The organism is Mycobacteriales bacterium (genome assembly GCA_030697205.1).
GTDB lineage: Bacteria > Actinomycetota > Actinomycetes > Mycobacteriales > SCTD01 > JAUYQP01.
Genome location: JAUYQP010000018.1, coordinates 1 through 53,003, shown reverse-complemented (window position 1 = coordinate 53,003; position 53,003 = coordinate 1). Strand labels below are relative to the sequence as shown.

General features: G+C 69.1%; 54 protein-coding genes, 4 tRNA genes and 1 pseudogene. 39 read left to right on the top strand and 20 right to left on the bottom strand.

Annotated elements, in window-relative coordinates; all coding sequences use genetic code 11:
- From Q8R60_06815 to Q8R60_06805, 3 genes are all read left to right on the top strand, one after another.
- Nucleotides 1–141 (top strand): IS630 family transposase (locus Q8R60_06815; protein MDP3712178.1); only part of this gene is annotated, 141 nt, incomplete at its 5' end.
- 183 nt (nt 142–324) lie between these two features.
- Complete coding sequence (locus tag Q8R60_06810; GenBank protein ID MDP3712177.1) at nt 325–468, top strand: hypothetical protein; 144 nt, start codon at nt 325–327, stop codon at nt 466–468.
- The gene (locus Q8R60_06805) at nt 465–908 is read left to right on the top strand and encodes a DUF3883 domain-containing protein (GenBank protein MDP3712176.1); all 444 of its coding nucleotides are present in this window, start codon (nt 465–467) and stop codon (nt 906–908) included. Before Q8R60_06810 ends, Q8R60_06805 begins: the two co-directional genes overlap by 4 nt.
- On the opposite strand, the gene Q8R60_06800 is transcribed toward Q8R60_06805, so the two are convergent.
- The 4 genes from Q8R60_06800 to Q8R60_06785 form a co-directional block, all read right to left on the bottom strand.
- The gene (locus tag Q8R60_06800; protein ID MDP3712175.1) at nt 881–1,591 is read right to left on the bottom strand and encodes a hypothetical protein; all 711 of its coding nucleotides are present in this window, start codon (nt 1,589–1,591) and stop codon (nt 881–883) included. The two genes, Q8R60_06805 and Q8R60_06800, sit on opposite strands and share 28 nt — an antisense overlap.
- A complete protein-coding gene (locus Q8R60_06795) occupies nt 1,588–2,502 on the bottom strand; it encodes a DUF559 domain-containing protein (protein ID MDP3712174.1) in 915 nt (304 codons plus the stop codon). Before Q8R60_06795 ends, Q8R60_06800 begins: the two co-directional genes overlap by 4 nt.
- A 274-nt stretch (nt 2,503–2,776) precedes the next feature.
- Complete coding sequence (locus tag Q8R60_06790; protein ID MDP3712173.1) at nt 2,777–3,151, bottom strand: YccF domain-containing protein; 375 nt, start codon at nt 3,149–3,151, stop codon at nt 2,777–2,779.
- A gap of 22 nt (nt 3,152–3,173) precedes the next feature.
- Nucleotides 3,174–3,911, bottom strand: a complete 738-nt coding sequence (locus Q8R60_06785) for a hypothetical protein (protein MDP3712172.1) — start codon at nt 3,909–3,911, stop codon at nt 3,174–3,176.
- A gap of 281 nt (nt 3,912–4,192) precedes the next feature.
- On the opposite strand from Q8R60_06785, the gene Q8R60_06780 reads away from it, so the two are divergent.
- The 4 genes from Q8R60_06780 to Q8R60_06765 all read left to right on the top strand — a co-directional run bounded on the left by Q8R60_06780 (nt 4,193) and on the right by Q8R60_06765 (nt 9,809).
- Nucleotides 4,193–5,569, top strand: coding sequence for an IS1380 family transposase (locus tag Q8R60_06780; GenBank protein ID MDP3712171.1), 1,377 nt, complete (start codon nt 4,193–4,195; stop codon nt 5,567–5,569).
- Between the two features lie 497 nt (nt 5,570–6,066).
- Nucleotides 6,067–7,209, top strand: coding sequence for a hypothetical protein (locus tag Q8R60_06775; GenBank protein MDP3712170.1), 1,143 nt, complete (start codon nt 6,067–6,069; stop codon nt 7,207–7,209).
- A 69-nt stretch (nt 7,210–7,278) separates the two neighbouring features.
- Nucleotides 7,279–8,193 (top strand): nuclease-related domain-containing protein, encoded by a 915-nt coding sequence (locus tag Q8R60_06770; GenBank protein MDP3712169.1) that lies wholly within the window; start codon nt 7,279–7,281, stop codon nt 8,191–8,193.
- A gap of 347 nt (nt 8,194–8,540) precedes the next feature.
- Entirely contained in the window at nt 8,541–9,809 is a 1,269-nt protein-coding gene (locus tag Q8R60_06765; protein ID MDP3712168.1) for a hypothetical protein, read from the top strand.
- A 704-nt stretch (nt 9,810–10,513) separates the two neighbouring features.
- On the opposite strand, the gene Q8R60_06760 is transcribed toward Q8R60_06765, so the two are convergent.
- On the bottom strand, nt 10,514–10,807 hold the full coding sequence (locus Q8R60_06760) for a hypothetical protein (GenBank protein ID MDP3712167.1): 294 nt from the start codon (nt 10,805–10,807) through the stop codon (nt 10,514–10,516).
- A 72-nt stretch (nt 10,808–10,879) separates the two neighbouring features.
- Between Q8R60_06760 and Q8R60_06755 the strand changes: the two genes are divergently transcribed.
- Nucleotides 10,880–11,014 carry a hypothetical protein gene (locus Q8R60_06755; protein ID MDP3712166.1) on the top strand — a complete coding sequence of 45 codons (135 nt, stop codon included), beginning with the start codon at nt 10,880–10,882 and terminating at the stop codon, nt 11,012–11,014.
- An 82-nt stretch (nt 11,015–11,096) separates the two neighbouring features.
- On the opposite strand, the gene Q8R60_06750 is transcribed toward Q8R60_06755, so the two are convergent.
- The 4 genes from Q8R60_06750 to Q8R60_06735 all read right to left on the bottom strand — a co-directional run bounded on the left by Q8R60_06750 (nt 11,097) and on the right by Q8R60_06735 (nt 12,881).
- Nucleotides 11,097–11,330 (bottom strand): hypothetical protein, encoded by a 234-nt coding sequence (locus Q8R60_06750; protein ID MDP3712165.1) that lies wholly within the window; start codon nt 11,328–11,330, stop codon nt 11,097–11,099.
- A 74-nt stretch (nt 11,331–11,404) separates the two neighbouring features.
- Nucleotides 11,405–11,620 (bottom strand): hypothetical protein, encoded by a 216-nt coding sequence (locus tag Q8R60_06745; protein MDP3712164.1) that lies wholly within the window; start codon nt 11,618–11,620, stop codon nt 11,405–11,407.
- A 353-nt stretch (nt 11,621–11,973) separates the two neighbouring features.
- The gene (locus tag Q8R60_06740) at nt 11,974–12,240 is read right to left on the bottom strand and encodes a hypothetical protein (GenBank protein ID MDP3712163.1); all 267 of its coding nucleotides are present in this window, start codon (nt 12,238–12,240) and stop codon (nt 11,974–11,976) included.
- On the bottom strand, nt 12,237–12,881 hold the full coding sequence (locus Q8R60_06735) for a hypothetical protein (GenBank protein MDP3712162.1): 645 nt from the start codon (nt 12,879–12,881) through the stop codon (nt 12,237–12,239). Before Q8R60_06735 ends, Q8R60_06740 begins: the two co-directional genes overlap by 4 nt.
- Nucleotides 12,882–13,316: 435 nt before the next feature.
- Here Q8R60_06735 and Q8R60_06730 point away from each other — a divergent pair, with 435 nt between their 5' ends.
- The 8 genes from Q8R60_06730 (at nt 13,317) to Q8R60_06695 (ending at nt 24,708) form a co-directional block, all read left to right on the top strand.
- Nucleotides 13,317–14,813, top strand: a complete 1,497-nt coding sequence (locus tag Q8R60_06730) for a hypothetical protein (protein MDP3712161.1) — start codon at nt 13,317–13,319, stop codon at nt 14,811–14,813.
- Nucleotides 14,786–15,334 carry an ASCH domain-containing protein gene (locus Q8R60_06725; protein ID MDP3712160.1) on the top strand — a complete coding sequence of 183 codons (549 nt, stop codon included), beginning with the start codon at nt 14,786–14,788 and terminating at the stop codon, nt 15,332–15,334. Before Q8R60_06730 ends, Q8R60_06725 begins: the two co-directional genes overlap by 28 nt.
- Before the next feature lie 44 nt (nt 15,335–15,378).
- Entirely contained in the window at nt 15,379–15,903 is a 525-nt protein-coding gene (locus Q8R60_06720; GenBank protein ID MDP3712159.1) for a hypothetical protein, read from the top strand.
- A gap of 144 nt (nt 15,904–16,047) precedes the next feature.
- Entirely contained in the window at nt 16,048–16,671 is a 624-nt protein-coding gene (locus Q8R60_06715) for a hypothetical protein (GenBank protein MDP3712158.1), read from the top strand.
- 202 nt (nt 16,672–16,873) lie between these two features.
- Entirely contained in the window at nt 16,874–17,725 is an 852-nt protein-coding gene (locus Q8R60_06710; GenBank protein ID MDP3712157.1) for a site-specific integrase, read from the top strand.
- A 553-nt stretch (nt 17,726–18,278) separates the two neighbouring features.
- Entirely contained in the window at nt 18,279–20,297 is a 2,019-nt protein-coding gene (locus Q8R60_06705; protein MDP3712156.1) for a class I SAM-dependent DNA methyltransferase, read from the top strand.
- The gene (locus Q8R60_06700) at nt 20,294–21,610 is read left to right on the top strand and encodes a restriction endonuclease subunit S (GenBank protein MDP3712155.1); all 1,317 of its coding nucleotides are present in this window, start codon (nt 20,294–20,296) and stop codon (nt 21,608–21,610) included. The genes Q8R60_06705 and Q8R60_06700 overlap by 4 nt, the downstream gene beginning before the upstream one ends.
- On the top strand, nt 21,610–24,708 hold the full coding sequence (locus tag Q8R60_06695) for a DEAD/DEAH box helicase family protein (protein MDP3712154.1): 3,099 nt from the start codon (nt 21,610–21,612) through the stop codon (nt 24,706–24,708). Before Q8R60_06700 ends, Q8R60_06695 begins: the two co-directional genes overlap by 1 nt.
- Nucleotides 24,709–24,711: 3 nt before the next feature.
- Here the strand turns inward: Q8R60_06695 and Q8R60_06690 are convergent, their stop codons facing one another.
- Nucleotides 24,712–24,861, bottom strand: coding sequence for a hypothetical protein (locus Q8R60_06690; GenBank protein ID MDP3712153.1), 150 nt, complete (start codon nt 24,859–24,861; stop codon nt 24,712–24,714).
- 106 nt (nt 24,862–24,967) lie between these two features.
- Here Q8R60_06690 and Q8R60_06685 point away from each other — a divergent pair, with 106 nt between their 5' ends.
- The 5 genes from Q8R60_06685 to Q8R60_06665 all read left to right on the top strand — a co-directional run bounded on the left by Q8R60_06685 (nt 24,968) and on the right by Q8R60_06665 (nt 27,895).
- Nucleotides 24,968–25,333: a helix-turn-helix domain-containing protein gene (locus Q8R60_06685; protein MDP3712152.1), complete on the top strand. Its 366-nt coding sequence runs from the start codon at nt 24,968–24,970 to the stop codon at nt 25,331–25,333.
- 45 nt (nt 25,334–25,378) lie between these two features.
- A complete protein-coding gene (locus Q8R60_06680; GenBank protein MDP3712151.1) occupies nt 25,379–26,572 on the top strand; it encodes a site-specific integrase in 1,194 nt (397 codons plus the stop codon).
- A 49-nt stretch (nt 26,573–26,621) separates the two neighbouring features.
- Nucleotides 26,622–26,708 (top strand) — tRNA-Ser (locus Q8R60_06675).
- A 253-nt stretch (nt 26,709–26,961) separates the two neighbouring features.
- Nucleotides 26,962–27,177: a hypothetical protein gene (locus Q8R60_06670; protein ID MDP3712150.1), complete on the top strand. Its 216-nt coding sequence runs from the start codon at nt 26,962–26,964 to the stop codon at nt 27,175–27,177.
- A 175-nt stretch (nt 27,178–27,352) separates the two neighbouring features.
- Entirely contained in the window at nt 27,353–27,895 is a 543-nt protein-coding gene (locus Q8R60_06665) for a GAF domain-containing protein (protein MDP3712149.1), read from the top strand.
- A gap of 336 nt (nt 27,896–28,231) precedes the next feature.
- On the opposite strand, the gene Q8R60_06660 is transcribed toward Q8R60_06665, so the two are convergent.
- From Q8R60_06660 to Q8R60_06650, 3 genes are read right to left on the bottom strand one after another with little or no spacing between them, the layout of a single operon-like run.
- On the bottom strand, nt 28,232–29,041 hold the full coding sequence (locus Q8R60_06660) for a mycofactocin-coupled SDR family oxidoreductase (protein ID MDP3712148.1): 810 nt from the start codon (nt 29,039–29,041) through the stop codon (nt 28,232–28,234).
- A gap of 29 nt (nt 29,042–29,070) precedes the next feature.
- A complete protein-coding gene (locus Q8R60_06655; GenBank protein MDP3712147.1) occupies nt 29,071–29,478 on the bottom strand; it encodes an acyl-CoA thioesterase in 408 nt (135 codons plus the stop codon).
- Between the two features lie 4 nt (nt 29,479–29,482).
- The gene (locus Q8R60_06650; protein MDP3712146.1) at nt 29,483–30,910 is read right to left on the bottom strand and encodes a DHA2 family efflux MFS transporter permease subunit; all 1,428 of its coding nucleotides are present in this window, start codon (nt 30,908–30,910) and stop codon (nt 29,483–29,485) included.
- 586 nt (nt 30,911–31,496) lie between these two features.
- Between Q8R60_06650 and Q8R60_06645 the strand changes: the two genes are divergently transcribed.
- Together Q8R60_06645 and Q8R60_06640 are read left to right on the top strand one after the other, a co-directional pair.
- Nucleotides 31,497–32,411, top strand: a complete 915-nt coding sequence (locus Q8R60_06645) for a CocE/NonD family hydrolase C-terminal non-catalytic domain-containing protein (GenBank protein MDP3712145.1) — start codon at nt 31,497–31,499, stop codon at nt 32,409–32,411.
- A gap of 88 nt (nt 32,412–32,499) precedes the next feature.
- Nucleotides 32,500–33,783 carry a citrate synthase gene (locus tag Q8R60_06640; protein MDP3712144.1) on the top strand — a complete coding sequence of 428 codons (1,284 nt, stop codon included), beginning with the start codon at nt 32,500–32,502 and terminating at the stop codon, nt 33,781–33,783.
- A gap of 66 nt (nt 33,784–33,849) precedes the next feature.
- Here Q8R60_06640 and Q8R60_06635 read toward each other — a convergent pair.
- A tRNA-Sec gene (locus Q8R60_06635) sits at nt 33,850–33,945 on the bottom strand.
- A 36-nt stretch (nt 33,946–33,981) separates the two neighbouring features.
- Between Q8R60_06635 and Q8R60_06630 the strand changes: the two genes are divergently transcribed.
- From Q8R60_06630 to Q8R60_06595, 8 genes are all read left to right on the top strand, one after another.
- Nucleotides 33,982–34,305, top strand: coding sequence for a helix-turn-helix transcriptional regulator (locus Q8R60_06630; GenBank protein ID MDP3712143.1), 324 nt, complete (start codon nt 33,982–33,984; stop codon nt 34,303–34,305).
- On the top strand, nt 34,298–34,792 hold the full coding sequence (locus Q8R60_06625) for a hypothetical protein (protein MDP3712142.1): 495 nt from the start codon (nt 34,298–34,300) through the stop codon (nt 34,790–34,792). Before Q8R60_06630 ends, Q8R60_06625 begins: the two co-directional genes overlap by 8 nt.
- The gene (gene selD / locus Q8R60_06620) at nt 34,789–35,757 is read left to right on the top strand and encodes a selenide, water dikinase SelD (GenBank protein MDP3712141.1); all 969 of its coding nucleotides are present in this window, start codon (nt 34,789–34,791) and stop codon (nt 35,755–35,757) included. Before Q8R60_06625 ends, selD begins: the two co-directional genes overlap by 4 nt.
- 405 nt (nt 35,758–36,162) lie before the next feature.
- A complete protein-coding gene (locus tag Q8R60_06615) occupies nt 36,163–36,678 on the top strand; it encodes a hypothetical protein (GenBank protein MDP3712140.1) in 516 nt (171 codons plus the stop codon).
- On the top strand, nt 36,675–37,358 hold the full coding sequence (locus tag Q8R60_06610) for a hypothetical protein (GenBank protein MDP3712139.1): 684 nt from the start codon (nt 36,675–36,677) through the stop codon (nt 37,356–37,358). The genes Q8R60_06615 and Q8R60_06610 overlap by 4 nt, the downstream gene beginning before the upstream one ends.
- Nucleotides 37,359–37,435: 77 nt before the next feature.
- Nucleotides 37,436–38,011 (top strand): hypothetical protein, encoded by a 576-nt coding sequence (locus Q8R60_06605; GenBank protein MDP3712138.1) that lies wholly within the window; start codon nt 37,436–37,438, stop codon nt 38,009–38,011.
- Nucleotides 38,008–38,460, top strand: coding sequence for a hypothetical protein (locus tag Q8R60_06600; protein MDP3712137.1), 453 nt, complete (start codon nt 38,008–38,010; stop codon nt 38,458–38,460). Before Q8R60_06605 ends, Q8R60_06600 begins: the two co-directional genes overlap by 4 nt.
- Nucleotides 38,460–39,815, top strand: a complete 1,356-nt coding sequence (locus Q8R60_06595; protein ID MDP3712136.1) for a hypothetical protein — start codon at nt 38,460–38,462, stop codon at nt 39,813–39,815. The genes Q8R60_06600 and Q8R60_06595 overlap by 1 nt, the downstream gene beginning before the upstream one ends.
- Here Q8R60_06595 and Q8R60_06590 read toward each other — a convergent pair.
- Together Q8R60_06590 and selA are read right to left on the bottom strand one after the other, a co-directional pair.
- Complete coding sequence (locus tag Q8R60_06590; protein MDP3712135.1) at nt 39,778–41,814, bottom strand: SelB C-terminal domain-containing protein; 2,037 nt, start codon at nt 41,812–41,814, stop codon at nt 39,778–39,780. The genes Q8R60_06595 and Q8R60_06590 overlap by 38 nt on opposite strands.
- The gene (gene selA / locus Q8R60_06585; GenBank protein MDP3712134.1) at nt 41,815–43,104 is read right to left on the bottom strand and encodes an L-seryl-tRNA(Sec) selenium transferase; all 1,290 of its coding nucleotides are present in this window, start codon (nt 43,102–43,104) and stop codon (nt 41,815–41,817) included.
- A 100-nt stretch (nt 43,105–43,204) separates the two neighbouring features.
- Between selA and Q8R60_06580 the strand changes: the two genes are divergently transcribed.
- The 3 genes from Q8R60_06580 (at nt 43,205) to Q8R60_06570 (ending at nt 44,130) form a co-directional block, all read left to right on the top strand.
- Nucleotides 43,205–43,480: a hypothetical protein gene (locus Q8R60_06580; protein MDP3712133.1), complete on the top strand. Its 276-nt coding sequence runs from the start codon at nt 43,205–43,207 to the stop codon at nt 43,478–43,480.
- Between the two features lie 34 nt (nt 43,481–43,514).
- Nucleotides 43,515–44,024 carry a GNAT family N-acetyltransferase gene (locus tag Q8R60_06575; GenBank protein MDP3712132.1) on the top strand — a complete coding sequence of 170 codons (510 nt, stop codon included), beginning with the start codon at nt 43,515–43,517 and terminating at the stop codon, nt 44,022–44,024.
- A 15-nt stretch (nt 44,025–44,039) separates the two neighbouring features.
- A tRNA-Ser gene (locus tag Q8R60_06570) sits at nt 44,040–44,130 on the top strand.
- A gap of 91 nt (nt 44,131–44,221) precedes the next feature.
- Here the strand turns inward: Q8R60_06570 and Q8R60_06565 are convergent.
- On the bottom strand, nt 44,222–44,731 hold the full coding sequence (locus Q8R60_06565; GenBank protein MDP3712131.1) for a response regulator: 510 nt from the start codon (nt 44,729–44,731) through the stop codon (nt 44,222–44,224).
- A 141-nt stretch (nt 44,732–44,872) separates the two neighbouring features.
- On the opposite strand from Q8R60_06565, the gene Q8R60_06560 reads away from it, so the two are divergent.
- Nucleotides 44,873–44,945, top strand: a tRNA-Arg gene (locus Q8R60_06560).
- A 184-nt stretch (nt 44,946–45,129) separates the two neighbouring features.
- A pseudogene (locus Q8R60_06555) lies at nt 45,130–45,993 on the top strand (transposase).
- A 132-nt stretch (nt 45,994–46,125) separates the two neighbouring features.
- Here the strand turns inward: Q8R60_06555 and Q8R60_06550 are convergent.
- The 3 genes from Q8R60_06550 to istA all read right to left on the bottom strand — a co-directional run bounded on the left by Q8R60_06550 (nt 46,126) and on the right by istA (nt 49,407).
- Entirely contained in the window at nt 46,126–46,620 is a 495-nt protein-coding gene (locus Q8R60_06550; GenBank protein ID MDP3712130.1) for a hypothetical protein, read from the bottom strand.
- Between the two features lie 29 nt (nt 46,621–46,649).
- Nucleotides 46,650–47,267 (bottom strand): helix-turn-helix transcriptional regulator, encoded by a 618-nt coding sequence (locus tag Q8R60_06545; GenBank protein ID MDP3712129.1) that lies wholly within the window; start codon nt 47,265–47,267, stop codon nt 46,650–46,652.
- A gap of 748 nt (nt 47,268–48,015) precedes the next feature.
- A complete protein-coding gene (gene istA / locus Q8R60_06540) occupies nt 48,016–49,407 on the bottom strand; it encodes an IS21 family transposase (protein ID MDP3712128.1) in 1,392 nt (463 codons plus the stop codon).
- A gap of 845 nt (nt 49,408–50,252) precedes the next feature.
- On the opposite strand from istA, the gene Q8R60_06535 reads away from it, so the two are divergent.
- From Q8R60_06535 to Q8R60_06525, 3 genes are all read left to right on the top strand, one after another.
- A complete protein-coding gene (locus Q8R60_06535) occupies nt 50,253–51,182 on the top strand; it encodes a sigma-70 family RNA polymerase sigma factor (protein MDP3712127.1) in 930 nt (309 codons plus the stop codon).
- 641 nt (nt 51,183–51,823) lie between these two features.
- The gene (locus Q8R60_06530; GenBank protein MDP3712126.1) at nt 51,824–51,958 is read left to right on the top strand and encodes a hypothetical protein; all 135 of its coding nucleotides are present in this window, start codon (nt 51,824–51,826) and stop codon (nt 51,956–51,958) included.
- Between the two features lie 2 nt (nt 51,959–51,960).
- Nucleotides 51,961–52,788 carry a hypothetical protein gene (locus tag Q8R60_06525; protein MDP3712125.1) on the top strand — a complete coding sequence of 276 codons (828 nt, stop codon included), beginning with the start codon at nt 51,961–51,963 and terminating at the stop codon, nt 52,786–52,788.
- Nucleotides 52,789–53,003 lie beyond the last annotated feature (215 nt).

Below are 53,003 nucleotides of genomic sequence, written 5' to 3'. Positions count from 1 at the left end.
AGCGTCAAGGAACTCGTCTCCGCGATCAGCCGGTTCATCGAAGGCTGGAACGACCGCTGCCACCCCTTCACCTGGACCAAGACCGCCGACGAGATCCTCACCCACGCCGTCCGTAAGACAACTTCAGACGCGGACCACTAGTGGTCGATGGCGGCGGTCTTGAAATGCGAGCGGGCAGCGTCCGCACGGGTTCGCAGGCGTCCGCTCAAGCGTGAAACGCTGGGTCCGAGTCGAGAGTTCGTCCGCCAGTGTCCGCCGAAGGTGGTCGGGGTTGCTGGCGGGTTGCTGGCGGCGAGATCCGCCCTGGTGCCGCTTGGACAGGTCATGCTGTGCAGCGTGTATGAGTGCGACGACTGCTTCGGCTCCCGTGCAGTCCCGGACGTGTCCGGTGACTACCAGGCGTGCCCGTCGTGCGTGATCGACGCGGGCAACACCTTCGTGGTCTACGAAGCCGAGGGTGACAGTTGAGCCACGCAGACTTGCCGCCAACCGCTGCACTGACCAATCGCCAGGTCGAGGCTGCCGCCATCGAGTTCGTCATCGCTCGGGAGGCTGAGGAGGGACGAGTCGCAACGGACACCCGCTACCAGGGCGAGGCGGGTGACGTGGTGTCCGGCGACAGGGTGGTCGAGGTGAAGGCGTTCGGCGGCTCCGCTCGGGGTGCCGACCTCTGGCTTGAGACCCGGCAGGTTGAGGAGGGCCGGTCAAACCCGAACTTCTGGCTCTACCTCGTCGAGAACATCCGGCAGGGCGACCCGGCCCACTATCGCCTGCTCCGCATCGGCGGCGAGCAGTTGCAAGCCCTACTTGCCCGAGCCCGCGAGAAGCACTACTTCGAGGTGCCCTTTCCGGTCGCTGTCTACGACGCAACCCTTCGGGATCAGGCAGGTCCGACCTCCACGAGGTAGGTAGCGTGGTCGCTCAAGGGCTTCCCCTCGACTGAGGTCGGCATGAGTATGTTGGCGTCGCTGGTCGTCCAACCCGAAGGTACGGCGATGTGGTCGATGCTCTTGATGGTGTCGATGCGGTGGTCCAGGTGCCCGGTCACGGGATGGAGGTCGAGCGACTCGAAGGCTTCCAGAAGTAGAGCCTGCCCGGCGAGGCTCCCTGCCGTTTCGCGGCCTTCAAGGGCTTGGTTGAAGTCACCCCCCCAGATGACCGTCTCGGAGCCGTCACGGGCCGTCCTGATGGCGTCCTGGTGGGCGTCCAGCGACTCTGCGAAGCGGACGCCGTGCTTCGCGGTCGGCTCACCGGGCCAAGAGGTCTTCGCACCGCGCCAAGGCATCACGGAGCAGGCCACCAGTGCCGAACCATGAGGGGTGGCGACACGGGCCAGCGCCAGGCCGACGTGAGGCGACGGAAGTGCCACCAGGGGCCAGGGGCTGCTGATGGCGGACCATCGCTGCTTGGGTTTGATCTGGCGGGGCTCGGAGTGGTGGATGCACTGGTCGTCAAGTGAGACGCCGAGGTGGACCTCGGTGAGCAGCCAGATGTCAGCGGCCATCGCTTCCATGGCCTTGCGCTGCGCCGCTGCCTTGGGTCCCGGCGGAGCGGCCTGCTGCAAGTTCCACGTGCCGACCTTCATGGTCATCGGGCCGAGCGACGGTAGCCCGAGGCGACCGCTTCATCTTCGGTGGCGAAGCACCTGACAGGCGTCGTCCTGGCGTAGAACACGCCACTCGGCACGTGGTAGATCTTCGTGCTTCCGTTCTGGCTTCTGTTGCCCTTGATTGGATGCCCGCTCGGGCACGAGGTAGGACTTGCGGGGGCAACGCCAGGGAGTCGCTCCCGGCTGGCATACAGCGCCCCGGTCGTTCCCGCCGCGATCAGCGCGACGGCGAGCCCGCCGATGAGCCAAAGGCGGCGTTGCCGTCCTGCGGCTTCGGCCTCCTCGGCCTGCCTCTGCCGGTCCAGGGCCTGCGCTGCCTGGACCTGCGCCTTGCGGCTGTCCTCCTGGGCACGCTTGCGGTCACCTTCGACCTGGCGTAGTTGCTTCTCCAACGCCTTCACGTCGTTGGACTCCTGGCGAAGTCGTTGCAGTTCGGCAGCGCCCTCGGAGGACAGCCCTGGTCCGCTCCCGGTGACGGCTCTCGCCTGCTGTAACGCCAACTCGATCTGACGTATGCACCGGGCAGGGTCCTTCGTAAAGTCGCTGTTGGCGAAGCGCAGGACCATCCACCCTTGGGCGGACAGTGCCGTCTGCCGCCGCAGGAAGTCGCTGAACTGCTGGCTCGTCATGCCGGTCGTCGTGCCGGGGACCTTGTTGAAGCCGTCAACCTCGATGGCTACTCGAACTGAGCCATCTACGACGGCGAAGTCCATGCGGCGAGGCATCCCGTCCAGATCTGTGAACGCACCCTGCACCTGCACGGCGTCAGGAGACAGCCCTGTGACACGCGACAGGATCAGGTTGGCGAACGTCCACTCGTACGGCGTCTTCGCGCCTACGAGCGTTGTTCTGTTCCGAGCCAGCCAGGTGTCCCAGTCCGCTGTCGCCGCCATGCGGCGCAGACTATGACGCACCAGCGGATCTCATGGCCCTGCTGACAGGCTTCTGAGCGTGGACAAGGATGACTTCATCGCCCGCTACCCGGCCTTGTGGCACCTCGCGTCGGCGGCGTCGTGGCCCAGCAGGTCAACAGATCCCGCTTGAGTGGAGAGACTCCGAACGCATCAACCCCAAGAAGTTCACGGTGGTCAGCGAGATCCCTTACCGGAGCGACGGAAGCGCACGCAGATACCTGTGTGAGTGATGACCTGCTGCTTCGACATGCCGCTACCCGCTGCGGACGACTTCCTTGCCAAGGGGTGCCAGCGCCAGCACCGAGAGGCGGAAGGCGACGATCCCGAACGGAATGCCGATGACCGTGAGGCAGAGCAGCAGGCCGCTCACGATGTGTCCGAGAGCGATCCACAGGCCAGCCAAGAAGAACCACAGAATGTTGCCGAGGGTGCTCGCCGCTCCTGCTCGGGGGCTCTTCACGACCCTCCTGCCGAAGGGCCAGATCACGTAGGTAGCGAGCCGCCAGGACGCGATGCCGAAGGGCGCAGTCACGACGAGGATGGTCATGACGAAGGCGGCGATGGCGTAGCCCAGGGCCAGCCAGATGCCAGCAAGGAGGAACCAGAGCACGTTGCCGATGGTCTTCACGAGGACGTGACTCTACGGGGGGCTAGAGCGTCTTCACGGACTTCACGAGCAACCATCCATCGCTCGTCTCACCGTTGATGGTCCTCTCCACGGCCTTGACCACCATCTCCACGCGGGTCCCGTCGCCCCAGCCGGTGGTGAGGCTGCGGTCTACGAAGACCGGCAAGTCTTGCTTGCCACCCTCGGCCTTGAGTAGCACCCAGTACTCGCCGGTCGCGCCGACACCCCACAAGCCGGACTGGAACAACTCGCCGGTGATTCGGAAGCGGTCGCCCACCTTGATGCCGCCACTCCTGCCCGCGTTCAGCCGATCCAGCAGGGCATCCACCGTGGTGTTGGAGAGCGGGCCATCTGGGGGCTCGACTGGTTGGCCCGGTACGGCTCCGTCCTCGGTCGCCTCCGGCGATGGTTCCGCCGTCTCCTCGGGCGTGGGGGCCTCAGTCACCGCCGGGGTGGTTGCAGCCACTGCGGTGGGTGTTGCCTTCACCGTTGCGGCCTCGTCGTCGTCGCCGTTGCCTCCCAGCGCGGCGCCCACCCCAAGAATGCCCAACAGCACAGCCGCAACGACTCCACCGATCAGGATCTGGCGCAGCGGCAGCGGCGGCTTGACCTTGCGAAAGTTCAGGGTGGTGTGCAGCGTGGCGCTGTCCTGGCCCACCAGTTCCCAGCCCTGCGCCTGCCACTTGGCGATGGATCGGCCCTCGGTGCCGCGCATGGCCTTGACGGACTTCAACTCGAATCGCACATCGCTGTCAGCCACGCTGCCTCGGTCTCCGTCCGGTAGAACCCAACAGGCTTGGGCGAGTATGCGTCATCGGCTCGGGCGACAACCCTGCCCGTCCGTCCGCAGATTGCTGTGACAGCCGGGACATTAGGGCAGCGAGAGCGGCTGCCGCCTTCCTGCGATCCTCCTCGGTAAGCCTCGATCCACCGTTCTGCTTGAGGTGAGCGGCGTGCCGTGACGCACGAATGCCCTGCTGTGCAACGAGAATGTGGCTTGCGACGGCAACAATCTCGAACACACAGAAGGGCATCCGTGGGATGCGAGTCTGCCATGGCGTCACGGCCACCTTTGATGATCCGAACCTGGTGTCGTGCGCGGGTCTCGCGCCGGTACTGGAACTCGCCGAGCGAGCCGGCCTGCAAGACCTGATCGGTGAGCACGTGAAGATCGACAAGCCCGGTGGCAGCAACCCGGTCCTGAAGGTCGTGGCGCTGATCGCGGGGATGGTCGCGGGTGCGGACTCGATCGACGACATGGCTCTGCTGCGGCACGGCGCGATGGGCCGGCTGTTCACCGGGGTCCGGGGCCCCTCGACATTGGGGACGTTCCTGCGGTCCTTCACCTTCGGATACGTCCGCCAGCTCGACGCTGTCGCGTCGCGGTTCCTGATCAACGTGGCGAAGGCCGCGCCGCTGCTGTCCGCTGGCGGTCCCGGTCAGGACCCGGTGACCTACGTCGATGTCGATGACACCGTGAAGCCGACGTTCGGCTACGCCAAGCAGGGAGCCGGTCGTGGCTACACCGGCGTCAAGGGCCTCAACGTGCTGCTCGCCACGGTCAGCTCCGCGAGCCGCCGACCGGTGATCGCCGCGGTCCGGCTCCGCAAAGGCTCCACGAACAGCGCGAGCGGCGCGCACCGGTTCGTCGCCGACGCCCTGATCACCGCCAAGAAGGCCGGCGCGGCACCGGTGCTGGTGCTCCGCGCCGACTCGGCGTTCTTCCAGTCCGACGTGATCGCTGCGGTGCTGCGCCGCAAGGCCTGCTTCTCGATCACCGCCCGGCTCAACACGCCGGTCCGCAACGCGATCGACGCGATCGCAGCGGACGCCTGGACCCCGATCAAGTACACCGACGCGGTCTGGGATGACACCGCCCAGGCCTGGATCAGCGAAGCCGAGGTCGCCGAGATCGACTTCACCGCGTTCAGCTCACTCGCCAAAGCCAAGCAGGTCACCGCCCGGCTGATCGTGCGGCGCGTGCCCGACGTCAACCCCGCGAACCAGAACCCGCTGTTCACCGTCTACCGCCACCACGCCGTGTTCACCAACAGCCCCCTGCCGATGCTCCAGGCGGAGAAGGCACACCGCGGACACGCGATCGTCGAGCAAGTCATCGCGGACCTGAAGAACGGGCCACTCGCGCACCTTCCCTCCGGCAACTTCTCCGCGAACAGCGCCTGGCTGGTCTGCGCCGCCATCGCCTTCAACCTCACCCGCGCCGCCGGCGCCCTCGCCTCGACGTTCCACGCCAAAGCGACCACCGGCACGATCCGCACGCAGCTCATCAACGTCCCGGGACGGCTCGCCCGCTCCGCGCGACGGCTCACGCTGCACCTACCGACCGACTGGCCTTGGCAGCACGCTTGGGAACAACTCGCTGCGGCCACACGCGAAGGCCCACCACTCGCAGCCTGACCCACCCACCGTCCGCCAGGACCCAGCAGGAACAACGTGGAGAACCGGTCAGCCCGGGCCTACAAGCACGCCCCTAGCCGCCGAGGCATTACCCGACCCCGCGGAACCCTTGATCATCAACGCGACGGTGGATCGAGGGTAAGACAGCCTGGGCTGTTGCTGTAGGCCACGAACTGCTCTGGGAACGCGATGTGGCCTGCTCTTTGGGTGAAGTCGAGGATGGCCTGCCAGCCCCTCTTGTGACCAAGTACCGCCTCGACCCGCACCGGATAGTCCTTGGCCTCCAACTAGAAGCCGGGGAAGGCCCGACTGGTCCGATGACGCCCCGGTCTGGTTCGAGATCACCGAACAGACCGACGAATGACACCGCCCGGCGACATCGCCGTAGCGACCTGGAACACCGCCCGCAGAGCCAATGCACCGACACCAGTTGCGGCAGGCCACTGGCAAGGGGCAACCTGCGCCCGCTGCGCCCGACTTCGGGGCAGACTTCACTGGTGACTGGACAGTTGTGGGTGATCAGGGCGGGTGAGCAGGCTCGCTATGTCTCCGAGTTCGAGAGCGGCGGCTACATCGCCGTGGGCTTCGCCGGGTTGGCGACGGACGACCTCGTGGCCGCTGGACCGGAGACGATCAAGGCTCGGGCGAAGGACAACGGCTTGAAGAACGCCGCCGGTCAGTTGATCAACTTCGCCTTCAACGTCGAGGTGGACGACCTCGTGATCGTGCCCCGGCTGCCGAAGCGCCGGGACTATCTCGTGGGGCGGGTCACCGGGCCATACCGGCACGTCCAGGCGGGCCTCCCAGGCGACCACAACCACCAGCGTCCCGTGGAGTGGCTGGGCGCGTTCGACAAGGATGCGTTGAGCCAGGAGGCGACTAACACTCTCGGTGCGATCATGACCATCTTTCGGCCCACGCGGGCCGAAGCCGAGTTGCGCACGCTCATCACCGACCTCACCCCCCTCGCGCCCGGCCCCGTGACGCCTAGCCAACTGGTTCCTACCGTTCCGGTCACCCCCGGCCCCGTGACGCCTAGCCAGCCGGTTCCTACCGTTCCGGTCACCCCCGGCCCGGAGGACGCCAAAGCGGTTCCTACGAGACCGCTCGGCAGCACACTGCCGCCGGTCCAACTCGACGTTCGGCTTGATGGTCACGGACGCGCCACCGTCGTGTGCGACCACCCGGCGATGGTTATGGAGCAGGTCCCACGCCACCTGGACCCGGCTGGTGACTGGGGCGGCGTGCCCGGCATCTACGTCCTGACGGGGACACATCTTGAGCAGGCTTCCGCCAGGACCGGCCTTGAGCGCACCCTGACGACGACCCTCATCGTCAGGCCGTGGGCCTACGTGGGGCTCAGTGAGGACTTCCTGGGCCGTCTCAGCAGCCACCGCCAGAGCAAGCCCGAGTGGCGACGGGCACTGCTAGTGCGAAGCGGCGGGACGCCGTTCGCAAGCGACGACATCAAGCACCTTGAAGCCAAGGTCCACGCCGTGCTCGCGGGTACTGGCGAGGTCCGGCTCGACCAAGCCACTCCACGCGGCAACCTGTCCGCGCAGCCGAGGAACGTCGCGCTGCTTGACGCCTGCGCCGATGCAGTCGTATCGGTTCTGCGACTCACCGGAACGCTCATCTGAGGTGAGCAGAGCGACCCCCCACCGTGCGCACCTCTCGGGCCGTGACCGTCGCCCGCCGACGAACACAAGATGCTGACGGCGACGCGCTGGACCCGGTTCGGCCACGACCGGCTCTACGTGAAGACCACAGCAGGCGAGACGGTCGGTTGGCTCGACTTGCTGACCGGCGAGAGCACGGTTGAACGTGCCGACCTGACTGCGCAGTTCCACGAGGCCGTCCGAGCCCACCAGGCGGACCAGGGGATGACTACGGCTGCTCCGTCCTCCGCCGAGGCCGTAGGCGCCCTCACGAGCCCCCAGGGGGCTGTTCCCGATTCCGACTACGCGGTGGAAGTGGGCTGGACCGACCTGGCCCTCAACAAGCCCGGCCAAGGCGTCCGGGCAGAGGCTGAGTCTCTTCTGGCCGAGATGAAGGGGCAGTCCAAGGTCGGCACCTTCCTCAAGCGGGCGTTCGATGTTTACACCGACGAGCGGGCGTTCCGCGTCGGCGCTGATGGCGAGGAGGCGGTGGGTACTCGACTCGACCGGCTGACCAAGCACGGGGCACGGGTCATCCACTCCATTCCGCTGCGTCCGGGCAACCACGCGCCGGACATCGATCACCTCGTCATCGCCAAGGGCGGCGTCTACCCGGTCAACACCAAGCGGCACCCCGGCGGCACCGTGTGGGTCGGCGAGCGAACCATCCTCGTCAACGGCCAGAAGACCGACTACCTCCTCAAGTCCCGTAGGGAGGCCGAGCGGGTCAGGAAGGCGCTGCTCGCCCACCTGGGCGTCGAGGTGCCCGTGAAGCCGGTGCTTGTCTTTCTCACGGGCACCGTGATCCCCCAGGTCACCATCAAGCAGATGCCGCCCGACGTTCTCGTGCTGGACCGCATGGACATCCCCAGCACGTTCAAGCGCGCCCCCGAGCGCATGACGCCGGAGATGATCGAGCGCGTCTACGAGATGTCCCGACGAAGCAGCACGTGGTGGCCGAAGTGATAGACGACTGACCTCGGCAGGCGTCCTCACATCTGCTGGTCGAAGCGAGCGGACGTAACGGTTCGGTCACGCACATCAAGATCTTGGGGAAATGGCCGTTCTCGGGTCGACTAGTCCCCAGGATCTTGATGCTGTTGCCGGTCGACCGTTTGCCAACTCCTGTCCAGAGTCGTAGAGATGGACAGTCCAGCCGGAAGGTTGGCGCCATCCACGGAACTGATGACGGACCTCTGGCAATCGGCTTTGCTCACCGAGGTCCCCCCGCCGAGAGGTGCTCGACTTTGGACAGCCGGTCGACGCCCACCGTCTGGAGCGCGCAAGACGCATGCAGCCTCTTCCCGTCACGAGTGCTCCCGTTGCTCCTGGACACGTCTGTGTCGAACGAGATGGTGGCTCTCCTTGTCGGTGTGGACGCATTCCTCGTTGAAGAGCGTGCGCGGCACCCGGAGTCGGAGGGAGCCTTCGTTCAGCAGCGAGACATCTGCCGGGCCAGCGGACTTGACCTCAAGACCGTCTACTCCACCAAGGACCGCAACGGCCAGACGTTGATCGGTCGAGCCCAGGCCGACCACGGCCTGCTGTACATCGCGGGCAGGCCGCGAAAGGTCCTTCACAAGCGGCGCGGTCAGGTAGCCGAGGCAGGCACCTACTCCTGGATGAGCGGACACTCTTCCCACACAGGCTGCGAGCCCTCTAGTAGTACTTCAACCCCTGAGAGGGTTGTCGAGTCAACTCCGAGGTCTTGTAGTGGAGATAAGCCGACCACAGCCTGTGTGGGAACTCTGTCCGCCAACCTTGAAGGCCAGCAGCCAGCGGAGGGCTGCGCCCGTGAGGACCTGGCTGCCCTGGTGAACCCTGCCTCGGTGATCTGGATGGACAAGAACATGGGACGGCTTGCCTGGCGGGCCACGTGCATGCTCCTGGTGACCGCCGGGGTCGCCCCACGGCAAGTCACGTCGCAGTACCTGGCGGACCTTGTGGGCCGAGACCTCAGGACCGGACGCCGCCTCCTGGGCAGGCTCCGAGGCAACCTCGTGCGCAGCAACGGAAACACCCACACCTTCGACGTCCGACCGCTCCTGGCCAGGCGCCTTGACTCGATGGAAGGAGGACGAGACGTCCTGCTCGGTGCGGGGGAGAGACGTCCCCGACGAGACCTTGGTGACTCTGGATACAACGCGGCGCTGAGCCGCCGATACCTGGAGTCCATGGCAGCCCGACCGGATGAGGGCTCCGTCGACTGGTTCCTGGGCCACCGCGACGCGCTGCTGGACGCTGCTGCCGAGGTGTCCGCCGACCAGGTCTGGGTCGCACGCGTCCGGTCGCTCACGCTGGAATCAACCCCATCGTTTCTCGCCGGGTCTACCGCCTGGGCGAGGACGTCGGCTTCCACCGCCGCCGAGTCCCCGGTGCCCAAGGCCGAGATGACCGCTCAGCGTCTGCAAGCCATGGCGGACAGGGTGAACGGAGTCGTCCCCTGGTCTCCCTCGTCGACCCCACCGGTCCACCTCAGCCCGTTTGAGCCCGACCTGGAGGTGGGTGACGTCGAGGTCGTGTCCGTCCACCTAGAGCCCACAGGAAGACGAGGGGTCCGAACAGCCGTGGGCCTGGGCTAGGCGAGCCGCATGTGCAACCTGCGTGACTCTGCCTCCTCCGCAGAGGTGACCTCCGAGACCGCTCGGGCCAGCACGTCCGTGGCCGTCGCCGTGCTGGCTGCCACGACGACTATCCGGTTGCCGAGAGAGCCGCTAGGGACCTGGAGTCGCAGGACGCAGCGTCCCCGCCGGTCGCTGCCCCATGTCGTTGTCGCTGATCGTCGTCGGCACCACGAGAGGGCATCCTCCTCTGACATCGGTTGATCGCCTCCACCCAAGAACCTGCCTTCCCAGCCCCAAGATGTTGGGGAGTGAAGGTGTACTTAGCCAGACCTTACTTAGGTACCCCTAACTAAGTCACCACGTGAACGTCCGTGGGGCCGTGCAGTGCTCGACCAAGTATCCGACCCGGCGGAGGGACACGGCCATGTGATGCGCAGGGCCACTGCGACAGGCGTGCACGTGGACGAGGCCAATCGTCAACGGGTCACCAGCAAGGGCCGCGTCCTCAAGCAACCGGATCACCGGCCAGATGGTGTCCTCGGCGCCGAGGTCGTGATCGAGCCAGAGGTGCTCCACGCGCACCTCACGGAGTTCTTCCAGAAGGTCGACACCAGCAGCGGACGACCTGGCAGTCAGGCAGGGTCTGTCGTCGCGAAAGCGCCTGACATCGTCGATCAGGACCGTCTCGACGCCAGTCGCCCGCAGCGAGCCGAAGGTGCCGGTCAGGGGACCACCCTCAGGTCGGCTGGCGGGGCAGGGAACCAGTCGTCCGGGTCGTCCGAGACCGGCAAGTCACCCTTGCTGGACGCGATCTGCCAGGTGATGTCGTCCTCGGCCCACCCCGCGAGCCGTAGGACGACCTCGGCCACCTCGAAGGACGGCACCACCGCCGTGGCGCGCTTCTGAATCACCCGCAGCGCATGGTCCGGGCGGTCGGTGAAGGCGAACAGCCCAACGAGATTGGTTGGTGCTGCTCCCACCACAAGTCGGTCGTGAATCCACCAGGTCCCGGTCATCGCTAGTCCGGGCTCGGGGGTAGTCGAGGTCAAGCGTCGATCCACCCTCCGGTCGCACCGCCGGTGGCCATCGTGAACATGCGCTCACAGGTCTCGCACGTCTGGAACCGCCTCGGGTCGTTGCTCGGCGTGAAGGTCCAGCCGCAGTTGGCGGTGACGGTCCCGCCCGTGACGCGGGCTCTCGTGATCAACGTGGCGCCGTCGTAGTCGGGGCCAGGGGGGACGATGTGAGCGAACCTCGGCTCTCCGGCTTGAGGGTCGACTTCGACGTCTCGATCTGTCTGGGTACTCACCGGAGCGCTCCCTTGATCAGGATGATGGAGGAGCGGCGAATGTCGGTCTCGCTCTTCTGCCGGGCTACGGCCAACGCTTCCAGGACCGCCGACAGGGGCCGCTCCGCGTCCACGGCACGTTCGACGACCAGGACTCGCTCGGCGTCGAGTTCCTTCGCCACTCTGGCTACGGTCGCGTCGCCATCGTCATGAACGCGCAAGGTCGCCCGTGCGTCCACGAGCCACGCCACGCCATCAGCGATGGCCTCCCACTGCCCCTGAGTGGCATCCCGAACATCCGTACCGGCTGGTGCTTGCGTGCCTCTCACCGGGGCTTGATGCCGTGGTTCTCGATGAGGTCGTTCGTCTCGCTGTAGTAGTCGGGCTCGTAGAACCCTGTGTCGCCGTCTGGGCTGCTTGGAGACTCCTCCGCGCCGCCTCCGCCGATCACGACCAGTGCAGCAAGGACCAGGCCGGTGCCCGCCAGGACACGTGTCCGGGTGGAGGTGGCAGCCAGCCTGGCTCCGACAGTCGGCCCCACGGAGGGTGCGCCTTGCGCTGGCGAGACTGGTGGATGGAGAGGCCACGAAGGCGAGGCTGGAGGCTGTACCGGCGTGCTCCAACGCAAGCCGTCCCAGTACGCAGGCGCCCCGTCACGGACGTACCAGCCGGGCGGTGGGCCGGGTGGCGCGCTGGGTGGCGTGGAAGGCCACGCAGACGTCGGGGCCTCGGAGGCGTTGATCGCGGGGGCTTCGACTTGCGGGGACGGCATCTGCGAAACAGGGGGGACCTGAGCGGCCTCAGTCGGCGCCGCTGTCGGCACGGCGCCGAAGCCACAGGCCTGGCACCGGACCTGACCCTCGGACATCGGGTGCCCGAGGACACATACCTGCGTCATGGCCGCTCCTCCTGCTGGCTGGTGGTTGGGTCGCGATGCCCGGCTTCGTTTCGGGCGTCAGGGCCGTGGTTCGCCATGAGCCGCTTCGAGAGGGCACGGACGTGGGCCAACTGCTCGGGTGTGTTCACCTCGGGGAGCGGGTTGGGGGCGTCGGACGGAACCAGGTCCCAGCGGGTACGCGATGTAGTCCGGTCGTCCCGACTCTCGACGAAGCGCATGCCCGGCGGCACAGGCAAGTCGTCGGGCAGGTTCTTGATGCTCATCGCAGCCCGCCGTAACCGCCGTGGTGCCGCCGGTCGAGTTCCGAAGCCATGTCCTGGGCGAACTGCCGATCCCGAGTGTGCTCGTTGCGTTGGTGGCCCCGGTAAGCGCTGTAGGCCACGGCTGCCGCAGCCATCGCGTTGCCCTTGTGCTCGTCGACCTCCCAGGCTCGCAGCATGTAGAGGATGTAGGTGACGAAGAGCGAGCCGATGAAGCAGGCCGTCGCGAGCGCGGCGATCTTCGGGTCGTCGGGCTGCTGGGTCCACCAGTCGCCGGGGTGCGAGCCGCCCTTGTAGAAGCCGTAGAAGAACCGAACCCCTGCCGGGATGATCTCGTGCAGGTGAAGCAGGATCACCCAGCCCCAGGCGTAGACCAGGAAGGCTCGGCAGAGCCAGGCGAACGCGCCCCAGGCCTTGCCGCTGATGTGCTCGCCCTTGCGCGGCAGCAGCGCGCTGCGCAGCGACGGCCAGCCGGTGCTCAGTCGCCGCGCCTCCTCGCGCATCCGCACGTCCATCGGCGGGCTGGGCGGCGCGAGGGTGAGGCCAGGGCAGTGGAACCAGCCTTGGTGGGACTGGAACCAGTACCACTCGCCGTCGCTTGTGAAGACGTCTTCGCCGTCGAGTGTGCGAAGCCAGCCGGTCACCCGTGCGTACCCCCTGGATCGCCCTTGGCCGAGAGATCGGCCAGCCCCGTGATGTGCCCCGTGTGAAGGCACCTCAAGCCACTATCGGGCCATATATGGCGTGGCTTGAGAAGGCGCGAACCTAAAGGCTCGTCGCGTGCCGCCCCAGGGTCGTCAGTCGAGGCCCCCGAACACCGACTACCGGCTGAGATTCGGCGCCGCTGTGCGGGCGAAGCGCGAGGCGGTCGGCGTCTCCCAGGAAGACCTGGCCAATCAACTCGGCATGGGGCGCCGCTACGTGGGCGCCATCGAACGTGGGGAAGTCGCACCTACCCTGGATCGGATCGTGCTCATCGCGCAGGGACTCGGCGTCCAGCCCGCCGAGTTGCTGCCTCCGTGTTGAACTGACGGCGCGCCGGAACGTCTTGCCCGCGCCGTTAAGGCACGCTTTGACGTGTGCTCTTCCTCATGGACACCAACGTCGCGATCAAGAGCGACCCACTGTCTAAGGACGTTGAGGACGACTACGACCTTGCCCTGCGCTTCCAGAAGTTGGCGGCTGAGGGTGGCCATCGCCTGCTGCTCCACCCGTCGTCGCTGACGGACTGTGACCGTGACCCAGATGCGGCGCGAAGCGACCTGCGCAAGCGGTCGTTCGAGCGGTACTCGATGCTCGATGGGCCTCCTGCACGGACGCCGCACCAGGTCGCCCTGTTGGGCAACCCCGAGCCCGGCAGCAACGAGGCCGTCGATCAAGACCTGCTCGCCGCCGTCCTGGCGGACGCCGTTGCCTTCCTCGTCACCCAAGACGACGGCATCCACAAGAAGGCCCGCCGCCTTGGGATCGACGACCGGGTCCTTCGCCTCGCTGACGCCATCGCCACCATCGAGGGGTTGTTCGTCCGGCTGCCGAAGCCGCCTCCCTCGGTCCAGCGCCGCAAGGCTCATGAACTCGACCTCGGCGACCCGATCTGGAACACGCTCCGGGGCGACTACGACGGCTTCGACAAGTGGCTGGCGGGGGCCCGCAGGGAGCAGCGCGACGCCCTCGTCGTTGGCGAGGACACCAGTCATCTCGCCGCCGTGTGTCTCCTCAAGGACGAACCGCACGGCGAGTACGGCATCCCCGGCCCACTCCTCAAGATCAGCACTTTCAAGGTCAGCCACGAGTTCAGCGGCAACAAGTACGGCGAACTGTTGCTCAAGGCAGTGTTCGACCAGTGCGCTACGTCCGGGCCTGCCGGGGTGTACGTCACGGTCTTCGAGAAGCACTCCGAGTTGCTCGATGTTCTGGCAGCGTTCGGGTTCGCGAGGATCGACAGGCGCTCTCCACTGGGAGAACTGGTACTCCACAAGCGGCTCAATCCCTCGGTCACCGAGATGAGCGAAATCGACGCCCTGGACTTCCATGTTGTCTTTGGGCCTCCCGCACTCAAGGTCAGTGGCACGACTCCGCACATCGTGCCCATCGAGCCTCGCTGGCACCGGCTGCTGTTCCCAGACGCAGAGCCCGCCCACCTCGACTCCGCGCTGTTCCCCCTGAGTGCCGGGGTCACGACACACCCCTTCGGCAACGCACTGCGGAAGGCCTACATCTGTCACGCCAACACCAGGAAACTCCGACCAGGGGACCCGCTGCTCTTCTACCGCAGTGGCGACGAGAAGGCCGTCTTTGTGGTCGGCGTCTGCGAGTCCATTCACGCCTCCAGCAACGCTGACGAGATCGCTGCCCTCGTCGGGCGCCGCACGGTCTACACCTACGCCCAGATCCAGGCCCAGGTGAAGCACAAGGAGGTGCTCGTGGTTCTCTTCCGTCAAGCCAAGGTTCTCCGTGCCGACCCCCTCACGCTGGAGGACCTCAAAGCCGCAGGAGCAGCGCGGGCCTGGCCCCAGACGATCCAGAAGACGCGACCCGAAGGGACGGCATGGCTGACACAGCGACTGGCCGCGTAGCCCTCTTCTCGATCAAACCCGAGTACGCCACCGCCATCCTGGACGGATCGAAGGAGGTCGAGTTCCGACGCACCTCGCTGGCATCCGACGTGTCGCACGTCGTCATCTACGCGACGTCGCCTGTTCAGCGGGTCGTCGGCACCTTCGAGGTGGCTGGCGTAGAAAGCGCCCTCCCCGCCGCCCTGTGGACCACGTATGGACGGGTTGGCGGCATCGGGCTCGAAAACTACGAGGACTACTTCACCGGGACTGACAGCGCCTACGCGATCAAGGTGCGACGCCCACGGTCTTGGGCTCAGCCCCTCACGCTGGATGAACTCAGCCCTGGCCTGCGCGCACCACAGTCCTACCAATACCTGCGGGACGACGCCCTCGCTAGGATCGGCCCGCTGTTGGAGCCAGACCCTCGGCGCACTCTGCCGGAACGGCTTGGTCGTGGGCTGCTCGCTCGGGTTCGAGCAGCACTACCGGCCCTGGCGAGCGAGCCGAGGGAAGACGGTGATCCAGTGCCGTGCCGGTAGGCGACTGCCAGACAGCGTTCCAAGCGGCTGCGCTCCATGACGGCGTGGTGCTCGACCAGCGTCGCCACGACTGGCTCAACCAGCGCGGCCACCTCGGCCTCCCCGAGTCGGCTGCCAACACCATAGACACCCTCAGGCGGATCTTCCTCGCGCTGGGCGGCGACGAGAGCCTGCTGGCCCAGGCCCGCACCACTGCGCTGCCCAACGACTACTTCCACGAGCCCACCAGCACGCTGGTCGAGGTGGACGAGTTCCAGCACTTCACCAGTCATCGGCTCATCACGCTGTCGATGTACCCAGACAACGTGGTGCTCGGCTTCGACCGCGAGCAGTACATCGGCCTCTGCACGCAGACCTCGGCCAGAGCCGACCGCTACCGCGCCACCAAGGACGCAAAGTGCTTCGGTGAGGGTGGACGACAGCGCCAGCGTGCCTACCACGACGCCCTGCGCGACCTCGCCGCCCCTGCGCTCGGACATACAGGCGTCATCCGAGCCCCGGCCCTCGATCAGGACGGTGCCGCTGCTTGGCGTGCGGTGTGGCATCGACTTCCAGCCCCACGCCACTGAGGTGCTTCGCGCACTTGGCGGGCCAGTTCAACCTCAGTTCCGGGGTGTCGTTGCTACCAACGCTGGCCTCCGGCTCATAGCGTTCCAGCCACCTCTACGGGATCGGGTCGGAACATGCTGCGAGATCGCCAACCAGGACTGCGGGTGCGCTTCCCCGAAGCACGCGACCAACTCACTGCTCTTGAGGTAGCAGGCGTCATCACGGACCTGAACGATCTCTACGAACTCACCGCGCTTGCCGTGCTGCCCGGCTACGAGAAGGCGGCGCTCCCAAGCCAATGGCGACCCCGACGACGATCCCGCCTCATACCTGAGGACGAGTTGACGGTCGGGCAGATCTCGTATGGGTCTGAGTTGACCATCCTCCTGGGGTTGGCCGGGGGGCTTTCCGCAGCCACCTTCGGAGTTGTCAAGGCGCTCCCGTCCATTGTCCGCGACTCGCTTGAGGTCGGAGACAACTGGGCCAGCCGTAACGAGCGACGTGCAGCCCTCCGAACCCGTGCTGTGCGAGAGCGGCTGGAAGACGAGGACAAGATCCGGGACATCGTTGAGCGCCGTCACAAAGCCACACCAGAGTTCGGAGGTCGACTATCTCCGGGCGAAGGACCCGACCAACCCTGGGACGAGCGTGATCAGCGGCTTGGGATTGAGGGTCCCACGGTGGCAGATCAAGTCGCGGACCGCTTACTTGAGATCGCCGGACCGCCCGTGGCCGAGGTCGTTGGCGAAGATCCGACCGAGGACGACGCGCCGCCACCGAGCCGATGAAGCACACATTCCGCAGTAAATAGTTTGTTTACTGCGGAAGACGGGCATTAACTCTCCGTAGCGCCGCGTAGGCGCAGGTCGAGCCTGAACACAGGAACGACACGTTTACCGCGACCTCACGGAGCCACCCCTGCCGAAGGCCCTTGCTGCTGTCCCCAGCCCGACCGCCAGCGCGACGTGGGACCAGGCCACGGAGGCCTTCCTGCGGCGCAACCTCGCCCCTGGCTCCCGCCGGATCTACCGGCTCACCCTCGCCGCCGTCGCGACGCACCTCCCCGAGAACGTCCGGTTGGCCGACATCGGCACCCGCGACCTGGCCCAGGCTCTGCACGCTGCCTACCCGGACGCCTCCGCCAACTCATGGAACCGGCACGTAGCCACGCTGCGCTCCTTCTCGGCCTTCGCCGCTCGGCACGAGTGGCTCACAGAGCGCGACGACCTCACCCGTGCCCTCGAACGCCGCCGCGCCCCCGAGGACCACAGCAGGGCCCTGGACCGCGACACCCTGGACCGGCTGCTGAGCAACCGCGACATCGCTGTGCGCGACCGCTGCCTCTGGCGGCTCCTGTACGAGAGCGCCGCCCGCGCCAACGAAGTGCTCCAACTCAACGTCGAGGACGTGGACCTCGCTGCCCGTCGCGCCGTCATCGTCAGCAAGGGCGGCGACACCGACGTGCTGCACTTCGCCAGCGGCACCGCTCGGCTGCTTCCGAAGGTGGTCGCCGGACGGACCCGAGGTCCTCTCTTCCTCACCACGCGCCCGCCCGCACCCAGCCGGACGGTTGCCATGACTGACCTCGACCCCGGCACCGGACATACTCGGCTCTCCTACCGGCGCGCCGCCGAGATCTTCACCAGTGCCAGCGGCGGGTCCACCCTCCACCAACTGCGGCACAGCGCCATCACCCACCTGTCCGAGGATGGCGTGCCGTTGGTGTTGCTCATGGCGAAGAGTCGCCACGTCAACCTGCGGACCTTGCAGCGGTACGCCCGACCCGGCGTCGAAGCCGTCGCCCGGCTCACTGCCGAGCACGATCCCGCTCGACGCCGTTGACATACTCGGCCCGTGTCGGAGCCGCGTTGCAAGCATGATCTTCTGCTTGGGCAGTGCGTTGACTGCAAGACTGCCCCGACCGGACTGCCTCGGCAGGTCATCACGACAGCGGGCGGCTCCGTCTTCCACCGCAACACCAAGTGCGCTGGCCTGATCGAGGGCCAGGCATACGCAGCAGCCAGCGGCCTGACAGTCCACGCACCGCGCTCCTCATCGCCGCACGCGGCGATGTCAGAGGGCCGCGCAGCCTGTCTCATCTGCTTCCCTGACTACGAGTCCGCCTCAACGAGCACGCAGCCCAAGCCCTGTCGGGTGCGGGTAGACGGGAAGTGGCTCGCCGGGTTTCTCCTTCGATGGCAAGAGCGACCAGGTGGTGGTTGGGAGGGCTTGGTCGCACGTGAAGAGGACGGTCAGTTCGTCACACGGGTGATTCCTCAGGAAGATCTGCTGCCTGGCTGAGGAGGTGAGCGGCACCGTGTCGGATGCGACGCCACCAGAGCCGTAGGGGCAGCAGTCGCGCCGACGAGCCCTCTGCATCGGTAGCGTCCGAAGCATGGAGGGCTTCTCGGACAAGGTTGGCTTCATCTGGTCCGTGGCTGACTTGCTGCGGGGGGACTACAAGGCCCACGAGTACGGGCGCGTGATCTTGCCGCTCACCGTGCTCAGGCGCCTCGACGCCACGCTCGCCCCGACCAAGGCTGCGGTGCTGGCGAAGGACGCGGAACTTGACCGGCAGGGGCTGCACAACCGGGCGAAGGTCTTGGAGCGAGTCGCAGGCGTGCCGTTCTACAACACCAGCCCGCTGGACTTCCGGCGCCTCCTCGACGACCCCGAGCACATCGCTGCGAACCTCCGCACCTACATCGCAGGGTTCTCGCCCGGCGCAGCCGACGTGCTCGTGAAGTACGGCTTCGAGGAGCACATCAAGCGCCTCAACGAGGCCCGTCTGCTCTACCCGGTGGTGGCGAAGTTTGCGGACCTTGATGTCTCGCTGGACACGGTGTCCAACGTCGCAATGGGTTACATCTTCGAAGAACTCATCAGGAGGTTCTCCGAGGCCAGCAACGAGACTGCGGGAGAGCACTTCACGCCCCGCGAGGTCATCCGCCTCATGGTGAACCTGCTGCTGCACGAGGACGACGACGTGCTGCGGAAGCCCGGCTCGGTGAGGACGCTCTACGACCCGGCGTGTGGGACCGGCGGGATGCTCACGGTGGCTGAGTCCTACATGCGCGACCTCAACCCGCAGTCCAACCTCGAAGTCTTCGGCCAGGAACTCAATCCCGAGACATGGGCCATCTGCCGGTCGGACATGCTGCTCACCGGCCACGACCCGACGCACATCGTGCTCGGCAACTCCTTCTCCACGGACGGGCTGCCGGACGAGAAGTTCGACTACATGCTCGCCAACCCACCGTTCGGTGTGGAATGGAAGAAGGTCAAGGAGGAGGTCGAGGCTGAGCACCAGACGCTCGGTTTCAAGGGCCGCTTCGGTGCTGGATTGCCGCGCATCAACGACGGCTCGTTCCTGTTCTTGCAGCACATGATCTCCAAGATGAAGCCGGTCGAGCAGGGTGGCTCCCGGCTCGCCATCGTCTTCAACGGCAGCCCACTGTTCACCGGCGCAGCGGGGTCCGGCGAGAGCGAGATCCGACGCTGGATCTTGGAGAACGACTGGCTCGAAGGCATCGTCGCCTTACCCGAGCAGTTGTTCTACAACACCGGCATCTCCACCTACTTCTGGGTTCTCTCCAACCGCAAGAGCACCGAGCGCAAGGGCAAGGTCGCGCTCATCGACGCCCGCGAGATGTACGTCAAGATGCGTAAGAGCCTTGGCAACAAGCGCCGCGAGGTCACCCCCGACCAGATCGACACCATCACCAACCTCTACTCCGACGCCCTCACCCTCGCCGTCGAGGGTCACCCTCGGGTGAAGGTGTTCAACACGACCGACTTCGGCTACCAGCGCATCACCGTCGAACGACCTCTGCGACTCCGGTTCGAGGTCAGTGACGGCACCGTCGCGGCCTTCACCGAGTCCAAGGCGTACCGGGCGCTCAGGGTGCCCGCGAAGGGCGCGGGCGACCCCAAAGCGGCCCTGCATGAGGCCGAACGCCAGCAGCAAGCCGTCATGGAGGTGATGCGGTCGTTGCTGGGCACCGCGACCGCCAGCGCGAAGGACATGACCACCCTCGTCAACCAGGCGTTCGTGAACGCGGGGGTCACCCGCGACGCCAAGGTGGACAAGGCGATCCGCGATGCCGTCTCCGTCCCCGACCCGGAGGGGGAGTTGCAGACCGACAGCAAGGGCCAGGCTCTTCCCGACACCGATCTGAGGGACTACGAGAACGTCCCGCTGGGGGACGATCTCAGCGACTACACGCGGCGTGAGGTTCTGGCGCATGTCCCAGACGCCTGGGTGGATGAGGACAAGACCAAGGTCGGATACGAGATCCCCTTCACTCGCTACTTCTACGTCTACTCGCCGCCCCGACCCTTGGCTGAGATCGACGCTGACATCAAGCAGTTGGAGGCAGAGATTCAATCCCTGCTGAGCGAGGTGACCGAGTGATCGAGCCAGTGCCTTGGCTGCGCGACTCGCGATGGCCGACCGTGCCCATCAAGTACGTTGCGCGACTCGGCACAGGCCACACACCGAGTAGGCAGAAGCCAGAATACTGGGTCGCCTGCGACGTTCCGTGGATCACCCTGGCCGATGTCTGGCAGTTGAGAGATGGGCGCACACACGTCATCCAGGACACGGCAGAGAAGATCAGCGCCCTGGGCCTTGCCAATAGTTCCGCAGTGAGGCACCCCGCAGGATCGGTCATCCTGTCGCGCACTGCCTCGGTCGGTTTCTCCGCGATCATGGGCGCGGACATGGCTACCAGTCAGGACTTCGCGGTGTGGACCTGTGGCCCGCAGATTGTGCCGGAGTTCCTGTTGCACGTTCTCAGAGCGATGGAGCCCGATCTAAAGCGGCTGGCGGCGGGCACTACGCACCAGACCATCTACATGCCAGACCTCGGCGCCTTGCGGACACCACTGCCCACCGTCCCAGAGCAACTGCTCATCGCCGCACTCCTGGGCGCAGAGACGGCCTGGATTGACTCCCTCTCTGGGCATCTGGACGCAGTGGCGGATGCGATCCAGGAGCGACGGCTCGGCCAGGTATGGGCGCACGTCACCGGAGCAGCAAGTGCCTCCAAGTCGGCTGCGCCCAGGCTGGCCTGGGCCCCGGAGTTGCCGTCCACCTGGCCTGTCGTGAAAGTCAACTTCGTGGCACGGCAAGGCAGCGGACATACGCCCAGTCGCTCACAACCCGACTGGTGGAAGGACTGCCACATCCCCTGGATCACGACCGGCGAAGTCCAGCAAGTGCGTGATGATCGACGTGAAGTGCTCATTGAGACTCGCGAGTCGATCAGCGATCTCGGGCTGGCAAACAGTTCCGCCGAACTGCACCCGGCTGGAACGGTGGTCCTTTGCCGTACTGCGGCATCGGCTGGCTACTCCGCAGTCATGGGAACTGACATGGCAACTAGCCAAGACTTCGCGACATGGACCTGCGGTCCCCGGCTCGACCCGTACTACCTCCTGTGGTGTCTGCGGGCCATGCGTCCTGACCTGTTGGGTCGTCTGGCCATGGGCTCGACCCACAAGACCATCTACATGCCTGACATCCAGACCATCCGTATCCCGCTGCCCACCAGAGAGGAACAGCGAGCCATCGTCGCTGAGATCAGGGCAGACAACGAGCGGCTCGATGTACTCCTTGACCGCATTGACCGCCAGCGACTGCTATTGGCTGAACGACGGCAGGCCGTCATTACCGCCGCCGTTACGGGGCAACTTGACGTGCCCACGATCCGAGGGGCTGCCTGATGGCTGGCTCCCACACAGAGTTGCGGTTCGAGGAGGCCATCGAGGCTCACCTGCTCGTCAGCGGCTGGTACTCGGGGGTGGCGAACAACTACCGACCGGCGCTCGGTCTGGACACGGCGGAGTTGTACACGTTCATCGGGGCCACGCAGCCGATGGAGTGGGAGCGACTGCTTGGCCTCCACGGTGGTGCCGACGTTGCGCAGCGGAAGTTCGCGGAGCGACTGGCGGCGGAGATCGACCAGCGCGGCACTGTCGATGTCCTACGTCGAGGCGTCGTGGACCTGGGTGTGAGGATCAGCCTCGCCTACTTCCGCCCCGCGCACGAGATCACGCCGGACCTACTGACCTTGTATGACGCCAACCGCTGCACGGTCACGCGGCAGGTTCACTTCTCCTCCGATGACACCGACAAGAGCATGGACCTGGTGCTGTCGGTCAACGGGTTGCCGGTGGCGACGGCGGAGTTGAAGAACCCCCTCACGGGCCAAGGCGTCCACCACGCCGTCAGGCAGTACCGAGAGGACCGCAAACCCACGGAGATGCTGTTCGCAAAGCGGGCCGTCGTCCACTTCGCCGTGGACCCGGACGAGGTGTACCTGACAACCCGGCTGGAAGGCCGCAGCACCCGTTTCTTGCCCTTCAACCAGGGGTCGGGCGGGCCTGGTCAGTCCGGTGGGGCGGGGAACCCCTCGCACCCGTCTGGCTACGCCAGTGCGTACCTGTGGGAGCAGGTCTGGCAGCGCGACGCCTGGCTCGATCTGCTGGCGCGCTACGTCCACGTCGAGGTGGAGAGCAAGGGCAAGAAGACTGCCAACAAGCCCACGGTGTTCCCTCGCTACCACCAGTGGCACGCCGTCCACACCCTGACCAGTCACGCCGCCACTCAAGGGGCGGGAACCAACTACCTGATCCAGCACTCCGCAGGGTCGGGCAAGAGCAACACCATCGCCTGGCTGGCGCATCGCCTGTCCAGCCTGCACACGCCCGCCGACCTGGCCCTGTTGAAGGAAGGGTTGACCCCCAACTCGAAGGTCTTCGACAAGGTCATCGTCATCACCGACCGCGTGGTGCTCGACCGACAGTTGCAGGACACGATCTTCCAGTTCGACCACACGGTCGGCGTGGTGAAGAAGATTGACGAGTCCTCCTCCCAGTTGGCCGAGGCCCTGTCCGGGGAGACAGCCAAGGTCATCATCACCACCTTGCAGAAGTTCCCCTTCATTCTCGACCAGGCAGCCAAAGCCCTCGCCGGGCGGACCTTCGCCGTCATCGTGGATGAGGCCCACTCCTCCCAGACCGGCGAGTCGGCCAAGGCGCTCAAGGTCGTCTTGGGGCAAGCAGCCCGCGAGGTCGTCGCGGTCGGCCAGGGTGACAACGGGGTCGAGGCCGTGTTCAACGCCGCCGAGAAGTTGGAGTCCAAGATCGAGGCTGGGGATGACCCGCAAGACGTGCTCGCCGCCTCGGTGGCAGCACGCGGCAGGCAGCCCAACCTCTCGTTCTTCGCCTTCACCGCAACGCCGAAAGCCAAGACGCTGGAGTTGTTCGGCACCAAGAGCGACCTCGACGGGCTCCACCGTGCCTTCCACCTCTACTCGATGAGGCAGGCCATCGAGGAGGGCTTCATCCTCGACGTGCTGTCGAACTACATCACCTACTCGACCTACTTCAAGTTGGCGAACGCCTCGAACGACGACCCCGAAGTCGATCAACGCAAGGCCACCGCCGCGCTGGCTCGGTTCGTCTCGCTACATCCCACGAACCTGGCGCAGAAGGCCGAGGTCATCGTGGAGCACTTCCGTCGAGTGACCGCGAAGAAGATCAACGGCAAGGGCAAGGCGATGGTCGTCACCCGCTCCCGGCTACACGCCGTCAAGTACTTCGAGGCCATCACGGGCTACATCGAGGAGAAGGGCTACACCGACTGCCGGGCCCTCGTCGCCTTCTCCGGCACGGTGCTTGACCCCGACTTGGGTGAGGAGGTCACCTACACCGAGTCCTTCCTCAACGGCTTCCCCGAGTCTGAGACGGCGAAGAGGTTCGCCACCGACGAGTACCAGGTGCTCATCGTGGCCGAGAAGTTCCAGACCGGCTTCGACCAGCCGCTGCTGCACACGATGTACGTGGACAAGAAGTTGGAGGGCGTGAAGGCCGTCCAGACACTCTCCCGGCTCAACCGCACCATCCCCGGCGTGAAGACAGACACGTTCGTACTCGACTTCGTCAACTCGGCGGAGGACATCCAAGCGGCGTTCAAGCCCTTCTACGACGCCACCGTCACCGAGCCCACCGACCCCAACCTGCTCTACAACGCCAGCGCCCGCCTCGACGGCTACCAGGTCATCGACACCGCCGACGTGACCGGCCTGGTGACCGCTTACCTAGCGCTGGACCCCCATACCAAGGAATCGGCCCACGCGGCCCTCTACCGGCACACAGAGCCCGCCAGGGACCGCTACCAGGCCCTCGACCCCGCCGACCGCGAGGAGTTCAGGGCCGCGCTTCGCGACTACGTGCGGATGTACGCCTTCCTGGCCCAGGTGCTGCCCTTCACCGACACCCAGTTGGAGTCGCTCTACCTCTACGGACGCTTCCTGCTCCCGCGCCTGCCACGAGAGCACGACGGCGCCGTCGATCTCGGTGACGACGTCGTGCTCGCCGCCCTTCGCACCGAGACGACCGGCACCTTCGACGTCAGTCTGGGAGCCGGAGATGGCGAGCAGGTGCTCCCGATGGCCTTCTCCGGCGATGGATCGGGGGGCATGAACGCCGCCAAGCAGGCAGCGCTGTCCACCATCATCGAGACGCTCAACGACAAGTTCGGCTCCAACCTCGGCCAGGCCGACCTCCTGTGGGCCGAACAGCAGTTGACCGTCACCATGGAGGACCCCGAGATCCGCGCCAGCGCCCTCGCCAACTCCGAGCAGAACTTCGGCTACACCTTCGACAAGCGTTTCGAGGGCCTCGTTATCGACCGTCACGACGCCAATGGTGAGATGCTCCGCCGCTTCCTCGACCAGCCGGAGTTCGCTAGCCTATTCACCACCTGGGCCAGGGGCGAGACCTTCCGCCAGATCCGGGAACAGGCCGAGGGCGCCTGATCGTCAGTCCTGGTCGAGGCGCAGCGGGACTCCGTCCAACGCCACGAACGTCTGTCCTGCGTCGATGACGCACGTGGGGCACGGGCCGTAGCCGTCCTCGGCGAAGTGGTCCGGCACAGCCCGGCTGCCTGAGCAGTCCCAGCACATCGGCATCCCTGCACGATAGGTCGCGCTGCCGAGATTCCAGAATCTCGGCGCCAGATCCTATGAACACCAGCGCTTCCAGGCACCTTGACGCGAACGCTGGCGAGCGTCGATGATGACGCACTCTCCGAGCGCAGACGCCCAGAGAACGAACGGTACGGCTCCCTCTCCACCCCTAAGTGCACCGCCTGACGAGCAACTTCGACAGGCCGGGCGGGGAACCGCTCGGCCCCACTGCACAGGGGAAGCGGACTTGAGAACGGACACCAGCAAGGCAGCACCGGAGGACGTACGAGCGCGGCTTCTCCTTACCCCAGTACAAGCGGCGGGAGCCCTCGGGATCTCACGCACCACCTTGTACGAACTGATGGGCGCGGGCGACCTCGCCTTCGTGCTCATCGGACGAGCCCGGCGGGTACCGGTCGTCGCGCTACAGCAGTTCATCACCAAGCAGATGCAGCGCCAGGGGTTCCAGCCGTGAGAAGTGTCGGAGCCTTGTGCCAGCCTCGGGTCGGAGGTGCGTGGCGTGGCGCGGCGTAGCAAGAACGTGAACGGGGACGGATCGGTCTACAAGCGAGGTGACGGCTACGAGGCCGCAATCACCGTGGACGGCAAGCGGCGCACCCAGCGCGCCAAGACCAAGACCGAGGCCGAAGCCGCCCTTCGCCGCCTGCGTGCGCTGCGAGACACCGGCACGCTGCCACGCCAGGCCGACGCTACGACGGCGGAGTTCCTCACGTTCTGGCTCACCCAGCGCAAGCCCTTCCTGCGCTACAGCACCTGGCGGCGCTACAGCGAGTACGTCAACAACCACGCCATCCCCGTCATCGGGGCGGTCCCCCTGGTCCGGCTCGGGGCCATCCACCTGGACAGCCTCTACGCCACCTGCCTGACCAAGGGTCTGGCCCCGCGCAGCGTCCTGCACCTGCACCGGGTGCTGCACAAGGCACTGGCTGACGCCGAGGCGTGGGACCGCGTGGATCGCAACGTGGCGGGCAAGGCCCAGCCACCCCACATCCGCGACACCTCACCCGAGGTGCTCGCCCCTGGCGAGGTCGCTCGGCTGCTCGATGCCGCCCGCGACCACCCCTTCGGGCCGCTGTTCATCTTGGCCGTCACCACCGGGGTGCGGCAGGGCGAACTGCTCGGCCTGCGATGGAGCGATCTCGACCTCGACAACGGCGGGGTGGCCCGCGTCAGGCAGACCGTCCAGCGGGAGGAGAAGGGCCGGAGCGTGGGTGCTCCGAAGACCGAGCAGTCCCGTCGTGACGTGGAGGTCATCGCTCCTGCCCGTGAGGCGCTGCTGGTCCACCGCCGACGCCAAGCCACCCTGCGCTTGGCGGCAGGCGGCGAGTGGTCAGACCCCGACCTCGTGTTCACCGACGAGCGCGGCGTGCCGCTCAACCCGGCACGGGTCAGCCGCCGCTTCCGCTCGTTCATGCGCGGCCTCGGGATGGACACCATCCCGTTCAAGAACCTGCGGCACACCTTCGCCACCCTGCATCTGGACACGGGGCTGTCCGACAAGGTGGTCAGCGAGGCGATGGGGCACACCCGCACCAGCACGACGAACACCTACTACCGGCGGGTGGACCGCAGGCATCAGCAGGACGCAGCCAGCCGTCTCGAAGCCCTGCTAAGCGCAGCGGGGGCGGCAGACGTTGCTGGCGGGGTTGCTGGCGGCAGCCCCGAAGCGGACATCACCGATGAGGTGGGTTGAGGGGCCGTAGCGGCCCTGACCTGGGCTTTCGTCTACTCTGCCCAGCACGGGAGGGCTCGCCTAGTGGTCGATGGCGGCGGTCTTGAAAACCGCTAAGGGTTCACGCTCTTCGTGGGTTCGAATCCCACGCCCTCCGCTCATGCCGCGTCGCACGGTCCGCCGCGGACCCGACGGTGCTGCGAGTCTCTCGAGGCCATCGCCGTCGTATCGCGTCGGTACGCCGAATTCTCCCCGGCCGCACCGCTACGCTGTTGGAGAATCACCCTGCTCGATTGACGTGCACCCCGCGCTATTGCGTGGGAACATGCTCGCCACAGCTGAGCCGGTCCACGCACAGTCCACGAGCACGGCAAGGAGTGACGCAGTTGGCCAGCACAGAGGTGTTCGTCGTGGAGACGAGCTCTGGCGAGGTGCACCTCGGGCACCTGGTCTTCGGCGAGGGCACCTTGACGGTCCTGTCCGGCTTCGCCGGCCGGCCGATCGTGCTCGAGGCCGATGACGTAGACAGCGTCCTCCCGGCCGCAGACCACCCCGACGTCGTCGGTGACGACGGCGAAGAACCTGCCGTCACAGGGCCGTCGGACCCGATCGCGGGCGAGTCGTAGGTCCGCTCGGCGCGTAGCCGTTCGGGTCATCTTGGATGGCGTGGGTCGCGCCCTTGCGCTGGTGGTCGACAGGGACCCGTCGGGCGATCCACGGGGAGCGGACACGCGCAGGCAGCGGGTTCAGGACGAGCACGCCACGGGCGAGGTTGCCCAGAGCGAGGTTGCCCAGAGCGAGGTGGCGACCGACGCGGACGCGCTCGTGAAGGTGCTGGCCGCCCTTGAGGGCTGTTCGACGGTCGAGGACGCCACATCGCGCGTGCTGGGTGTGGTCCGCGACGCCTTCGGCTGGGAGTACGGCTCGTACTGGCAGGTGCAGGGCAGCGGGAGCGACCGGGCGCTGCACTTCGTCGTCGAGTCCGGGTCGGCCGGCGCGGAGTTCCGGGCGGTCACGCTCGCGGCGTCGTTCACGGAGGGCGTCGGGCTGTCGGGCCGGGCCTGGCAGCGGCGTGACGTCTTCTTCGTCGCCGACCTCGGCGAGATGACCGACTGCGTGCGTGCCCCTGTCGCGCAGCGCGTCGGCGTGAAGTCTGGGGTCTGCTTCCCCATCGTCGTGCGCGGCGAGGTCGTCGGGACGATGGACTTCTTCGCGACCCGCGTCCTCACCCTGTCCGACGCCCGGATGCAGACCCTGCGCACAGTCGCCACGATGGTCAGCCAGGCAGCCGACCGGATCGCGGCGGCCGTCGAGGTGGCCAACGACGCCTGCCTTTCGCGCTGACGCCGGTCCCGTCGACGGATGCCGACCGCGCCGACTACGGCGTGCTCGACGGGCCCTTCGGCCGGCTCGACCTGGGCCTGCGCAAGGGCGGCATGAGCAACGCCTGGTCGGGGTGCTCCCGATCGACTGGCAGAACCGGCCGACCTTCCAGCAGGTGGTGAGCTTCCGCACCCACCGGCCGAGGGGTACGATGGCACCCGTGAGCGGGCCGGTCGTGGCGCCGCCCGTGCCCGCGCTCCCGGCGACCGGCCTTCCCGTCGTACTCCCGCTGCTCGCTGCGGTGACGCTGCCCGGGGCCGCGGCGCTGCGTCGTCGGCGGATCAGCGGATCAGCGGATCAGCGGATCAGCGTGCCCATGTCGAGGGGCAGCGCGACACCGGTGACGTTGGCGGCCTCGTCGGAGCACAGCCATGCCACCGCGGCGGCGATGTCCTCGGCCTTGGTGTAGCTCGCCGGCAGGGCGTTCATGAAGATGGGCCCGAGGGTCTGGGCGTCCTCGATCACGAGCGGGAAGAGCTCGGGGGTCGTCATGCCGGTCGGGACCGACGCGGGGTGGATCGTGTTGACGCGGATGCGGTGCTGGGCGACCTCGTTGGCGACGGTGCGGGCGAGACCGGTGATGGCGTGCTTGCTCGCGACGTAGTCACCGAGGAAGGGCAGTCCACGCAGGCCCGCGACGCTCGACACCACGACGACCGCACCGCCGCGGCCCTGCTCGATGAGCACCGGGATCGTCGCCTTGAGGGTGTGGAACGTGCCGTCGAGGTTGACGCCGACGACCTCCTTCCACTGCTCCAGGCTGATGTCGACGAAGCGGGAGCCGACGCAGATGCCGGCGTTGGCGATGACGACGTCGAGACCGCCGAGCGTCGCGACGGTCTCGTCGACCGCGGCCTGCACGGCGTCGAAGTCACGGGTGTCGGCGACGAAGGACACCGCCTTGCGGCCCTCGGCCTCGACCAGGGCCACGGTCTCGGCGAGGTCGGCCTCGGTGGGTCCGTCGTAGCCGGTGCTCGCGAAGGTCCGGCAGACGTCGAGGACCGCGACGTCGGCGCCCTCCTGGGCGAGCCGCACCGCGTGGGCCCGGCCCTGGCCGCGGGCGGCTCCGGTGATGAAGGCGGTCTTTCCGACGTAGCGCTGCGGGATCGTCGTCACGCCGGGAACTGTAACGCGTTCTAGTGATGCACCTCGAGGCTTGCCCGCTGGGCCGCGGTCAGTGGCAGCGGCGAGCGGGTGGGGTAGTCGAAGCAGACCAGGACGGCCTGCGCCGACGCAGCGAGCTCGCCGTCGGCGCGCACGTCGAGCCGCAGCCGGAACGACGTGCGCCCCACGGAGACGACCGTGACGTCGACGGCGAAGGGGCCGACGCCGATCTCGCGGTGGTAGTCGACCTCGACCCGCGGGCAGATGACGCCGCTCCCGAACTCCCCGGTCTCGGCGAGGAACGCCATCCAGGCGTGGCCGCAGCGGCGCAGGATCTGGTCGAAGTTGAGGTGGTGGCCGGTGCCCGGTGCGGTGGGGTCGACCTCGGCGGCAAGGGTGCCGAGGTCGTCCGGGCCGACGGTGCTGTGGTGGGTGAACACCCCCTCAGACAACCGCCTTCGTCGGGGCGACCGGCACGGGGGCCCGGCGTCGTTGCCGCTCGCGGCGCACCAGGACCGCGACGGGGACGGCGGAGAGCACCGTCGTCGCAAGCACCCAGGCGAAGGCGTCGCCGTAGGCCAGCGCGCCCTCGCCGTCGGCCAGCCGGCGCTGCAGCACGACGACGAACAGCGCGGTGCCCAGGGACCCACCGACCCGCTGCACGACGTTGAGCTGGGCGCTCGCGTCCGGGATGCGCTCGGGACGCAGGCCGACCATCGCTGCCTGCGTCAGTGGCATCCCCGCGAGCCCGACGCCGATGCCGCGCACGACCATCCCGGCGAGCAGCAGGGGGTAGGACGAGGAGGCGTCCAGCCACAGGAAGGGCACGGTGCCGACGGCGAGGATGCCGGTGCCGACGAGGGCGACGTGGCCGCCACCCCAGCGGTCGGCCCAGACCCCGGCGCGGCGGAGCACGAGGACGACGCCGACCGCGGTGGGCGCCATGAGCATCCCGGTCGCCAGCGCGGACTCGCCGCGGATGTCCTGGAAGTAGAACGGCATGAGGATGAGCCCGCCGAGGCTGACCATGCTGCCGACCAGCCCGGCCAGCGCGGCCGCGGAGTAGACGCCGTCGGAGAACAGCCGCAGCTCGAGCAGCGGGTGCTCCGCGTGCAGGGCGTGCCTCGTGAAGGCCGCGACGAGCAGCAGCCCGACGACCACCGGGCCCACGACAGCGGGCCGGAGCAGCGCCGGATCGGCGGCGGATTCCGAGAGCCCGAAGGTGACGAGCGCCAATCCGGTCGGTGCGAGCAGCAGGCCGACGACGTCGAGCCGGTACCCAGCCGAACCGGGGGTGGCGGCGGCATCGCGCGGCAGGATCCGCAGCGCCGCGACGATCGCGGCGGCGCCGATCGGCAGGTTGATGAGGAAGATCGCCCGCCAGCTCACGGTCTCGAGCAGCAGCCCGCCGAGCGTCGGGCCGAAGACGGGGGCGAGCACGGTCGGGACGGCGAGCACGCCCATCACCCGGCCGAGGTGCTCGCGGCCCGCGGCGCGCACGACGATCATCTGGCCGACGGGCAGCAGCAGCCCCCCGCCGAGGCCCTGCAGGACGCGTGCGACGACGAGCGACTCCAGCGACCAGGCGAGCCCGCACAGCAGCGACCCGGCGGAGAAGAGCACGAGCGAGGCGAGGTAGAGCCTGCGGGTCCCGAGCCGGCGGGCGGCCCAGCCGGTCACGGGGGTGACCGCGGCGATGGCGAGCAGGTAGGCCGTGACGACCCAGGAGATGCCGCTCTTGGTCGCGTCGAGCTCGCCGGCGAGCGGCTCCAGCGCGACGTTGACGATCGTCGTGTCGAGCACCGACATGACCGAGCCGAGGACAGTGACGACTCCGACGCGCCAGATGAAGGGGTCGACGTCGCGGGCCATGCGCAAAACTGTAACGCGTTCTAGTAGGTGTCAACAGGGAGTCACGGGGCTCATCTCGTCGAAGCACTCCTGCAACACATCCCCCCAGCAGCGGAGCCCCTCGTGCGCCTGCCCCTCGCCCTCCCCCTCCTGCTCGCCGCCGCGGCCCTCGTGGTGCCGGGCCAGGCCGCTCCCGCCTCCGCGGCACCGCTGGCCTTCGAGACCATCGCGCTGGAGTTCCAGGTCACGACCAGCCCTGCCGACGAGCTCACCTGCACCGTCGTCGGCGACCTGCGCGTCCCTGCCGGGGTCACCCCGGCCAGCCCCGCTCCACGCGCGGTGCTGTCGACCAACGGCGGGCAGATCCAGTTCGCGGTCGCCTCGGTCGAGCCGTGCCTCGACGCCATCGCGCCGGTCTACACCTGGAACGACCTCGGCTACTCCCTCGCCCAACAACGCGCTGTCCGGGCCCCCCGGTCATCGGTGACACGCCCGGGGTGTGGAAGCTCGGCTGGCATTCGCTGTTCTTCGGCCTCGGCGTCGCGGCCCCCGTCCTCGGCAGCACGCCGCCGCTCGAGGACCCGACCTACTGCGGCGGCTACACGCCGTGGGTCTGCCAGGCCTACGTCGAGCAGGCCACGCTCGGCTCTCCGTCGCAGTCGACGATCGACCACATCAAGCAGGTCTCGACCGGGTACTACATCGACAAGGTCAAGATCCCGGTGCTGCTGTCGCAGGGGCAGGCCGACTCGCTGTTCAACATCCACGAGGCGGTCGCGACCTACGACCAGCTGACGGCGCAGGGCAACGAGGTCCGGATGCTCTGGCAGTCCTGGGGCCACACCGCCGGCACCCCGGTCGCGGGCGAGCTCGACACCGGCACGCTCGAGCCCGGCACGGCCGACCTGCGCGACACCTCGTCACCTCCGGCGTCGCCGGCCCGGTCGACGCGCCCGGCACCACCGCGGCGTGGACGAGCGCGCCGCTCACCGCGCCCGTCGACGTCGCCGGCGTCCCCGAGCTCACCCTGCACTTCAGCGCGCCCCAGGTCGCCGCGGTCCAGTCAGTGCAGCCGCAGGGCAAGCTGATGCTGTTCGCCCGGCTCTACGACGTGGGCCCCGACGGCACGGCCACGCTGGTGCGCGACCAGGTCAGTGCGGTGCGGGTCCCGGACGTGACCAAGCCGGTCGACGTCACGCTGCCCGGCATCGTGCACCGCTTCGACACCGGGCACAGCCTGCGCGTCGTGCTCGCCGCCAACGACGCCACCTACAAGGGGCTCGGCGTCGGAGGGCCGGTCACGATCACCGATTCGACCGAGGCGCCCAACCTGCTCCGGCTCCCGGTGGAGCGCGCCCAGCTCGCCGCGCCGGTCCCCGCCGCTCCGCCCGTGCCTGCCGCCCCGCCGGCGGCCGCGGCCTCCCCGGGCGCGCTGCCGTCGACCGGGCTCGGTGCGCTGCCGGCCTTCCTCGGCGTACTCCTGCTCGGGACCGCTGTCGCGCTGCGTCGCCGCCGAGCCTGACCCCGCGGCAACGGTGACCCCTGCGCGGCCGGGCGCGGGCGCTGGCAGGATGGGGGTGGGCGAGACCCGCCCTGTCGAGGAGGAACGCGTGTCGGACTACGAGCTGCAGACCCCCGGCGGGACGCTCCCGCTCAACATCGTCGAGGGGACCGAGGCGCCGTCCGGCGTCGACATCAGCAAGCTGCTGGCGTCGACCGGCCACGTCACGCTCGACCCGGGCTTCGTCAACACCGCGTCGTGCTCGAGCGCGATCACCTTCATCGACGGTGACGCGGGCATCCTGCGCTACCGCGGCTACCCGATCGAGCAGCTCGCCGAGCAGGCGACCTTCCTCGAGGTCGCGTGGCTGCTCATCTACGGCGAGCTGCCGAGCCAGGCCGAGCTGGTCGGCTTCAAGGCCAAGATCCGTCGCCACACGATGCTGCACGAGGACTTCCGAGAGTTCTTCGGCGGTTTCCCGACCGACGCGCACCCGATGGCGGTGCTGTCGTCCGCGGTGAGCGCGCTGTCGACCTTCTACCAGGACAGCCTCGACCCCTTCGACCCCGAGCACGTCGAGAGCTCGACGATCCGCCTGCTCGCGAAGATGCCGACGATCGCGGCCTACGCCCACAAGAAGTCCGTCGGCCAGCCGTTCCTCTACCCCGACAACAACCTCGGCTACGTCGACAACTTCCTGCGGATGACGTTCGGGGTCCCCGCCGAGGAGTACGTCGTCAACCCCGTGGCCTCCAAGGCCCTCAACATGCTGTTCCTGCTGCACGCCGACCACGAGCAGAACTGCTCGACGTCGACGGTGCGCATGGTCGGCTCGTCCAACGCCAACCTCTTCGTCTCGATCAGCGCAGGGGTGTCCGCGCTGTTCGGCCCGCTGCACGGCGGCGCCAACCAGTCGGTGCTCGAGATGCTCGAGCAGATCCAGACCGACGGCGGCGACATCGCGCACTTCGTCGAGCGGGTCAAGGCCAAGGAGCCCGGCGTCAAGCTGATGGGCTTCGGCCACCGGGTCTACAAGAACTGGGACCCGCGCGCGGCGATCGTCAAGAAGGTCGCCAAGGACGTGCTCGCCTCGCTCGACGTCGCGGACCCGCTCCTCGACCTCGCGATGGAGCTCGAGGAGGTGGCGCTCGCCGACGAGTACTTCGTGGCGCGCAAGCTCTACCCCAACGTCGACTTCTACACCGGCGTCATCTACAAGGCGCTTGGCTTCCCGACCGAGATGTTCACGGTGCTGTTCGCGCTCGGCCGCCTGCCCGGCTGGATCGCCCAGTGGCGCGAGATGATCGAGGACCCGGCAACCAAGATCGGCCGCCCGCGGCAGCTCTACACAGGCCCGGCCGCCCGCGACTACCAGCCGGTGTCCGCCCGCTGACCACCCGGCTGCTGAGGAGCGGTCGGGTTGCCTGAGGGTGTCGCCGCCCACGGCGGTCGCACCTGCTGGCGGAGGCGGACGGGAATCGAACCCGCCTGGCCGAGGTCCTCGACCACACCGGTGTTGAAGACCGGGAGGGCCACCAGGCACCCTTACGCCTCCGCGGCCACCGTATACCAGAAGCGGTATGCTGGTCGTATGGGTCCCGAGCTGGTCCGCGAAGCCCGCAAGCGCGCCGGCCTCACGCAGGCCGAGCTGGCCGGCCGGGTCGGCAGCACCCAGCCCGCGATCGCCCGGATCGAGGCTGGGCGCTCGCAGCCGAGCTTCGACCGGGTCGTCGAGCTGATCCGCGCCTGCGACCTCGACCTGCTCGTCCACCTCGAAGCTCATGACTCCAGCGACTGGGCGCAGGCTCGCGACTTGCTCCAGCTCACGCCGGACGAGCGCGTCGCGCAGAACTCCGCGGGACTGGCCTTCGCCGAGCAGCTGCGTGCGGCCTACCGGGAGACGATCGGTGCCTGACTTCGACGGACCGGCGATTCTGCGGTCCCTCACCGAGCACGACGTGGCCTTCATCCTCATCGGCGGGTTTGCCGCAGTCGTGCACGGGTCCCCGCTGCTCACCCGTGACGTCGACGTCGTGCCGGACCCCGATCACGACAACCTCACTCGGCTGTCGGCCTGCCTGCGTTCGCTCGAGGCGAGGATCCGCAACGGCGACGACGAGTCGCTGCCCTTCGCCCATGACGCCACCAGCCTCGCTGGCTCGGTGTTCTGGAACCTCAGCACCAAGCACGGTGACCTCGACATCAGCTTCCGCCCCAGCGGGACCGACGGCTTCGAGGACCTCCGACAGGATGCGATCACCATCGTTCTCGGTGGCAGCCCCGTGCTCCTGGCCTCCCTCGCGGACATCATCCGGAGCAAGGACGCCGCCAACCGCGACAAGGACCACCGCGCCCTTCCTGTCCTGCGCAAGCTGCTCGACGAGCAGCGGCGCAACCCATGAGGCTCACGCAGTACGCCGCAGGGGGCGGCTGTGCCTGCAAGGTGCCGCCCGGTGAGCTCGAGTCACTGGTCCGGGGCCTCGACCTCGCCGGCGGTGACGTACTGGTCGGGCTCGACGACGGTGACGACGCGGCGGTGGTCCGGCTCGACGCGACCACCGCCGTGGTCAGCACCGCCGACTTCTTCACACCGGTGCTCGACGACCCCTACGACTGGGGCCGCATCGCCGCAGCCAACGCCCTGTCCGACGTCTACGCGATGGGCGGCCGACCGCTCGTCGCGGTGAACCTCGTGGCCTGGCCGCGGGCGGACCTGCCGATGGAGGTCCTCGGCGAGGTCCTGCGCGGGGGCCTCGACGTCGCGCGCCTCGCCGGCTGCGCTGTCGCCGGCGGTCACACCATCGACGGCCCCGAGCCCGTCTACGGCATGGCCGTCACCGGCACCGCCCACCCGGACCGGCTGCTGCGCAACGACGCCGGTGCCCCGGGCCTGCCGCTCACGCTCACCAAGCCGCTCGGCGTCGGCGTGCTCAACAACCGCCACAAGCAGACCGGCGAGGTCTTCGCCCACGCGGTGGAGTCGATGGCCGCGCTCAACCGGGACGCGTCCGCGGCCGCGCTGCTCGCGGGCGTCCGGGCGGCAACCGACGTGACCGGCTTCGGGCTGCTCGGCCACCTCTTCAAACTCGCCCGCGCGAGCGGCGTCACGGCCGTGGTCGACGCCGCCGCCGTGCCCTACCTCGACGGCGCGCGCGCGTCCTTCGCCGCCGGATTCGTCCCGGGCGGCTCGCGCCGCAACCTCGACTGGGTGCGGTCCGAGCTCACCACGTCGTACGACGAGGACGAGCTCCTCCTGCTGGCCGACGCCCAGACCTCGGGCGGTCTGCTCGTCGTCGGTGAGCTGCCCGGTCACCCCGTCATCGGCGAGCTCGTCCCCCGCCGCGGCTCGGTCCTCGAGGTCCGCTGACCCGACTGCCCGTCCAGGGTCCGCTGACCCGAGCGCCGTCCGAGGTCCGCTGACGTCGACGCAGCCCTGCCGCGCGCCTTGCTGCACTGCACGGCCCTTGCGAGCACTGCACACGCCCGGCCATCGGCGAGCATGCGTGTTCAGTGCACGCTGAGGGCTTGCCGCGCGCGCCTTGCTGCACTGCACGGCCCCTGCGTGCACTGCACACCCTCGGCAAGCGGCGCGCGTGCGTGCTCACTGCACGCTGATGGCGTGCAGTGCAGCAAGGCGGCCGGTGGGCAGGTGTGGCGTGCGGTGGGGCGCGCCGCAGGCTGAGGGCGAGTCGTGCGGCACAGGGCGCCGGTGGGCAGGTGTGGCGGGCGGGTCAGGCTGCTGGGGACAGGCGCGCGAGGTAGCGTCGACGAGGTGGACGTCCTGGTCGGCCCCTACCTCGCCGCGGCCCTGCTGCTGGTGCTCGCGGGCGCCCAGAAGGTCCTCGACCCGAAGCCCCTCGTCCGCGCCCTGAAGAGCGTCGGGGCCCCCGTCCCGGGTAGCGCCGTTCGCCTCGCCGCCGCCGCCGAGACCGCCCTCGGGATCGCCGCCCTGATCACGGTGACGACCGCCACCGGCACGACTGCGACAGCCGGCACCCTCGGCGCCGCCGTGGCCGCGGGGGTCGCGCTGTCCTATGCCGGCTTCACCGCGTTCGTGCTGCTGGCGCTCGCCAAGGGCGGGGTCCTCGCGAGCTGCGGCTGCTTCGGCAAGGCCGACACCCCACCGACCCGCACCCACGCCGCGGTGACCGGTGCGCTCGCGCTGTCGGCCGCGCTGGCGGCGGGGGCGCAGCAGGCGCTGTCCGTCGCGCTCGTCAGCTCGACGGCCGCGCTGGCCGTCACGGCGTACCTCGTCCTGGCCGTGCTGCCGCTGGTGCGCACCCGATGACGGCCGCTGTCGTCGCCCTGTCGGCCGCCGTCGTCCTGCTCGGCGTGCTCGTCGCCGGACTGCTGCGCAGCCACGCCGAGATCCTCAAGAGCCTCCACGAGCTCGGGGCGGGCCTCGAGCTCGACCGCTCCGGTGGCGGCGTGCCGGTGACGACCGACGGCATCGCGAGCGCCCGGGCGAGCGCGGCCCGCACCGGCCCCACGCCCGCGGCCGTCACGGGCACCACCCTCGACGACGAGACGGTCGCGCTCAACCTGCTCGGCACCGAGACCCTCATCGCGTTCCTGTCGAGCGGGTGCACGACCTGCCAGGCCTTCTGGGACGCGTTCAACCGACCGGTGACGGTCCCTGGCGGGGCCCGCCTGGTCGTGGTCACCCGCGACCTCGACGAGGAGTCGCCGTCGGCGCTGCGCGAACGCGCCCCGGCCGACGTGCCCGTCGTCGTCAGCAGCGAGACGTGGGACGGCTTCGAGGTCCCCGGCTCGCCCTACTTCGCCTACGTCGACCGCACCGGCCGCATCGTCGGGGAGGGCTCGGCCGCGACCTGGCCGGCCGTCGTCGACCTCATGGCGCAGGCGCTCGCCGACCGCCCCGGCGGCGGCAGGCACCGCGACGCCCGCGACGAGCAGGTCCTGCTCGCCGCCGGCATCGGCCCCGACCACCCGAGCCTGCGCCCGTGAGCGCCCTGCTCTACGTCGGACTCGGCCTCGGCGTCGCCGCGGCCCTGCGCAGCACCTGGAGCCCTTGAGGTGAGTCGATGCTGACCAGCATCACCCCGCTCGGTGAGCGGGGCCGCGGCAACCGCTACGCCGTCACCATGACGGCCTACGCGGTGGGCTCCGTCCTGGGCGGAGCCCTCGTCGGCGCGCTGCTCGGCGCGCTCGGCTCGCTGCTGGCCCTGCCCACCCGCACCGCCCTGGTCGTCGCGGCCGCGGTCTGCCTCGTCGCGGCCGTCGCCGACGCGACCGGCCGTGTCCCGTCGTACCGTCGCCAGGTCGACGAGGACTGGCTGACCCACTATCGCGGCTGGGTCTACGGCGCGGGCTTCGGCTTCCAGCTCGGCGCGGCCGTCACGACCATCGTCACGAGCGCGCTGACCTACGCCGCCCTCGCGGTCGCCCTGCTCACCGCGACTCCACTGGCGGGCGCGGCCGTGATGACCGCCTTCGCGCTGACCCGCGCCCTGCCCGCGATCGCGGCCCGTGGCGTCGACACCCCCGACGCGCTGCGGGCGCTCGCGGCCTGGCTCGAGCGCCGGCTGTCGGCCGCGCGCACGGCGTCGGTCGCCAGCCTGGTCGCCGCCGCGGCCGTCCTCGGGGCGGTGGCGCTGTGAGGCTCGCCGTCCCGGGTCTGACGATGGACCTGCCGCCCGGCTGGGAGGCCCGCGCGAAGACCCAGCCGCCGTCGCGCCCCGGCCGTCGCGGCAACCTGCTGCTGCACGCCGCGACCATCCCGATCCCCAGCACCCGCGGGGACTTCGGCTCCGGCGTGGTCGACCTGCTGCGGGCCGACGACGTCTTCGTGTCGCTGTTCGAGTACGACCCGGAGGACGCGAAGACCGCGCTGTTCGCGGCGAAGGGCCTGCCGACGGTGCGCCCCGCGGACTTCAGCACCGGCGTCATGCAGCGCACCATCAAGGGCCGCTCCGGCGCGCAGTGGTTCTTCTCCGCGGCCGGCCGCGCCTTCACCCTGCACGTCGTCCTCGGCAGCCACGGGCGGCGCGCGCCCGGGGCGGTCCGGCTGCAGGCGCTGCTCGACGGCACGACGATCGGGAAGCTCTGATGACGACCACCACGGAAGCGTTGGCCTCCCTCGAGACCCGCGCCTCGACGCTGTCCGCCGCCACGCTGTCCCAGCGAGTCGTCGACCGGCTGAGCGGCCTGCTCGCCCTTCGTACCTCTCGTCGTGGCTTCCTCGTCCGCGCCGGCGTCGTCGGCAGTGCGATGGCGGTCGACCCGGTCGGCTACGTCCTCAAGCCTGGCACCGCCTACGCCGCGGTGTGCGGCCCGGGCACGTCGTGCGGCTCGGGGTGGACGGTCTTCTGCGCCACCATCAACAAGGGCGCCAACGCCTGCCCGCCCGGCTCGATCGCGGCCGGCTGGTGGAAGGCCGACGGCGCGTCGCTGTGCGGCGGCAAGGCCCGCTACATCATCGACTGCAACGCCACCTGCTCGAAGTGCACCTCGCCCGGCTCGCGGGCCGGCATCTGCTCGACCGCGTGCTGGTCCTGCGGCTGCACCTGCGGCCCGACGTCGTCGTGCGACCAGCGCAAGGTGTGCTGCAACGGCTTCCGCTACGGCCAGTGCAACACCCAGGTCCGCCAGGTCGGGGGTGTGCAGTGCCGGGTCGTGTCGTGCACGCCGCCGTGGAAGTTCGAGGCCTGCTCGACCGCGCCGGCGACCGACAACCGCACCCGCGACCACAACAGTGACGCGCTGCCGCAGAAGTGGACGCCGATCACCGCGCGCTACACCGCCCTGGGCGAGAACGGCTCGGTGCTCGGCGGCACCGTCTACGCCGAGCTCGCTGTCGCGGGCGGTCGCGCCCAGCGCTACCAGAACGGCCGCATCAACCAGAGCGCCGCGACCGGCGTGCAGGTCGTGATCGGCGCGATCGCCAAGCGCTACGAGGCCGTGGGTGCCGAGGCGGGTGCGCTGCGCTACCCGACGGCCGCCGAGGTCGCGGCCCCGGCGAGCGGCAAGGCCCAGGTCTTCCAGGGCGGGCGCATCTCCTGGACCGCCGCGACCGGCGCCTGGGAGACGACCGGTGTGCGCCGCGACGCCTACGCCCGCGCGCGCTACGAGGGCGGTCTCCTCGGATACCCCGTCACCAGCGAGAACCCCGCAGCCGGCGGCGGCACCGCGCAGCGCTTCGAGCGCGGCCGCATCTCGTGGTCGGCCGATACCGGCGCCCACTGGATGGGCGCGCAGATCGCGGCCCGCTACGCCGAGCTCGACGCGGAGGGCGGTGTCCTCGGCTACCCCGAGGTCGACGAGGACGAGCCGCGCAACGCGCCCTACGCCTCGATCGCCGACAAGGGCAGCCGCACCGTGCGGTTCCAGAACGGCCGCCTGACCTACCTCGCGCGGCTCGACACCGTCATCGTCGAACCCCCGTCGCTGCTGCCGGCGACCTGACCTGACGCAGCGACCCTTCGCGGGTCGTCCACCCGGTCGCGTCGAGGTGCTCCAGCAGGGGTACGACGACGCGCCGGCTCGCTCCCAGCGCCCGCGCGGCCTCGCCGGGGGAGAAGGGCTGCGGTACGCCGGCCAGCACCCGCACCGCCCGCTCGGGCGCGGTCGGGTGGACGACGACGTCGGGGGCCAGGCGGAGCAGGATCCCGTGGGCGTGGGCGGTCGCGAGGGCCTTCGCGTCGAGGCCTCGCTGCCGGAGCTCGCCGCGGTCCGGGGCGCCGAGCGGGTCGGAGGCGAGGTGGTGCGCGAGGGCGCGGACGGCGGCGTCCGCGGGGCCGAAGGAGTGCCGCGGGTTGACGACGAGGCCGGGCCGCGTGGTCGCGCCGGCGCGCTCGGCGACGGCGGGCAGCAGCTCGGGGGTGATCCCGAGGCGGGCGGCTGCGGCGGTGGTGGCGAGGCCCGGTGCGGTGGGCGGCAGGTCACCGAGCGCGGTCTTCAGCTGGTCGCCGAGCGCGTGCAGGTGGTCGTCGGTGGTGACCCAGTCGCCGACCCGCACGACCGGGTCCGCGTCGGCTGTCGGTGGGGTTGTCGGTGGGGTTGCCGGTGCGGTCTCGGTCGATCCTGGGCGTTCTGGTGCGGAGCCCGAACCGAGTCGCGCCCGGTCGCGGCGGTCAGTGGCCGTCTCGGTCGTGAGGGGTCGCTCTGACGACCACAATGACCCGAGACGTGGCTGTGCGGGACGGTCGGTGGCAGCGGCGAGCGGGGTGGACACAGGGACGGGCGGGTCCGCGGGGAGGGCGAGGCCCTGGGCGGTGAGGGTGGTGAGGCGCTGGGGGCCGCGGGCGAGCGCGAGGGCGAGCGGGTCGGACACCGCGAGGTCGTGCGCCCGGGCCGCGGCCGCACCGCGGCGGGTCAGCGGCAGCGGGGCGACGTCGACGACGACGGCACCGCACAGCACCCGGTGCGCCCCAGGGTCGCGCAGGACCGCGCGGTCGCCGACCCGCAGTGGCAGCGGTGCCGGCAGCGTCAGCCGCGCGTGGTCCGGGCCGAGCGGGCGTACCCGCACCGGCACCGCGGCGGTGCCGACGTGCAGCACGAGCTGAGCGGGCCGCGCGGGCAGAGGGGCGCTGAGGCGTACGTCGACGACGTCCGTGCGGTGCCACCGGTCGGCGCCGAGCAGCGCGTCCCCGCGATGTAGCGCCGCACCTGACCGCCCCGCGCCCGCAGTCGCGGCCCTGCCCGGCACTGCCACCGCGACCGCCACGCGGGCCGGACCGCTGACGACCTCCGCGTCGGCGCCGTGCACCTGGAGCCCGCGGACCCGCACGGCCTCGCCGGCGGCCGTCACGAGCCGGTCTCCGACCCGCAGCGTCCCCGCCTCGAGGGTGCCGGTGACGACCCGGCCGCGCCCCCTCACGTCGAAGGAGCGGTCGAGCCAGAGCCGCACGTCGGCGTCGGGGTCCGGCACAGGCAGCCGGTCGAGGCAGCGGTCGAGCGCTGCGGCCAGGTCGTCGACCCCCGGAGTCGTGACGGCCTCCACGCACTGCGCGGTGGCGAGCCCGGCCAGGCGGGCCAGCGCATCCGCGAGGACGGGCGCCGGGTCGGCGAGGTCGCTGCGGGTCACGGTCAGCACGACGTGCCCGATGCCCAGCGCGTCGACCGCGTCCACGTGCTCGGAGGTCTGCCGCTGCCAGCCGGCGTCGGCCGCGACGACGAGCAGCACCGCGCGCACGGGGGCGAGGCCGCACAGGGCGTTGCCGACGTAGCGCTCGTGGCCGGGCACGTCGACGAGCGAGAGCGTCCGACCGCTCGGCAGCGCGCAGGTCGCGTAGCCGAGGTCGAGCGTCATCCCGCGGCGCCGCGCCTCGGCGAGCCGGTCCGGGTCGGTGCCGGTCAGCGCCCGCACGAGCGTCGACTTCCCGTGGTCGACGTGCCCGGCCGTGGCCACCACGCCACCGGCGATCGCGGATCCGGCGGATCCGGCAGCACAGGCAGGGGTCACCTACAGCACCGCGAGGACCGCGTCGCGCAGCCGCACGTCGTCGGACTCCGGCACGCAGCGCAGGTCCAGCAGCAGCCGGTCGTGGGAGACCCGGCCGACGACGCAGGGGTCCCCGAGCCGCAGCGGCCCGGCGAGCGCGGCCGGCAGCGCGACGGCCCAGCCGGGCAACGGCACCCCGGGAGCCCCGCCCCCGCCGACCGCGCCGTCGTGCTCGACGACCAGCCCGCCGACGACCTCGGCCAGCACGACGCACCGCCGGTGCAGCTCCTCCCGCGACGTTCGCAGCGACGCGACCACCGGCGGGACCGGTCCGCGCAGGGTGGCCTCGAGCGCGGCGAGGGTGAGCTTGTCGACCCGCAGGGCACGGGCGAGCGGATGGCGGCGCAGCCGCTCGACGACGTCGGCGCGGCCGAGCAGCAGCCCGGCTTGCGGCCCGCCGAGCAGCTTGTCGGCGCTGCACGTGACCACCGCCGCGCCGGCTCGCAGGGCCGAGGCGACGTCGGGCTCGGCTGGCAGCAGCGGGTCGGCGGCCAGCAGCCCGCTGCCGACGTCGACGACGACCGGGACGCCGAGCCCGGCGAGCTCCGCGACCCCGACCGACGACGTGAACCCCTCGACGGTGAAGTTCGACGGGTGCACCTTCAGCACGCAGCCGGTGGCGTCGCCGAGCGCCCCGGCGTAGTCGCACAGCGCCGTGCGGTTGGTCGTCCCGACCTCGCGCAGCACCGCACCGGTCGAGGCGATCAGCTCGTGCAGCCGGAACCCGTCACCGATCTCGACGAGCTCGCCGCGCGACACCACGACCTCACGCCGGGCGGCCAGCGCGGTCGTCGCGAGGACCAGCGCCGCCGCGCCGTTGTTGACGACGAGCGCGTCCTCGGCGTCGGGGACCGCGGCCAGCAGGGCCGCGACGGTGCCCCTGCCGCGACGCCCGCGGGAGCCGGTCGTCACGTCGTACTCGAGGTCGCTGTAGCCCGCGGCGAGCCCGACCGCGGCGACCGCGGCGGGCGACAGCGGAGCGCGGCCGAGGTTGGTGTGCACGACGACGCCGGTCGCGTTGAGGACCGGCCGGGTCGTGGTCGGCGTGGCGGGCAGGGCGGCGACGGCCGCGTCGGCAGCGGCGACCGCGGGCAGCGACCCGCTGCGGACCAGCTCCTGCGCGGCCTGGACGGCGGCCCGGACGAGGCCGGCTCCGACGACGGGGACGGCGGCCTGCAGGCGCGGGTCGGCGAGCAGCGCGTCGGTGCGGGGCACGTCACGCCGCGGGTCGCTCGCGGGCCGGTCGCTCACGGGGCAAAGGTACGGCCAGGGACATGTCACCCCGACGGTCCTGCGGATCCGGCTCGCGCCCGCCGATGCTGGACGTGGGGGAGGGACCGGAGGAGACACGGTGATGTACCCAGGATGGGGACGCCACGAGCCGCTGCTCACGGCCTTCGACGCCCACCACGCCGCCGTGATCCGCAGCGACGGCGTGGCGGCCAGGCTGCGCGACCAACCCGGTGACCGCGAGCTGCTCGACCGCACGCTCAGCGCCGCGGAGGAGGTCCTCGCGACGCGGGCCCGCCTCTACCGTGCGCTGATGGACCTCGGGTGGACACCGCCCGCGGACGTCGTCGAGGACCTCCGCTACGACGACGTATTGCGCGCCACGCCCGGCGCCTGACCCGCGGACCAGGGCGTACGACGAGGATGCGTCTGTGATCCTGCGCTCCGCCCGCCTCGACCTGGTCCCGCTCGAGCTGCCCGTGATCGAGGCCCTGCTCGCGGGCGACCTCGAGCGGGCGCGATCGCTGACGGGATTGCCGATCGACGAGGCGACCTTCGCCGAGGACGGCCACGTCCTGCGGCTGCGCCGCGACCAGCTGCGCGCCGACCCGACGGAGCTGCCGTGGCTGCTGCGCGCCGTGGTCGAGCGCGCCACCGGTGCGGTCGTCGGGCGGATCGGCTTCCACGCCCCGCCGGTCGACGGCACCGTCGAGATCGGCTACTCCGTCGCGCCCGCCCACCGCCGCCGGGGGATCGCGGTGGAGGCCGCGACGGCACTGCTCGGGATGGGCCGCGAGCTCGGCGTACGCCGGTGCCTGGGGTCGTTCTCCCCCGCCAACGACGCCTCGCGGGCCGTCCTCGCCCGGCTCGGCTTCACCCACGTTGGCGAGCAGATCGACGAGATCGACGGTCTCGAGGAGGTGCACGCGCTGGCGTTGTAGCCTTGCCGTCGCCAGGGAGGCTTCGCCTAGTCCGGTCTATGGCGCCTCACTGCTAATGAGGTTTGGGCCTTAAAGCCCATCCGGGGTTCAAATCCCCGAGCCTCCGCCCTGGAAGACACGGGCCCCCGTCCACGACGGGGGCCCGTGCTCGTGCAGGGCTACAGCGTGAGCAGCCGCCGCAGGCCGTCGGCGATCTCCTAGGGCGTGGCCGTGCGGGTCCAGGCCGCAGCCGCCCCGGCCTCCAGCAGCGCGTCGCGCGCCCCCTCGTCGGCGGCCTGCACGCCGATGCGGGTGACGGGCGCCACCTGGCGGATCGTCGCGACGAGCTCGAGCCCGCCGAGCGACGGCAGGGCGTCCTCGACGAGCACCAGGTCGGGCTGCTCGACCACCACGGCCCCGAGGCCCTCGGCGCCGTCTTCGAGGGCGGCTACGACGTCGACGCCGCAGGCCGCGAGCAGCGCGGCGACCTTGTCGCGGGTCCAAGGGCGACGGTGCACGAGGACCGCCGACAGCGCCGCGTCGGCGGCTACCCGCTCGCGCACCGCCGCGTCCACCCGCGCGGCCACCTGTCGGCGCCGCGCCTGGTCCATCTGCTGCTCGCGGCTGCTCACCGGCACAGCCAGCCCGGTGTCGCGCAGCCTCTGCCAGGTCTCGAGCCCCGCAGCGCGCAGCGCCTCACGGACAGGGGGAAGGGGGTCGTGCAGCACGGCTCACCTCTGTGGTCGAAGCAGGTCAGGAGTGACGTCGGACCAGAGGCTACGACGACCGCGGTGCGTGCGCACGCGTCAGCCGTTCGGCGGCGCTGCGCGCACCCGCTATGCTCTTCCTTCGTGCCTCCCGGGGCACACGCGCCCGTAGCTCAACGGATAGAGCACTTGACTACGGATCAAGAGGTTAGGGGTTCGAATCCCTTCGGGCGCACCCAAAACCGCAGGTCAGCGGGGGTGTAGCCCTCCAGGGACCGAGCGGCCTGGCCCTCGTGGTCACACCGTGGTCACAGAACTCTGTGACCGACGTGGCGAACCTGCTCCCGGTCGCACGCATGCTGCGCCTCCCGTCCCGTGCGGACAGGAGGGGTTCGGATGGCCGGTTCGGTCAGCAGGCAGTGCGGGACCTGACCCGGACCCGCACGAGCCTGGTGCGGGAACGTGCCCGCGAGATCCAGCGTCTGGAGCGGGTCCTGGAAGACGCTGGGATCAAACTGTCCGCGGTGGCCAGCGACATCACCGGGGTGTCCGGACGGCTGATGCTCGACGCGCTCATCGACGGGCAACGGGACCCGGCGTCGTTGGCTGAGCTCGCCAAGCGTCGGTTGCGGTCGAAGATCCCGGAGTTGACCGAGGCGCTGACCGGTCGGTTCAACGACCACCATGCGTTCCTCGCGCGGCTGCACCTAACCTTGATCGATCAGCACACCGCCGCAGTGGACGAGCTCACCGGCCGGATCGAGGTGGTGATCGAGCCCTTTCGTGTCGTGCGAGAACTCATCGCGACCATCCCCGGGACAAGCATCGGCGTCGCCGACGTCATCATCGCTGAGACCGGCGCGGACATGACCCAGTTCCCCACCGCAGCGCATCTGGCGTCGTGGGCCGGAACCTGCCCCGGCAGCAACGAGTCCGCGGGGAAGGTGAAGTCCACCCACACCCGACCGGGCAACCCCTACCTGAAGGGGGCGCTGGGGATCGCGGCCATGTCATCGGCCCGCAGCAAGGACACCTACCTCAGCGCGAAGTACCGCCGGATCGCGTCACGCCGCGGACCGGTCAAGGCCATCGTCGCGATCGAGCACGCCATCCTCATCGCGATCTGGAACATGCTCACGACCGGCGAGGTCTACCGGGAACCCGGCGGTGACTTCTACACCCGCAGGCACCCCGACAAGGCCAAGCAACGCGCCCTCGAACAGCTCCGCAAACTCGGCTACACCGTCACCCTGGGCCCAGCTGCAACCACCGTGGCTGGGTGAATCTTCGCGTCAGAGCGGGTGCGAGTTCGTGACGTCGGCCGCGTCTGTCCGCGAACTGTTTCCGGGCCCAGCAAGCGACGTGTGGCTGCCGCCTTCGGCGGAGCGGTTCGGGACGTGCGGTCGTCGGGATGGCTAACGGACGACGTGCGTGCGTAGGTAGTCGGCCAGATGGGGATCGGGCTCCTGGTGCGGGTAGCAGCCCTCCATGAAGGCAACGGCTTCCTCGGCGGCCTCGAACCCGGTCAGGGGCCAGAGTGGCAGCAGGTCTGCGGTGTCTGCGGCACGCATGGAGAAGAGCTTCATCGCAAAGACGTAGCGAGCGGGAGGTTCGAGCACGAGCAGGCGGGGGCTGTCGATGAGGGGTGAGCACATGTCCTCGTGCAGCCCCTGCGGCGCGAACATCGCGGCGTTGTCGTTCAGCCAGTGAGGCTCGAGGTCGTGACGCGCGGCGACCTCGGCTGCGCTGGCGCGGAGGTCGGCGTCGAGCCTCGTGATGCTGTCGACATCGCGGGTAGCTCCCCGCAGGGAATGCAGGGCCAGGAAGGCGCCGCCGACCATCACGATGCGGTGCTGCTTGCCTGGGGGTAGGGCTGCGGACAGCTCACGCAGATAGGCGAGGATCGTCATGCGGTCCAGCAGCTTTGGGCCTGGTTGCGTCATGCAGCAGCCAGAGCGCCCGCGGCGGGAGCGCCGTTGCGGAAGAGACTGTGCTCGTCGATGGTGATGTTGCGGGCACGCAGCTCAGGCAGGGTCGCTGCTCGCCAGGCCTGGAGCATGCGCGGCGTTCCTTCGGGTGCCCACTCGTCGGGCAGCGGGCGGGTCTGACGGGCCCACGCCGGGGCGGGCAGGTCCGCGCTCGCTGCGAGGCGCTCGGCGAGGCCGGCGAGCAGCGCGCGCAGGACGGGTGAGCGTGAGTGCCGCGGCGCGTCCTTGATGGCGGCTGGGATGTGCTCAGGGTGCTGGAGCAGCAGGTCCAGGCTCGCGCGCAGCGCCGTCCAATCGGGCTCGCCGGAAACGGTTGTCCCGCGCCAGGCCCGCGCGAGGTCAGCGAGGCGCGGAGGTGGGTCGTCCGCGGAACTGCCGAGGCGCTTGCGCTGAAGGCGGTACCCAGTGCATTCGAGGAGCCGAGTCAGTGTGCTGAAGGAAGGATCCAGCGTCCCCTGCTCGATCCGTGCGACGGTGGACGGGGCAACCCCCGCGCCCGCGGCGAGCGCTCGGATGGACAACGCCGCGCTGGTGCGAGCCTCGCGCAGCAGCGTCCCGGCGTCCTCCATGTTGTAAGCGTATCCGCGTACAAGATGACTTGCAAGCTCAGCGACCAGCGGTCCCCGGCGCGAGGCGGTCGGCGGCGCGCGGCTGTTACCGGATTGTTCACACTCTCCGCATCGCTGTACCGCTCCAGACCGTCCGAGGGCATCGTCGCGCCGTACGCACGGCACTCAGGACCGGCCTAGACTGCAGTGTCCAGACCCGTACGGATCAAGAGGTTAGGGGTTCGAATCCCTTCGGGCGCACACCTAAACGTGCAGGTCAGCCGGTACGGCGCCCCCTCAGCGGAGATCCGTCTGCTGGTTCGTCCCATCGTCTGTCCCATCAGCGGGCAGACCACCACGATGGGATCACGAGGACACGGCTCGTTGCGCCAGCGGCACCCCGGCCGGTGGGAGGTACGGGTCAGCGTCGGCGTTGACGCGGTCAGCGGCCGGAGCATCTCCCGGTCGGTCACAGTGCACGGTGACCTCGCCGCCGCCCGGCAGCGCCAGGAGGAGCTGGCCGGTCAGGCCGCTGCGCTGCGCTCGGAACAACAGACCCCGGTGCGCAACGTCGCCGAGCTGCTCGACCGGTGGCTGGCCGACGAGCACGACTGGAAGCCCGGGACCTGGCGCGGTTACCGCACCACCCGCCGCCGGCTCGGCGACGACCCGCTGCTCAGACGCGCCCCCGCGGCCGTCACCCCACCTGTGCTGCGGGCCGCGATGCACGCCTGGGCGAAAGCTGGAGTGCCGACCACGACCATCAGCCTCAACGTCCGAACGCTGCGCTCCGCGTTCGGCTGGGCGCACCAGCAGCGGCTGCTCGCCAGCCAACCGCTGGCCGGGATGCGCGGACCCGGGCAGCCCGAGCCGCGCCGCGACATCCCGCTCGACATCGTCCGGGCACTGCGAGTCGGGTGTTGCCTGATGCGGCGGCGCTGCGCAGCCACTGTTCCGCGACGTCACCGAGGGCGAGGAAGGTCTTCTCCGCGGCGCTGCGACCCTTGACCTTCCGTGCTGGTGAGGTCGGCCGCGGCTTGCCGTAGTGGTCGTCGTTGATGCTGACTTCGCCTGGTGCGACGAGGACGTGCTCGGCGAGGACCTCCCCGGTGCCGGGCGCGACGATCGTGACCCGGTCGTTCGCTGCGACGACCTCGACCTTGTTGCCGAGCATCCGGTTCGGCACGGAGTAGCGCGCTGAACCGATCCGGATGCAGCTCAGCTTGTCGACCTTGCGTAGTTCCCGGCGCCCGATCGTGGGCCTCAGCGACGGCAACGCCGCGAGCAGCGGCAGCTCGACCTCGGTGAGCCGCTCGAGTGGGACTGCGCAGATCTCGGAGTGCACTGCGCTGTTGACCTCCGCGCACCACGCCTTCGCGGCGGTGTTGGCCTCGGTGACGTCGGTGGCGTCGGCGAAGCGGCGTGCCACGACACCGAGCGGGACCATCAGGTCGCTCTTGGAGTAGTTCACCAGCGCCTCGACGATGCCCTTGCTCTGCGGGTCCTGGGCCTCGCAGAAGTCCGGCCGGAACCGGTAGTGAGCCGCGAAGCGGATGTAGTCCGGTGACGGGATGACGACGTTGGCGACGACCCCACCCTTCAGGCAGCCCATCCGGTCGGCGAGCACGACCTTCGGGACCCCGCCGAGGGTCTCGAAGCACTCCGCGAGCAAAGCCAGGGTCGTGCTGGCCTTCTCGTCGGTGGCGAACCTGACGAACCGCACCCGAGAGTAGGCCAGCACCGCGCAGAACACGTGTAGCCCGTTGAGGACACCCCAGTCGATGACCAGGTGCTCACCGGGCGCCCAGACCGCCGGCCGACGACCTGCCGCGATCGCTTGTCCCTGCCGGTACTTGGCGCGTTCGGTCGCGACCAGGCGCCGGAAGTTGCGGTCCGACCCCTCATAGCCCGCAGCGCGGGCGATCGGCAGCAGCCGCTTCGCGCTGATCTTGCCGTGGGTCTCCTTCAGCTCATGAGCGACCGTCCCGCGGACGCTCTCGAAGTTCCGGCGGCGTTCGACCCGCACGGCCTGCGCCCGCTCGCGCTCGATGACCCGCTTGACGGTCTTGTGCGTGACACCGCAGATCTCCGCGGCGCCTCGATAGCTGCCCACCCGCTGGTAGGCCGTGATGACGTCCAACTGCTTCCTCGCTGACAACATGGGAGTCCCCCTGGGCGGTGATCGGTGACTGGCTAGACACCGCCACCGTCACCGCTCAGGGCCTCACTCCCGGGCAGACACGACGGACGCGAGGTGGGGACTTCTACCGGCCACCAGTGGGGACTTCTCGTGGCCACCAGCGGGGACTTTCACATGGCCACGGACAGTCTTCAGCTTCGCCGGGGATGCGTGCGGGCGGCTGCTCATCGACGGGCGGTGACAACAATGGGCGCGCCGGTCTCTACGCGACGAGCTCAGCCCGACGTCGTGGACGAAGCGGTCGTGCCGTTCTTCTCGACGGTCATCGACCTCAGACCTTGTTGACATCGAGGAGAGCTACACGGTCACGTCCGCGGCGGAAGCCCCGGGACACCGGCATGGCTTTCCGTGCACGGGCTGCAGGACTGCAGGCGGTCAGGCTCGCCGATCCGCCCAGCGACTAGCGCCGCGCCGCTCCGCGGGTCAGAGCCTGCCCCGCCGCGGTGATGAGCCGGCCGCTGGGGACCGGCAGGGGCAGCGCCCCGATCACGCCTGCGACCTTAACTGCGAGCTCGGCGCGGCTGGACGGCGTGATGATTGACGTGTCGATGAGCGCCGTCCACGCCCTGCTCCCGCTTGAGCTGATGCCAGACCGACAGCAGACCCTGTCGTCTCTCGAGAGACCAGTGTGTGGATTCAGATTGATCTGGCCAAATCGAGTCATCCAGATGCGACGACGGTTCCACGGATCGGGATCATACGAAGATCCTGCGCCGGACAACAGGAGTTGTCGAACTCGTGGCGAACAGTCCGAGTGGAGGTCCTGCGGCCCAGCGCGAGGACCTCTAACGGAGGGGTGATGCTCGGTGCTTGAGGACAGTGAGTCGCTCGCGCGTCTGATCGACGGGTATAGGGGTGTCCTGACGGCGGTCGCCAGGAGCCGCGGACTGGATCACCACGCTGCAGAAGACTGCGTGCAGGACGTCTCGCTCCGCGCCATGAGCATGACCTTCACCCAGGAGGACATCGAGCCGTTGCTCAAGCGCATGGTGCGCAACCGGGCGTTGGACATCCTGCGCAGCACACAGAGCCGGGAGGCTCGGCAGCGCCTCGTGGGATCCCGGACTCTGGTCGAGCACGCAGATCCGTTCGCCACCGTGCTTGATCAAGCCGAAGCCCGCTGGCTCATGCGCAGGCTCACAGCGCTGCGGCCACGCGAACAGCAACTGGCCCAACTTGTCGCACAGGGCCTTGAGGTGCAGGAGGCCGGTCGAACTCTCGGCCTGAGTCCAAAGAACACGTCTGTGACGTGGTCGCGCGCGTCCGCGGCGATGCGCGCTCTCGTTGCCAGCGCGTCTGCCGTGCTTGTCTGGGCTCGGCGACACGTTCGAGAAGGCGCAGCGGGCACAACTGTCCTTGCTTCGGCGATCGCCGCACTCACCATCCCCCACATCGCGACACCCTTGGACCCGGGAACCGCAGATCGGCCTCCGCCCTACACAGCAGGCCAACAACTTGAGAGTGAGCCGAGCACGCTGGCGATCAGACAGGCCCCTCAGCCGGCTCAGAAGGCCACGGTGCCTGGACAGCGCGCCGGCGCGCGGGCTAGCGAAGGAGAAGGCGCACCGCAGCGTTCGCTCGCCCTCGTCCCCAAGATCGAAACTCCAGTTGTGGGGAGCCGGGGCCCGGTCACCACAGAACGCCGCCGCGAAGAGGAGACCTTCTATGATTCGGTCTTTCGCTGCGTCGAGCAGGGTGTGGTGATCACACTCGGCTACCAGGGCTGCGCTGGCTGAGACGTCGAGGGTCTGCTGATGTAGCCAGGTGGTGTGCGGCTCCGTAAGAGTCTGCATGAGACTCCTTCTGCTAGCCGCCCTCCTGGTCACCCCGGCTTTGGCCAACGCCGAGGACGCCGAGCGATGCGTTATCCGCCCCGCGGTGTACGTAACCGACATCGAGCTTCCCGGCGGGACGACGTGCGTTCCCTCACCCATCTGAGGATCACTGTTGCCACGGCTGTGCTCGCTACGTACACCATGTGCCGGACGGATCGTGCGATCCACGATCGACGGCGGGCAAAACTCAGCGGCGTCTACCGGACGCGGAGAGGACAGACATGCGTGCAGCAACTCGGAGGGCGCTTGCTCTCACGGTGTCAGCGTTGGGCGCTATCGCGCTTACGGCTTCGCCCGCGACGGCAGCTTCCGGCCCCGCGCTGGTGCTCCACACGGAGGACTCAGCTGGCGGCACAGTTACAGGGGCGTGCGCGTTTCTGCTGAGCGCCAGCACCGACGCCGCCAACGACACGTACTACGTCCACGCCACCGCGCAGACGAGTGGCGTTGCGGTGTCGACGTCCATCACGTGCACTCTGCAGACGTCGGCCACCCCCGGTCAGGGGGTCCTAGGCGGGGGCGGCATCACCCTGCCGGGCCTCGTGGCGACGACCGTCGTCACCGTCCCGGTCAATCGCTCCGTCGCCGTTGTCTTCGGCTGTTCCGTCCCGGACGCTGCGTTCCTCGACGGGTCGACCGGCAACCCCAACAACCGGTCGACCTGCCGGGCTCTGTAGAAATGAGGAGGACGCTGCACGGCGGGCTGCTGCGTTCGGGCTTACTGTTCGGTGTCCTCCTCCTACTTCTGCAGACTCCCGGGTCGTCGCTCGCGGCGACCAGCGCGGTGCTGACGTCGGAACTCCGCTGGTCCGTCTCGGGCAGTGCCGAGCGAAGTATCGAGTTGAAGAACTCACTCAGCTTCCGAGAGTTTGCGCTTCCGGTAGGACAAGCCGAGGCACTCGGGGGCATCCGTGCGGTCGCAATCCTTCCGCCGGTGGGCAGGCCACAGGCGGGCTTCGTGATGATCGCGCGAACAGATCTTCTGCATGAAGGCTGGGGAGCCGTGAGCACGACGACTCTGAAGCCCGGGAAGTATCGACTAGCTGTGATCTCGGATGGGCGCGGCTCTCTCGTCCTTCGTCTGCCCGGCGCGCCGAAGGGAAGAACAGTCCTTTCGGGTGGATCGCCCTACTCCGGGGCAATCGCACGGAAGTCGCTGGACTCGAGCCCGCGCGCTCCAGGAGAGGTGTCGTTGTTCGACTCGCAATCGTTGGAGTCGTATACCCGCTCGCTGGTTGTTTTTGCCGAAGCGGGCGACTTCCGCGCCACCACCCTGACCTACGTGTGCGCGTACACCGGCCGCAGAGACGAGCCGTTCCTACCCATGTGCAACGGCGGAAGCGGCGCGGGTGTCGGCACCCCGATCAACCCACAGGCCTCCTGGCAATCGCAGGGATACGGCGTCTGGGACTTCGCGCCAGGCGAGGGCACGTTCAGAGTTGAGAGCCACCACGTAGGTACCGTCAACGCTGCCGCCGCCGACTTCTTCTGGTTCGGCGACGAGTAGCCATCGGATCCAGAACAGATCGAGGTCTGCAGGACCTCCCTGCATTGACCTGTCCCCGTCGCGGCTCGGCAGTATGAGGATGCCCCGCTTTGACGGACAGGGTTGATCGCTCGTCAGGCTACGGCCTTCAGAGTGGCTGACGTTGGACTCTGCTGCTCGTACTGGATGGGGGTCAGGTAGCCCAGGGTGTGGTGCTTGCGGGTGCCGTTGAACCA

Bases quoted from the DNA above. Each gene is read 5' to 3' on its own strand.
- Q8R60_06810 (MDP3712177.1), top strand. From the start codon at position 325: ATGCTGTGCAGCGTGTATGAGTGCGACGACTGCTTCGGCTCCCGTGCA.
- Q8R60_06800 (MDP3712175.1), bottom strand. From the start codon at position 1,591: ATGACCATGAAGGTCGGCACGTGGAACTTGCAGCAGGCCGCTCCGCCG.
- Q8R60_06795 (MDP3712174.1), bottom strand. From the start codon at position 2,502: ATGGCGGCGACAGCGGACTGGGACACCTGGCTGGCTCGGAACAGAACA.
- Q8R60_06780 (MDP3712171.1), top strand. From the start codon at position 4,193: ATGCGAGTCTGCCATGGCGTCACGGCCACCTTTGATGATCCGAACCTG.
- Q8R60_06770 (MDP3712169.1), top strand. From the start codon at position 7,279: ATGCTGACGGCGACGCGCTGGACCCGGTTCGGCCACGACCGGCTCTAC.
- Q8R60_06760 (MDP3712167.1), bottom strand. From the start codon at position 10,807: ATGACCGGGACCTGGTGGATTCACGACCGACTTGTGGTGGGAGCAGCA.
- Q8R60_06740 (MDP3712163.1), bottom strand. From the start codon at position 12,240: ATGAGCATCAAGAACCTGCCCGACGACTTGCCTGTGCCGCCGGGCATG.
- Q8R60_06725 (MDP3712160.1), top strand. From the start codon at position 14,786: ATGGCTGACACAGCGACTGGCCGCGTAGCCCTCTTCTCGATCAAACCC.
- Q8R60_06705 (MDP3712156.1), top strand. From the start codon at position 18,279: ATGGAGGGCTTCTCGGACAAGGTTGGCTTCATCTGGTCCGTGGCTGAC.
- Q8R60_06695 (MDP3712154.1), top strand. From the start codon at position 21,610: ATGGCTGGCTCCCACACAGAGTTGCGGTTCGAGGAGGCCATCGAGGCT.
- Q8R60_06690 (MDP3712153.1), bottom strand. From the start codon at position 24,861: ATGCCGATGTGCTGGGACTGCTCAGGCAGCCGGGCTGTGCCGGACCAC.
- Q8R60_06685 (MDP3712152.1), top strand. From the start codon at position 24,968: ATGACGCACTCTCCGAGCGCAGACGCCCAGAGAACGAACGGTACGGCT.
- Q8R60_06650 (MDP3712146.1), bottom strand. From the start codon at position 30,910: ATGGCCCGCGACGTCGACCCCTTCATCTGGCGCGTCGGAGTCGTCACT.
- Q8R60_06630 (MDP3712143.1), top strand. From the start codon at position 33,982: ATGGGTCCCGAGCTGGTCCGCGAAGCCCGCAAGCGCGCCGGCCTCACG.
- selD (MDP3712141.1), top strand. From the start codon at position 34,789: ATGAGGCTCACGCAGTACGCCGCAGGGGGCGGCTGTGCCTGCAAGGTG.
- Q8R60_06610 (MDP3712139.1), top strand. From the start codon at position 36,675: ATGACGGCCGCTGTCGTCGCCCTGTCGGCCGCCGTCGTCCTGCTCGGC.
- Q8R60_06605 (MDP3712138.1), top strand. From the start codon at position 37,436: ATGCTGACCAGCATCACCCCGCTCGGTGAGCGGGGCCGCGGCAACCGC.
- Q8R60_06595 (MDP3712136.1), top strand. From the start codon at position 38,460: ATGACGACCACCACGGAAGCGTTGGCCTCCCTCGAGACCCGCGCCTCG.
- Q8R60_06550 (MDP3712130.1), bottom strand. From the start codon at position 46,620: ATGACGATCCTCGCCTATCTGCGTGAGCTGTCCGCAGCCCTACCCCCA.
- Q8R60_06545 (MDP3712129.1), bottom strand. From the start codon at position 47,267: ATGGAGGACGCCGGGACGCTGCTGCGCGAGGCTCGCACCAGCGCGGCG.
- istA (MDP3712128.1), bottom strand. From the start codon at position 49,407: ATGTTGTCAGCGAGGAAGCAGTTGGACGTCATCACGGCCTACCAGCGG.
- Q8R60_06525 (MDP3712125.1), top strand. From the start codon at position 51,961: ATGAGGAGGACGCTGCACGGCGGGCTGCTGCGTTCGGGCTTACTGTTC.